46 protein-coding genes, 1 pseudogene and 1 riboswitch (1 of these 48 running past the window's edge) are annotated in these 57671 nt (G+C 34.1%); of the genes and pseudogenes, 34 read left to right on the top strand and 13 right to left on the bottom strand.

Annotated elements, in window-relative coordinates; genetic code table 11:
* Window positions 1-1189 carry the 5' portion of an LTA synthase family protein gene (locus AABL87_RS10815; protein ID WP_341277334.1) on the bottom strand. 893 nt of this gene lie to the left of the window's left edge, so only the first 1189 of its 2082 coding nucleotides appear in the window; its start codon is at window positions 1187-1189; the stop codon falls past the left edge of the window.
* A gap of 315 nt (window positions 1190-1504) precedes the next feature.
* Here AABL87_RS10815 and bioB point away from each other — a divergent pair, with 315 nt between their 5' ends.
* The 3 genes from bioB (at window position 1505) to AABL87_RS10800 (ending at window position 4529) form a co-directional block, all read left to right on the top strand.
* Window positions 1505-2479: a biotin synthase BioB gene (gene bioB / locus AABL87_RS10810; RefSeq protein ID WP_006259406.1), complete on the top strand. Its 975-nt coding sequence runs from the start codon at window positions 1505-1507 to the stop codon at window positions 2477-2479.
* Between the two features lie 1079 nt (window positions 2480-3558).
* The gene (locus AABL87_RS10805; RefSeq protein WP_006263210.1) at window positions 3559-4002 is read left to right on the top strand and encodes a hypothetical protein; all 444 of its coding nucleotides are present in this window, start codon (window positions 3559-3561) and stop codon (window positions 4000-4002) included.
* Between the two features lie 254 nt (window positions 4003-4256).
* The gene (locus AABL87_RS10800; RefSeq protein ID WP_006263211.1) at window positions 4257-4529 is read left to right on the top strand and encodes a TM2 domain-containing protein; all 273 of its coding nucleotides are present in this window, start codon (window positions 4257-4259) and stop codon (window positions 4527-4529) included.
* A gap of 28 nt (window positions 4530-4557) precedes the next feature.
* Here AABL87_RS10800 and AABL87_RS10795 read toward each other — a convergent pair whose 3' ends face one another.
* Window positions 4558-5784, bottom strand: coding sequence for an MFS transporter (locus tag AABL87_RS10795; protein WP_058699485.1), 1227 nt, complete (start codon window positions 5782-5784; stop codon window positions 4558-4560).
* Window positions 5785-5873: 89 nt separating this feature from the next.
* Between AABL87_RS10795 and AABL87_RS10790 the strand changes: the two genes are divergently transcribed.
* The 5 genes from AABL87_RS10790 to AABL87_RS10770 all read left to right on the top strand — a co-directional run bounded on the left by AABL87_RS10790 (window position 5874) and on the right by AABL87_RS10770 (window position 10678).
* Window positions 5874-6767 (top strand): LysR substrate-binding domain-containing protein, encoded by an 894-nt coding sequence (locus AABL87_RS10790; RefSeq protein WP_006263213.1) that lies wholly within the window; start codon window positions 5874-5876, stop codon window positions 6765-6767.
* 309 nt (window positions 6768-7076) lie between these two features.
* Entirely contained in the window at window positions 7077-8027 is a 951-nt protein-coding gene (locus AABL87_RS10785; RefSeq protein ID WP_006259399.1) for an ABC transporter permease, read from the top strand.
* Entirely contained in the window at window positions 8020-8967 is a 948-nt protein-coding gene (locus tag AABL87_RS10780) for an iron chelate uptake ABC transporter family permease subunit (protein ID WP_006259398.1), read from the top strand. Before AABL87_RS10785 ends, AABL87_RS10780 begins: the two co-directional genes overlap by 8 nt.
* Window positions 8964-9722 carry an iron ABC transporter ATP-binding protein gene (locus AABL87_RS10775; protein ID WP_006259395.1) on the top strand — a complete coding sequence of 253 codons (759 nt, stop codon included), beginning with the start codon at window positions 8964-8966 and terminating at the stop codon, window positions 9720-9722. Before AABL87_RS10780 ends, AABL87_RS10775 begins: the two co-directional genes overlap by 4 nt.
* 20 nt (window positions 9723-9742) lie before the next feature.
* Window positions 9743-10678 (top strand): siderophore ABC transporter substrate-binding protein, encoded by a 936-nt coding sequence (locus AABL87_RS10770; RefSeq protein ID WP_006263214.1) that lies wholly within the window; start codon window positions 9743-9745, stop codon window positions 10676-10678.
* A 193-nt stretch (window positions 10679-10871) separates the two neighbouring features.
* On the opposite strand, the gene AABL87_RS10765 is transcribed toward AABL87_RS10770, so the two are convergent.
* Complete coding sequence (locus AABL87_RS10765; RefSeq protein WP_006259391.1) at window positions 10872-11297, bottom strand: acyl-CoA thioesterase; 426 nt, start codon at window positions 11295-11297, stop codon at window positions 10872-10874.
* Window positions 11298-11465: 168 nt separating this feature from the next.
* Window positions 11466-11605, bottom strand: a riboswitch (cobalamin riboswitch).
* A gap of 530 nt (window positions 11606-12135) precedes the next feature.
* On the opposite strand from AABL87_RS10765, the gene AABL87_RS10760 reads away from it, so the two are divergent.
* Window positions 12136-12459, top strand: coding sequence for a Bor family protein (locus tag AABL87_RS10760; protein WP_006263215.1), 324 nt, complete (start codon window positions 12136-12138; stop codon window positions 12457-12459).
* 248 nt (window positions 12460-12707) lie between these two features.
* On the opposite strand, the gene AABL87_RS10755 is transcribed toward AABL87_RS10760, so the two are convergent.
* Complete coding sequence (locus tag AABL87_RS10755; protein ID WP_006263216.1) at window positions 12708-13358, bottom strand: DUF6266 family protein; 651 nt, start codon at window positions 13356-13358, stop codon at window positions 12708-12710.
* A 607-nt stretch (window positions 13359-13965) separates the two neighbouring features.
* On the opposite strand from AABL87_RS10755, the gene AABL87_RS10750 reads away from it, so the two are divergent.
* The 5 genes from AABL87_RS10750 (at window position 13966) to AABL87_RS10730 (ending at window position 21711) form a co-directional block, all read left to right on the top strand.
* Window positions 13966-15951: an alpha-ketoacid dehydrogenase subunit alpha/beta gene (locus AABL87_RS10750; protein ID WP_039329142.1), complete on the top strand. Its 1986-nt coding sequence runs from the start codon at window positions 13966-13968 to the stop codon at window positions 15949-15951.
* A gap of 33 nt (window positions 15952-15984) precedes the next feature.
* Complete coding sequence (locus AABL87_RS10745; RefSeq protein WP_006263218.1) at window positions 15985-16938, top strand: phosphoribosylaminoimidazolesuccinocarboxamide synthase; 954 nt, start codon at window positions 15985-15987, stop codon at window positions 16936-16938.
* A 10-nt stretch (window positions 16939-16948) separates the two neighbouring features.
* Entirely contained in the window at window positions 16949-17584 is a 636-nt protein-coding gene (locus AABL87_RS10740) for a nitroreductase family protein (protein WP_006263219.1), read from the top strand.
* A gap of 226 nt (window positions 17585-17810) precedes the next feature.
* A complete protein-coding gene (locus AABL87_RS10735; RefSeq protein ID WP_341277333.1) occupies window positions 17811-20207 on the top strand; it encodes an alpha-ketoacid dehydrogenase subunit alpha/beta in 2397 nt (798 codons plus the stop codon).
* 238 nt (window positions 20208-20445) lie between these two features.
* The gene (locus AABL87_RS10730) at window positions 20446-21711 is read left to right on the top strand and encodes an aminotransferase class I/II-fold pyridoxal phosphate-dependent enzyme (protein WP_006259382.1); all 1266 of its coding nucleotides are present in this window, start codon (window positions 20446-20448) and stop codon (window positions 21709-21711) included.
* Window positions 21712-21770: 59 nt separating this feature from the next.
* Here AABL87_RS10730 and punC read toward each other — a convergent pair whose 3' ends face one another.
* From punC to AABL87_RS10710, 4 genes are all read right to left on the bottom strand, one after another.
* Entirely contained in the window at window positions 21771-22946 is a 1176-nt protein-coding gene (gene punC / locus AABL87_RS10725; protein WP_006259381.1) for a purine nucleoside transporter PunC, read from the bottom strand.
* Between the two features lie 180 nt (window positions 22947-23126).
* Window positions 23127-23789 carry a chloramphenicol acetyltransferase gene (locus tag AABL87_RS10720; RefSeq protein ID WP_006263221.1) on the bottom strand — a complete coding sequence of 221 codons (663 nt, stop codon included), beginning with the start codon at window positions 23787-23789 and terminating at the stop codon, window positions 23127-23129.
* A 6-nt stretch (window positions 23790-23795) separates the two neighbouring features.
* Window positions 23796-24575 carry an enhanced serine sensitivity protein SseB gene (locus AABL87_RS10715; RefSeq protein ID WP_006263222.1) on the bottom strand — a complete coding sequence of 260 codons (780 nt, stop codon included), beginning with the start codon at window positions 24573-24575 and terminating at the stop codon, window positions 23796-23798.
* A 118-nt stretch (window positions 24576-24693) separates the two neighbouring features.
* Complete coding sequence (locus AABL87_RS10710) at window positions 24694-25785, bottom strand: M42 family metallopeptidase (RefSeq protein WP_006265030.1); 1092 nt, start codon at window positions 25783-25785, stop codon at window positions 24694-24696.
* 81 nt (window positions 25786-25866) lie between these two features.
* On the opposite strand from AABL87_RS10710, the gene AABL87_RS10705 reads away from it, so the two are divergent.
* The 5 genes from AABL87_RS10705 (at window position 25867) to AABL87_RS10685 (ending at window position 30917) form a co-directional block, all read left to right on the top strand.
* Entirely contained in the window at window positions 25867-26562 is a 696-nt protein-coding gene (locus AABL87_RS10705; protein ID WP_006259377.1) for a DUF4294 domain-containing protein, read from the top strand.
* Window positions 26563-26609: 47 nt separating this feature from the next.
* A complete protein-coding gene (gene dnaX / locus AABL87_RS10700; RefSeq protein WP_006265032.1) occupies window positions 26610-27695 on the top strand; it encodes a DNA polymerase III subunit gamma/tau in 1086 nt (361 codons plus the stop codon).
* Between the two features lie 71 nt (window positions 27696-27766).
* The gene (locus tag AABL87_RS10695) at window positions 27767-28498 is read left to right on the top strand and encodes a hypothetical protein (protein ID WP_006259375.1); all 732 of its coding nucleotides are present in this window, start codon (window positions 27767-27769) and stop codon (window positions 28496-28498) included.
* A 40-nt stretch (window positions 28499-28538) separates the two neighbouring features.
* Complete coding sequence (locus AABL87_RS10690; RefSeq protein ID WP_006259374.1) at window positions 28539-29369, top strand: CvfB family protein; 831 nt, start codon at window positions 28539-28541, stop codon at window positions 29367-29369.
* A 639-nt stretch (window positions 29370-30008) separates the two neighbouring features.
* Window positions 30009-30917 carry a helix-turn-helix transcriptional regulator gene (locus tag AABL87_RS10685; RefSeq protein ID WP_341277332.1) on the top strand — a complete coding sequence of 303 codons (909 nt, stop codon included), beginning with the start codon at window positions 30009-30011 and terminating at the stop codon, window positions 30915-30917.
* 199 nt (window positions 30918-31116) lie between these two features.
* On the opposite strand, the gene AABL87_RS10680 is transcribed toward AABL87_RS10685, so the two are convergent.
* From AABL87_RS10680 to AABL87_RS10665, 4 genes are all read right to left on the bottom strand, one after another.
* Entirely contained in the window at window positions 31117-32493 is a 1377-nt protein-coding gene (locus AABL87_RS10680) for a RagB/SusD family nutrient uptake outer membrane protein (protein WP_230456713.1), read from the bottom strand.
* Window positions 32494-32503: 10 nt separating this feature from the next.
* Window positions 32504-35551 (bottom strand): SusC/RagA family TonB-linked outer membrane protein, encoded by a 3048-nt coding sequence (locus tag AABL87_RS10675; protein ID WP_341277331.1) that lies wholly within the window; start codon window positions 35549-35551, stop codon window positions 32504-32506.
* A gap of 421 nt (window positions 35552-35972) precedes the next feature.
* Window positions 35973-37334 carry a sensor histidine kinase gene (locus AABL87_RS10670; protein WP_341277330.1) on the bottom strand — a complete coding sequence of 454 codons (1362 nt, stop codon included), beginning with the start codon at window positions 37332-37334 and terminating at the stop codon, window positions 35973-35975.
* Window positions 37335-37552: 218 nt separating this feature from the next.
* Entirely contained in the window at window positions 37553-38227 is a 675-nt protein-coding gene (locus AABL87_RS10665; RefSeq protein WP_006259369.1) for a response regulator transcription factor, read from the bottom strand.
* 853 nt (window positions 38228-39080) lie between these two features.
* Between AABL87_RS10665 and AABL87_RS10660 the strand changes: the two genes are divergently transcribed.
* From AABL87_RS10660 to AABL87_RS10640, 5 genes and pseudogenes are all read left to right on the top strand, one after another.
* Window positions 39081-39341, top strand: a complete 261-nt coding sequence (locus AABL87_RS10660; RefSeq protein WP_341277329.1) for a hypothetical protein — start codon at window positions 39081-39083, stop codon at window positions 39339-39341.
* 24 nt (window positions 39342-39365) lie between these two features.
* Complete coding sequence (locus AABL87_RS10655) at window positions 39366-39845, top strand: hypothetical protein (RefSeq protein ID WP_341277328.1); 480 nt, start codon at window positions 39366-39368, stop codon at window positions 39843-39845.
* Between the two features lie 413 nt (window positions 39846-40258).
* Window positions 40259-40945, top strand: coding sequence for an RHS repeat domain-containing protein (locus tag AABL87_RS10650; RefSeq protein WP_341277327.1), 687 nt, complete (start codon window positions 40259-40261; stop codon window positions 40943-40945).
* A 79-nt stretch (window positions 40946-41024) separates the two neighbouring features.
* Window positions 41025-41324: pseudogene (locus tag AABL87_RS10645) on the top strand (endonuclease toxin domain-containing protein); the annotation flags it as partial.
* On the top strand, window positions 41324-41770 hold the full coding sequence (locus tag AABL87_RS10640; protein ID WP_341277326.1) for a contact-dependent growth inhibition system immunity protein: 447 nt from the start codon (window positions 41324-41326) through the stop codon (window positions 41768-41770). The pseudogene AABL87_RS10645 and the gene AABL87_RS10640, both read left to right, overlap by 1 nt.
* 82 nt (window positions 41771-41852) lie before the next feature.
* Here the strand turns inward: AABL87_RS10640 and AABL87_RS10635 are convergent, their stop codons facing one another.
* Window positions 41853-42017 (bottom strand): hypothetical protein, encoded by a 165-nt coding sequence (locus tag AABL87_RS10635; RefSeq protein WP_341277325.1) that lies wholly within the window; start codon window positions 42015-42017, stop codon window positions 41853-41855.
* Window positions 42018-42182: 165 nt separating this feature from the next.
* Here AABL87_RS10635 and AABL87_RS10630 point away from each other — a divergent pair, with 165 nt between their 5' ends.
* From AABL87_RS10630 to AABL87_RS10585, 10 genes are all read left to right on the top strand, one after another.
* Window positions 42183-42713, top strand: a complete 531-nt coding sequence (locus tag AABL87_RS10630) for a hypothetical protein (protein ID WP_341277324.1) — start codon at window positions 42183-42185, stop codon at window positions 42711-42713.
* A 329-nt stretch (window positions 42714-43042) separates the two neighbouring features.
* The gene (locus tag AABL87_RS10625) at window positions 43043-44152 is read left to right on the top strand and encodes a sensor histidine kinase (protein ID WP_016649626.1); all 1110 of its coding nucleotides are present in this window, start codon (window positions 43043-43045) and stop codon (window positions 44150-44152) included.
* A 32-nt stretch (window positions 44153-44184) separates the two neighbouring features.
* A complete protein-coding gene (locus AABL87_RS10620) occupies window positions 44185-44946 on the top strand; it encodes a LytR/AlgR family response regulator transcription factor (protein WP_006263232.1) in 762 nt (253 codons plus the stop codon).
* 166 nt (window positions 44947-45112) lie between these two features.
* Entirely contained in the window at window positions 45113-46294 is a 1182-nt protein-coding gene (locus tag AABL87_RS10615; RefSeq protein WP_006259359.1) for an efflux RND transporter periplasmic adaptor subunit, read from the top strand.
* A gap of 43 nt (window positions 46295-46337) precedes the next feature.
* Window positions 46338-49499, top strand: coding sequence for an efflux RND transporter permease subunit (locus AABL87_RS10610; RefSeq protein WP_006259358.1), 3162 nt, complete (start codon window positions 46338-46340; stop codon window positions 49497-49499).
* Window positions 49500-49506: 7 nt separating this feature from the next.
* Window positions 49507-50922, top strand: a complete 1416-nt coding sequence (locus AABL87_RS10605) for an efflux transporter outer membrane subunit (RefSeq protein ID WP_317197542.1) — start codon at window positions 49507-49509, stop codon at window positions 50920-50922.
* A gap of 142 nt (window positions 50923-51064) precedes the next feature.
* Complete coding sequence (locus AABL87_RS10600) at window positions 51065-52213, top strand: biotin/lipoyl-binding protein (protein ID WP_341277323.1); 1149 nt, start codon at window positions 51065-51067, stop codon at window positions 52211-52213.
* 314 nt (window positions 52214-52527) lie between these two features.
* Window positions 52528-55365 carry a TonB-dependent receptor gene (locus AABL87_RS10595; RefSeq protein ID WP_036471185.1) on the top strand — a complete coding sequence of 946 codons (2838 nt, stop codon included), beginning with the start codon at window positions 52528-52530 and terminating at the stop codon, window positions 55363-55365.
* A 64-nt stretch (window positions 55366-55429) separates the two neighbouring features.
* Window positions 55430-56422 (top strand): metallophosphoesterase, encoded by a 993-nt coding sequence (locus tag AABL87_RS10590; protein ID WP_341277322.1) that lies wholly within the window; start codon window positions 55430-55432, stop codon window positions 56420-56422.
* 5 nt (window positions 56423-56427) lie between these two features.
* Window positions 56428-57507: a phytase gene (locus tag AABL87_RS10585; protein ID WP_341277321.1), complete on the top strand. Its 1080-nt coding sequence runs from the start codon at window positions 56428-56430 to the stop codon at window positions 57505-57507.
* Window positions 57508-57671 lie beyond the last annotated feature (164 nt).

Here is a 57671-nt window from a genome sequence, read left to right as displayed (position 1 = left end):
TTACAACGCTTTCACCAGGAGAAGGTGGTATAGACATCGTTATAGCTTCTAGCCCACGTACAGTTCTGTTACCAGTAGCATATGTAGAGGTAAAGAATAAGCTTTTCATCGCTAGACTATCTAAGAAAGGAGTAAGTTTATTTGTATTGCCATAAAACTCCATAAAGTCTGCACTAAGGCTCTCTATGCTTATGAGGACTACATTTTTTTTGATAGTTGTACTATCACTATTGATATGTCTAAGAAGTGAAGGAGCTCCGTTATATTGAGGGTAGAATTGTTTAATATTTTTAGCTAGTTCATCATCAGGTAGCGTATTGTAGAACTTAAAATAATCAATGACACTGTTATTAAAAGCTTGATAGAATTTAAAAACCCCATTACTTTCTAATTCTTCAGCGAATATATTATCTGTATTTAGAGGAGTCATTACCTTAGTAATAGCGGATAAAGAAATTCCAAATACAAGTAAATAAACAATACTAAGTATAACCTTATTTTTCAATGGAGCAAGATGTTCTATAACATACTCTGTTTTTTTGAAAATGTAATATGTAGTTAATAATGTGATTAAAGCGATGATGCTAAATAATGGAACCACTGGATAAGACTCCATAATATTACCAATGACCTCATTAGTATATACGAGATAATCAACTGCGATAAAGTTATATCTAACACCAAACTCATTCCAAAAAAAGAATTCACTCACTGTGTTTTGCACAAGGATTAATACGAAGATAAATAATGTAAGAGCATAACTTATTTTTCGAACGGTTGTTCTATGTTGAGGTAAGAAAAGACAGATGCCGAATAACACTGTTTTTATAGATAAGAAGGTAATAGCTATCTCAGGAAGTATACCGCCATATTCTGATATAATAGTTTTGCCAAAGGTAACCCATCCCCATAAACCTAATAGGATAGCGAATATGATATATCCATAGGGTTTATTATACTTCTGATTTGAAAAGAAAATAAAGTAGAGCCAAAATATAAAATATCCTATACTGAATATGAGAATATCACGGATAAAACCTAGCACAAATACAGATAATACTTCTCCTGAGGTAAAAGTAGAAGTGGTTATAGGGTGATTAATTAATACAATGCGGAGTACAAAATTCAGTAATAAGTAAAAACAAAGTAAGTATTTATACGGAATAAAGAATGATGGATTGTTTGACATAGTGATTGAGTTTTTTGTGTAATCTGTTTTGTGTTTTTCTCTATAACAATAAAGTAATATGTCTTATTGTGTTTTTAATGTTATTATTTTGATAATAATTAATTGAAGGTGTGTTTATTTTTAATTTAATATGTTAATGCTTTGTTTTAATTGGATTTAATATAGTCATCTTGGTGTTGTATATGAAATATAACGAGTATAGAGTGGTTGGTATAAAATTAGAAGTGGAATAGGTCTAAATCTAAAAGTGGACTAGTCTTTCCTTTTTCTTTCCTTCTATTTTTGAAATATCTATCATAAATAAACAAAGAGAAAATGGAAATTAGACACAACTGGACTAAAGCTGAGATTCAATCAATATATGATACTCCTTTATTAGAATTAATTCATCAAGCTTCTTTAGTACATCGTCAATATCACAATCCAGAGGAAGTACAAGTAAGTACTTTATTGTCTATTAAAACAGGAGGGTGTGTAGAGGATTGTTCTTACTGTGGACAGGCAGCTAGATATCATACAGATATAAAGGTACAGCGACTACTGCCTTTAGAGACTGTATTAGGCACTGCTAAAAAAGCAAAGGAAGCAGGGTCTTCTCGATTTTGTATGGCAGCTGCATGGAGAGAGGTAAGAGATAACAAAGACTTCGATAAAGTACTTGATATGGTTAAAGGTGTAAATGAAATGGGATTAGAAGTCTGTTGTACTTTAGGAATGTTAACAGAGGAACAAGCTAAAAGATTACAAGAGGCTGGCTTATATGCTTATAATCACAATTTAGACACCTCAGAAGATCACTATGACAAGGTTATCTCTACTCGTACATTTTCTAATCGTATTAATACTATTGATAATGTGCGCAAGGCAGGTATAACAGTATGTTCAGGAGGTATAATTGGTTTAGGAGAAAATGATGTAGATAGAATATCTATGTTGCATACCTTAGCTACTATGGATACACATCCAGAATCTGTACCTATTAATGCTTTAGTACGTGTAAAAGGGACACCTATGGAAGAAATGCCTAAAGTAGAAACTTGGGATATGATCAGAATGATTGCTACAGCTCGTATTGTGATGCCTACTACTATGGTGAGGTTAAGTGCTGGGCGTATAGAAATGTCTGATTATGAACAGGCAATGTGTTTTATGGCTGGAGCTAACTCAATGTTTTCAGGAGATAACGAAACATTATTAGTGACTCCTAATCCTAGTCTATCATCAGACCAAAGATTATTGAATAACTTAGGGTTGAAACCAATGCTATCTAAAAAAGAAGTAGAAGTATAAAAGATATTTTTATTTATAATATGTACTGAGAGTCTTAATCAATGTGATTAAGGCTCTTTTTGGTTAAAAAGTAGAATAATTGTTTAAAGTAGTTATTTAGGAATAGTTTTTGTCTGTAAAAATATTGATAATGTGTTTAGAGTATAGATAAGGTTTTATAAGTATTGAAAAGGGTTTTTTGAAATACTTAGGTGTTATATCGTGTTTTAGGTGATATATGATGTATTTTATTGATGTAGAGTGAGTTATTGTGTTTGTAGATTCCAGAGCTAGTGACGGTGGGGACTGTTGTTTTGTAAGCTCTGGAATCTCTTTTTTAAAGCTAATACTCATGTCATGGCTTTTACTGTATTTGTATATTGCTAAGGTGTTTTATTAATGAGGTTTGAGATATTATAACGTTTTTGTTGATGTGATCTCTAGTTTTAATAAAAATAGTAGATGCCTTTTATGAAAAAAGAGGTATTAGGAGTTAAAAATAATTTGCGATATATAGTGGAAATAGAGGTCGAAGAGATATAAAAGTTAAAAAAACAGATCAAAATGTAGAATTATAATCTTTTATGTCTTTAAAAAAGCAACAAAAAATTAAGGTAATTCTTGTTGTTATTTTTTATTGTATTTCTTATTATTCGTAATTTGTTTGTGGATATTAGTGTTAATAAGGTTAAAGTAATGTGTTTAGTTTGTTATATTATAAATGTTAACTTTTTGTATTGCTAAAAAAGTTTCTAATATTAGAATAAGATTAGGGTTATTCCATTAAGTTAGAAGTTAATATGTAGAATTTTTATGATTTATGTCATATTGATGCGAAAACTACGGTTATACATTTGTCTCAGAAAATAAAAGATAAGGTAACAATGTCGGAGTTACCTAGTATTTAAAAACGTTCTTTTTTAGTCTGTTTTTTATTATGTAAACTTAATTGTGTTTATTTTATTTACAGTGATTTTATATACCTGTAAAACGTCGAAAAGGGGAATGCAAGGCAGTTGATGTATTAATACCTCCAGAGGGAGAGGAGGTGTACACGGATTAAAAAAGATTATTATTAATTTTTTTTAATTATTTACATTATGAGACGATGTGCGCAAGTTTTAATTGGAGTTTTGATTATTGGTATGAGTTCATTATTAGCTAGTTGCAGTGCAGACGATAATAATAACTTAGAAATTGACAAAGCATTAAGTGTTAACAGTATTAATATTGAAAAAACATGGATTGTAGCTCATTTCGACTTCCAAGAAGGAGTGAGTAGAAGTCATAAAGAAAGATACCAAAAATCACTAATTGAAATTGATATCATGAAAGGTGGAAAGTACCAGGCAATTGACAAATACAGTTTAGAGGAATCTAAAGGAAATTGGGTACTAGAAGGTGAGATGATAAGTCTAGAAAATGATGCCGACGGAGAAGTGAAGAGATACAGAATCATTGATTTGAGTAGAGCAGAAGCTCTAGTTAGTCCAATTAATGTGAAAGAGATCTCACAAATGGAATTAGTGAGCTTTAAGAAATAGCTTCAGATAAGTTCACCTTATTGACAAAAGAGCAATCTATATTTTATAGGTTGCTTTTTTTATTGTATTGAAGTTTAAGTATTGGTGTTTTTTATTTTATTTTGAGAGTTAATGGTTTTTGTAAAATAGTTATGTTAAGTAGCTGTTTTGTAGTAGTATTATTTGTGTTTGTTGTTTATATTTAAAATATTGTTATATTTTTCTTGTTTGTTCATTAAACAATTTTAATTTTGCAAAAAAAATAATATAAAAAGATGGAACAATTTACTACACAGAAAAGTGCAACTACACCTCCTCAAGAGAATAAGAAAGTAGTAGCTGGTATTTTAGGAATTTTATTACCTATTTTCGCTATCCATAAATTCTACTTAGGGTATACTAAAGAAGGTGTTATCCAATTAATCTTAGGATTAGTTACTTGTGGATTTGCTGGAATCATTGGACTTATTGAAGGAATTATCTATTTAACTAAAACAGATGAGGAGTTCTATAATACATACCAAGCAAACAAAAAAGGTTGGTTCTAATACATAGAAACATATAAACAAAAAGCCACTATTCAGTGGCTTTTTTCGTTTGTCTTGTACTTAGATAAGTCGCAAGAAGGGCTATTATAGTCATGCCTATAAGCGTATAGAAGAACCCATTCCAATTGCCTTTATTCACAAAGACTCCTGTAGAACTGCCTATAATACTTGAGCCTATATAATAAAAGAACCAATACAAGGCTGTAGCGGAACTTTTAGCTTCCTTACCTAGAGTTGTAACTACTCTGCTAGCGACGGTGTGTCCACTAAAGAATGAGATGGTGAAGAAAGTCAATCCTAATAGGATAATAACAAGATTGTCCATATACATACCTATTACACCTATTAACATTAATCCTAAAGCAATCAATAGTATTTTACGAGGAGAATATCTATCTGATAAAGATCCGGCAACCATATTACCAAAAATACCAAATGCGTACATTAAGAATATCATAGCGATTAGGTAATGAGGTAAGTTATAAGGTGCTGACTCAAGTTTAAAACCTAAAAAGTTATACACACTCACGAAGGCTCCCATTAGACAGATTGCTACGAGGTACATAGCTAGTATCTTATAGTTTCTAAAGATAGATTTCATCTGTCGTAACTTGTGTTTTATTTTTAGTTTTTTAGGAGTGAAGAATCTAGACTCTGGAAATAAGATATAAAAAGCAACGGCAATAACTACAGCGAGTATACCAATGGTAAATACTGCTGCTTGCCAACCTAGCCACCCAGATACTAATGCGGCGACAATTCTTCCAAACATTCCTCCAAAAGTATTTCCTGCCAAGTAAAAACTTATGGCAGTCCCGATGTATTTAGGGTCTATTTCTTCTGCTAAGTAGGCTAATGTCACTGCTGATACCCCTGATATGCACATTCCTTTTATAAAGTTAATATTGACTAAGATAGAAAAATCACTAGCCCATACAGATAAGAGGGTGAGCATCGTAGAGGTGACTAGAGAGAAGAGCATGATGTCTTTACGTGGATAACTATCTGCGATAAATGCAAAAAGTAATAGACCAATAGCCATACCTAAAGTACTAGCAGATACTAGATAGCTGCTTTCAGAAGGTGTTACTTTAAAGTATTGTGTGATTTCAGACAGTATAGGCTGAAAATTATATAGTTGAGCAAATACAGAGACACCTACTAGAAATATACTCCATTTGATTTTTTTATAAGTAGTAGTTCCTTTAACAGCTCTTATATGAACGACTTCTTCTGTATAGGTGGTGGTATTCATATTCTTTATTTTTTGTAAAGTTACGAGGAAGCTCTATATTAGTAAAACGGTATTTTTCTATCATATCAATCGGTAAAAACGATCAACTCATGGAACTAAGACAACTAAGGTATTTCTTAAAAGCAAAAGAATTACTCAATTTTACGGAAGCTTCTAAGCATTTATTTATTACACAGAGTACATTATCTCAACAAATAAAACAGTTAGAAGAAGAAATAGGCCAACCACTATTTGATAGAATAGGAAAGCGTATAGCACTGACAGAAGCAGGAGAGTTATTCTCTTTTTATGCTGAGAGAAGTATAAGAGCTGCAGAAGATGGAAAGCTCTTATTAGAGGATTTAGAGGGGCTAAAGACAGGAGTATTGCGTATAGGGCTTACTTGGGGACTAAAGTCTTTAGTTCTGTCTTCACTTACTCTTTTTACACAGACATATCCAGAAGTGAAGATAGAGGTGACATTTGGTACGACCAATGAGTTAATGCAGTATCTAGAGAAGCAGTATATTGATTTTGCTCTGACTTTTTTTGATGGAGCACATGAAGAGAATTTCATTTATAAGACTGTATTGATATCAGATATGGCTTTTATGGTTGCTAGAGATTCTGAATTAGCACTTCTAAAAGAGATTAGGCTAAAGGAGATAGAACAGTATAGACTAGCCTTGCCTGTACAGGGGTTCAGTACACGTAACTTTTTAGACAGGGAGTTCGAAAAGTATAATATCCGACCTAATATCGCTATAGAGACTAATCAAACTTCTATGATTATTGACCTTGTCAAAAAAGGAGCTTATCAAACTGTTCTTACTTACGCAACTGTACATGGAGAAAAAGACCTTTATGCTATCCCGATTATAGATAGTGATATGAAGCGAGAAGCTGTTATTATTCAATTAAAAGACAGTTATCTCAAAAAGTCCGTGAGAGTATTTGTCGATTTATTAATGAATGAGAATAAAGATGAGTTAAACACATTATAACTGTATGTTTCAGTCTCTGTTTAGGTAATAAATGAGCTGTTATTTATCATGAAATAGAACTTAATGAGATTTATTTTAAAAAAGGTCGAATTGTGATTACTTTAATTTTAACGTTATAAAATTTAATTAATTAAAAAATGAAGAGTTAATACTTGTGTTTGTTTGATAGAATCCGTGTATACATTAGTATACCGATAATATAACTAATTGAGTTTACATAAATTGATAAGTTTTTTTCTTTTGTTAGCCACTTTACTTTTTTATATTTGCGATTATTTAATTTGATTCTAAATAAAAACAAACGAGTAAATGATAAGAATATTATTAATTCTTATACTGATAATAGTTTCTTTCATCTCTGTATTTGTTGGCGTAAAAGATATATCTGTATTTGATATACACCGACTAGATCAGGATGAGATATTGGTTATGTTAGTAAGTAGATTACCCCGTATGATATCTGTATTAATAGCAGGTATTGGTATGAGTATTTCTGGATTGATTGTACAACAGATTTCTCTTAACAAATTTGTCTCACCGACTACGATGGGGACTTTAGACGCTTGTAAGATGGGAATATTATTTAGTATGATATTATTTCCAGGAGGAGGGATGGTCTATAAGATGATCTTATCATTTACAATAGCTTTATTAGCAAGTGTTATTTTCTTAAAGATCTCGAGTAAGATAAAAATGCGCAATATCATTTTTATTCCATTAGTAGGGATAGTTTTTGGAAATATCCTTAATGCGATATCTACGTTCTTTGCTTATAAAACGAACTTGGTTCAGAATATGGAAGGTTGGCTGATAGGAGACTTTTCATCTATTATCAAAGGGAACTATGAGATTTTATACTTAGGAGTTCCGATTGTGTTCTTGAGCTATTTATACGCTAATAAGTTTACTATCGTAGGTTTAGGAGAAGACACCGCGAGTAGTTTAGGATTAGACCATAAGAAGATTACTTATCTAGGATTGATATTTGTAGCTATTACTTCTACTGTAGTAGTTCTGACAGCAGGTGTGATTCCTTTTTTAGGATTGATTATTCCTAATATTGTGAGTTTGATGTTTGGAGATAATCTTAAGAAGACGATTAGTTATACAGCATTGATAGGAGCGATCTTTTTAATGGTATGTGATATAATAAGCAGAATGTTAATAGCACCTTATGAGATTCCGATAGGATTAACAGTAAGTATCATTGGTGGATTAATATTTTTAATACTAATATTTAAACGCGCTAAACATGTTTAAGAACAAGATTATTACAGTTTTAGCAGTTGTTTTATTATTATTCATTGCTATATATATGTTCACCTTTACGGGAACCAAATTAGATTATGTATTACCTAGAAGAGGATATAAGGTTATTGCGATGATTTTAATATCGTTTGCTATAGGGTATTCCTCTATTATATTTCAGACAATATCAGCTAATAGAATCTTGACACCTTCTATTATGGGGTTTGATTCATTCTATTTGTTGTTACAGTCTTTGCTAGTGTTTGCTTATGGAGATAGAACATTTCAGGTTCTTAATTCAGAAACCAACTTTGCGATATCTGTAGTATTAATGTTAGGATTCTCTTTAGTGATGTACTATTTAGTATTCAGAAGAGAGAGTAAGAGTATGTATTTATTACTATTAGTGGGACTGTTAATGGGAACACTGTTTAGGAGTTTCTCTTCTTTTATAGTAATGCTTATTGATCCTAATGAATTCTTAATCATACAGTCGGCAATGTTTGCTTCGTTTGATAAGATAAACCTAAATCTATTGACTATATCCGCTGTCTTATTAATAGCCTCTATGCTAGTGGGGATTAAATATTTTAGACAGTTAGATGTACTTAGTTTAGGTAGGGAGAATGCCATAAGTCTTGGGGTAGACTATCATAAAGTGATCAAAGCTAATTTGCTTATTATCTCTGTGATGGTAGCTATTTCTACGGCATTGGTAGGGCCTATTACGTTCTTAGGAATATTAGTTGCCAATTTGACTTACGAGCTTGTGAAGAGTAGTAAGCATAGTTATATGGTACTAGCATGTTGTTTGCTAACAGCGGTTACTGTTGTAGGAGGACAATATCTAGTGGAGCATCTCTTTAATATGAGTACTACTATTAGTATTATTATCAATTTTGTAGGAGGGGTGTATTTTATTTATTTATTATTAAAAAGTAACAAAGGATGATAGAAGTAAAGAATGTATCTAAGACGTATGGTGAGAAGATGATTCTAAATGATGTGTCAGTTTCTTTTCCAAAAGGAAAAATCACATGTCTAGTAGGAGGGAACGGAACAGGTAAGAGTACTCTGTTATCTATTATTAGTCGTTTAGTCGCTAAAGACTCAGGACTTATCAATTTATTAGATCAAGATATTGTCAATTTTAAGAATAGAGATTTCGCAAAAAGATTATCAATCTTAAAACAAGCAAATCATCCTAATGTAAGGTTAACAGTTAAAGAGTTAGTCGAGTTTGGGCGCTTTCCACATTCTCAAGGTAGAATGAACGCTATCGATCATGAGAAGGTAGAGGAGAGTATTGCTTTTATGGGACTAACAGATATTCAAGAACAATACATAGATGAATTAAGTGGAGGACAGCGTCAACGTACTTTCTTAGCGATGGTGTTGGCTCAGGATACAGAGTATATTCTGTTAGACGAACCACTTAATAATTTAGATATGAAACACTCTGTCGAGATTATGAAGATTCTTCGAATTTTGGCAGATGATTATGGAAAGACCATAATTATTGTAGTGCACGACATTAATTATGCTTCTTCGTATGCAGACTATATTGCAGCAGTTAAAGATCATAAGATTATCCATTTCGGATTAACGGATGATATTATTCGCGAGGATATTATGAAAGAAGTTTTCGATATAGATATGACTATTGTAGATAACTGTAATAATAAGGTGTGTATATACTTTAAATAATTTTAACTAATCGAGTTGTTATGAGTAAATTTTTAATAAGCTGCGTGGCAGCTTCAGCTTTAATCTTTACGTCTTGTAAAGAAACGAAGACAGAGACTACAGAGGAGAATGTAGCAAAAGTGACAGTTGAGCACTTGTCAGGAACTACTGAAGTAAAAGAAAACCCTAAAAACACTGTTATTCTTAGTTATGGAATGATAGATACTTTTGAGGATTTAGGTATAGAATTTAAAGGAGCTCCTAAAGGTAATATGCCTGCTTACTTATCTAAATATGCAGATGATGCTAATTTAGTAGATGTAGGTGGTATTAAAGAACCTAATATGGAGAAAATAAATGCAGCTGAACCAGAACTTATCATTATCGCAGCTCGTACTGCTTCTATGTATGATGAGTTTAGTAAAATAGCTCCTACTATTAATCTTGATATTGATATTAAAGATTATATGAATTCTTTTAAAGCTAGCCAACGTACAGTAGGTAAGTTGTTTGGTAAAGAAGAGTTGGTAGAGAAAGAGTTAAAAGTAATCGATGAGCGTGTGGCTAAGATTAACGAGACTACTGCTAAATCTGAGAAAAGAGGTTTAGTTGTGCTTGCTAACGAAGGACGTTTAAGTGCTTATGGAAAAGGATCTCGTTTCGGGATTATCCATGATGTATTCGGATTAAAACCTGCTGATCAAAACATCGAAGCTGCTACACATGGTCAAGCGATCTCTAATGAGTTCATTAAAGAATTAAACCCAGATTACATCTTCGTAATCGATAGAGGAGCTGCTATTAAGAGAGCGACTATGGGTAAAGAGGAGTTTGCTAATGCATTAGTAAAACAAACAAACGCATATAAAAATGATAAAATCATTTTCTTAAACCCAGAAATATGGTATTTATCAGGAGGAGGACTTAAGTCTATCAAAATGATGTTAGACGAAGTTGAGCAAGCAATTGCTGAATAATCTTTAATTTTTTTTGCGATAAAAGCTATCTGAATAAGGTAGCTTTTATTGTGAAATAGTGTTGTGGCTTGAGCAAATTCTTGTTAGAAGAGGCCAAGCGTGTGCTGTTTTTAGAATAGAAATCAAAACAGTGTGTATAAAAAAATCCCTAATGATTATTCGTTAGGGATTTTTTGTATGATATAAAGATTTATTATTCTTCTACTTCGTCAAATACTGGAACAGGGCGTTTGCTCTCATTGATCGCTACTAAAGTAAATGTACCAGTCATCGCTTTTTCTCTTCCTTCTCTGTACATACTTTCTACGAATACATCTACGCGTACATCTAGACTCGTTCTTCCTACACGTACTACTGTCCCGATAAGCTCTACTAGTGTTCCTGCAGGGATAGGATGATTAAAATCAATCTTATCACTAGATACAGTTACAATAGGTTTACGACAGAATCGTGTAGCTGTCATGAATGCTATCTCATCCATAATGTACATTACCGCTCCACCGAACATGGTGTTGTGGTGATTAGTTTGTCCTGGGAATACAGCTTTAAATACGTGTGTTTCCGAATCCTTTATTTTTTTTTGGATACGTAACTCTCTGTTTGTTAATTGACCTTCCATATTGTTGTAATGATTCTTTTTTTGAGTTAGTTATTACTTTTAATATTCATAAATTATGGAATAGCTATTTTGGCTTTTAGTTGTTTAGTATACTATTCTTTCTAAAATGTCATAAGGGAAAGATATTAGTATAGCTATGTTGCTTCAAATCGCGAAAGCAATACCATAATATTATACTTCTACTATGTAGGTGATCTGACTTATAATTAGTACTAATTACTTACAGTTGCGCGACAGCTCGTGAGTTTCACACGATTCCCCTAACAGAGTAGTTTATTCAATGTATAACCTTGCAAATATAAGTACTATAAATGGGAAATGATTAATCTAGTGTAAATCTTAGTTCATTTTTAACCCAGATTATGTATTTGGCATCTAAACGAATAGTTATTATACAAAATTGGCCTACAAGAGTGATTTTACTTAAAGTATGGTTATATCGCTAATGGAAGAACCATGGGACAGAATTGCTTTGTAGTATTGGGTTGATATGTAAGGTGAGTCTGAGGTTGATAAAGCTTTTAGGGGGAGTTATTTCTTGTATTAATCAGTGTATATTTTGCCTTGATTTGTATGTAAAAAAGCCTTATTTAGATCTAATTAGCGATACGTAATCTGATTTATAAAGTGAATAGCTTAAATTGACTATTTATGTCTTTATTTATTATTGTTCTAAATAGCGGTGTTTTTAAATTACATTTCTGTTTTTAATATTTTTTATAAGTTATTTATTTGATAGGGAATGTTATATATGATATTGTTATAATACTGTCTCACTATTTTTAATATACTTTAAGGGGTAGTATATTTAGAATCATTAAAAATAAGAATAGTAAAAATGAAGACAATTAAATTAGCCTTGATGTGTTGTGTAGTTGCAATGACTATGACATCTTGTTATACAGCAAAAGTAGCAGTAGGTGATACTGATCTAACAATGCCTGTGGTAGAAGTAAACAAAAAGAAGAATCATGCACTTATAGCAGGTTTAATTCCTTTAAACAAAGGGTATAAAGGAAGTGAACTAGCAGATAAGAAAACGAACTATGTTGTGAAGACTCAGATGAGCTTTGTAGATGGTCTATTAGGATGTATTACTTTTGGTATTTACACTCCTACGACTACCACTATCTATGTACCTATGGAGGACTTTAAGAAATAGTTGTTGCTCTTAGAAGTATTAAAAAGGATTAGGTAATCAGGAGGTTATCTAATCCTTTTTTTGATTTAAGCGTCACATCAGTTATCATCATCAGATTATATAGTTCATTATTCTACCTAATGTACTATAAAATGAATCTGATAGATAATATAAAAGTTCTATTAGGTATAATAGCATAGTGTATCTACTTCATTTCTATCGGTTGTTTAGGCAGGAATGAAGTAGAGTACTACACTATATCTGATCAGCTAATCTAGAGCTATTTCTTCGTGATATAAACTTGTGCTATTCAGTGTCTCTTCTTTGTTTTTCCACATTGTCCAGATATGGATCGTACCGTAAGTCCATTGTTCTTTCAGTGTGATCAGTCCTATTTTATCCATTCGTTGTCCTACCGTATCATAGATCTGAAATTCCTCTTCTTCATTGTGAAAGATTACGACGCTTAGCAGGTCAGATTCTGCTGTCATGCTGTTATAGCTATTGTCTTCCCATTCTAGTTTGATTTGCTTATCTTCTGTAAGTTCTATTTTATGGATATGCGCTACAGGAAGTGTTCCTATAGATACAGTGACTAGATTGAGTTGTAAGTACCCTCTATTGTCTTCATAGCCGATACCATGTCTGAGTAAAAACGAAGATTGTTGTTCTGTACCATTGATGAGTGATTTTTCACCTTGTCTCATTGGTGTGTATTGATTAATAAATCCTCTTATTTTGGCTAAAAAAGAAGATACAAGTGCCATTTTCTCCTGCTGTATCCGCTGTTTTTCTGAAAAAGGTTTAGTGCTTTTCCTCGCTTTAGATCGCCAGAAATAGCGACCTCGCCATCTTACGCCTATTACGGGACCTACCTTACCAGATACGCCACCTAACATTCCGTTCATTGCTTCTGCCATAATATTGATTTTTAAATGGTTGATTTACTTCTTGTAAAATTAAGATATCAGAAGGGTACTTTTCTTCTAGTTCACTTCTCGTCCATTTATTGAACCCTTGATGAAGCCAGTAAATACGTTTTTAGAGGCAAAAAAAGTTAAAAATACTTTGAATACTATCAGCATTTTATTTACATCTGTCTTTATTGAAAGTTGATTAGACATTTGAGTTTAGCTTATATTTCTATGGTATTGCTAGAGGGTTGCTAGAGGTATCCTTGCACATTCCTTCGAGAAAATGCCTCTCTAGGCAAGTAAACTGCAAGAAAACCCCTAGAATACTCCTAGAATCAGCAAGCGAGATGGTGTAGAGAATATGTCAGCACAAGTAGGATAGATGATTTTTTTAAATTTGTCATGTAAGATATTATGAAGTATAGAATGGTGGAGAGATTGCAATATCAGGGAATGAATTTGAGAGATTATACAGTAAGAATGTTTTAAAGTTTTTTGAAAGTAAGTATTGTTATGAGTTGTAAAAGTGATTATAGAATAATGTAATTACTTGTTTAGAATTAATTTGTTTAGTAGGGGCAAATGCTTATTTTTAGAGTCTATTAAACCAATTATGAAACAATTACATTACGATCGAAAAAACTTAACAGACCAAGAGTTACTTGGACTTTATAAAAAATTACTCAAACCTAGAATGGTAGAGGAAAAGATGCTTATCCTGATCAGACAGGGCAAAGTATCTAAATGGTTCTCCGGAATAGGGCAAGAGGCTATCAGTGTAGGAGTGACTGCTAGTTTAGAGCAGGACGAATACATTCTGCCTATGCACCGAAACTTAGGGGTGTTTACCTCTAGAGATATTCCTTTACACCGCTTGTTCTCTCAATGGCAAGGAAAGGCAAATGGGTTCACTAAGGGACGTGAGCGTTCTTTTCACTTCGGTACACAAGAATATCATATAGTGGGGATGATTTCTCACTTAGGTCCCCAGTTGGGTGTAGCAGATGGTATCGCTCTAGCGCATACCTTGAGAAATGAGAATAAGATAACAGCAGTATTTACAGGTGAAGGAGCTACTTCTGAAGGAGACTTCCACGAGGCGCTGAATATTGCTTCTGTGTGGGACTTACCTGTTCTTTTTGTAATCGAGAATAATGGTTATGGACTGTCGACTCCTACGAATGAGCAGTATAGATGTGAGCATCTAGCAGATCGTGCGATAGGATATGGGATGGAAAGTCATATTATAGATGGGAATAATATCTTAGAAGTATACCAGCGGATCAGTGCACTGGCACAATCTATGCGTGAGAATCCTCGTCCTGTATTGATAGAGTTCTTGACCTTTAGAATGCGTGGGCACGAAGAAGCTAGTGGTACAAAGTATGTGCCTCAAGAACTGATGGATATGTGGCAACTAAAAGACCCTGTGGAGAATTACAGAGCTTATCTAAAAGAAATAGGCGTACTGACAGATGCTTTAGACGAACAGATTAGAGAAGAGTTTAAACAAGAGATAGACAAGGACTGGAAGGCAACACAAGAAGAGCCTGCTATAGTAGCTGACTTGGTTACGGAGCTAAATGATATGTATGCTCCTTATCAGTATGAAGATATACAACCAACAGCAGAAGTAGCTAATATTCGACTGATAGATGCGATATCAGAAGGGTTAAAACAATCTTTTGAACGCCATGATAACTTAATCATCATGGGGCAAGATATTGCAGAATACGGAGGTGCATTTAAAGTAACAGATGGTTTCGTAGAGCAGTTTGGCAAAGGGCGTATTCGCAATACACCTATCTGTGAGAGCGCAGTAGTCTCTGCCGCGATGGGGTATTCTATCAATGGAGGAAAAGCGATTATGGAGATGCAGTTTGGCGATTTTGTATCTACTGGGTTTAATCCGATTGTAAACTATTTGGCAAAGATACATTACAGATGGAATGAGAAGGCAGATGTGGTCGTGCGTATGCCGTGTGGTGGTGGTACACAAGCAGGCCCATTCCACTCACAGACCAATGAAGCTTGGTTTACAAAAACACCAGGACTTAAGGTAGTGTACCCTGCTTTTCCGTATGATGCAAAAGGGCTAATGGCTACTGCTATTAATGACCCTAATCCTGTGATCTTCTTTGAGCACAAACTGTTGTATAGGAGTATTTATCAGGATGTACCTAAGGATTATTATACACTGCCGTTTGGAAAGGCGAGTGTGTTGAGAGAAGGGGCAGATGTGACCGTAGTGACCTTTGGAGCAGGAGTGCATTGGGCGATGGAAGTGCTAGACAAGCACCCTGATATTAAGGCTGATTTGATAGATTTACGAACTTTACAACCTTTAGATGAGGAAACTGTATTTAAATCAGTGAAAAAAACAAATAAAGTTATAATTTTGCAGGAAGATTCCTTATTCGGAGGAATTGCAAGTGATATGTCGGCGATGATTATGGAGAATTGTTTTGAAGACTTAGATGCACCTGTAAGAAGGGTAGCCAGTTTAGAGACAGCCATACCATTTGTGAAAGCTTTAGAAGATCAATATCTGCCTAAGGACAGATTTGAAACAGCGCTATTAGATTTGATAGCCTACTAGAATAGAAAAGAACTACACAACTATAACAAGAATATGAATAACACAATCACAAAAACGGGTTTTGAGTTTCCAAATCAAAAGTCAGTTTACCGCGGAAAAGTAAGAGAAGTTTATAATATAGCAGACGACTTATTAGTTATGGTTGCTACAGATAGATTATCGGCTTTTGACGTTATTATGCCTAAGGGAATTCCCTTTAAAGGACAAATCCTAAATCAGATAGCAACCAAGTTTATGGAGATGACAAGTGACATCGTTCCTAACTGGTTAGTAGCTACACCTGATCCTAATGTAGCGGTGGGGCATGTATGTGAGCCGTTTAAGGTGGAGATGGTGATCAGAGGTTATCTAGCTGGGCATGCTGCTCGTGAGTATGCAGAAGGAAAGAGAGTGTTATGCGGAGTGACTTTGCCAGAAGGGTTAAAAGAGAATGATCAATTGCCATCACCTATTATCACTCCATCTACTAAAGAAGATTTAGGAGCTCATGATGTAGATATCTCGAGAGAAGATATCTTGGCAAGAGGGATTGTCTCTGAAGAAGATTATTTGGTATTAGAGCAATACACACACGCACTGTATCAGAGAGGAAGTGAGATAGCAGCAGAGCGCGGTTTGATCTTAGTGGATACTAAATATGAATTTGGGAAGACTAAAGACGGAAAGATTGTGTTAATCGATGAGATACATACGCCAGATTCTTCTAGATACTTCTATGCAGAGGGCTATGAAGAAAGACAAGCAAAAGGGGAGGCTCAAAAGCAATTGTCTAAAGAGTTCGTCAGACAATGGTTAATCAGCAATGGCTTTCAAGGAAAAGAAGGACAGGCAATACCAGAGATGACGGATGAGTATATCAATAGTGTATCAGATAGATATATAGAGCTATATGAGAAGATTATAGGAGAACCATTTGTGAAGGCTGATATCTCTAATATTAATGAACGTATAGAGAATAATGTTTTAGCTTTTTTGGCTAAGAGATAATTAATAAATTATGGAGTTACTAAAGAGTTTACAGTGGCGTTATGCTACTAAGAAATATAATAGTTCAGTTAAGATAGCAGACGAAAAAGTAATGCAGATCATCGAGGCAGCTCGTATGGCACCTACTTCTTCTGGATTACAACCTTTCGAGATGATCTTAATCAAGAATCAAGAGTTAAAAGAGAAGCTATTACCTGTGATTATGAATCAAAGTCAGGTGGTGGATAGTTCACATGTTTTGGTTTTTGCCGCTTGGGATGCTTATACAGAAGAGCGCATTGATGCTGTGTTTGATAATGTAGAGAAGACGAGAGAGTTAGCTCCTGGTGCTATGAATGATTATAAAGGATTTATCAAAGGTAACTTTGCAGCAATGTCACAAGAGAAGCAAGCAGAGCATGCAGCTCGTCAGGCTTATATTGCTTTTGGTATGGCTATCGCAGCAGCAGCTGAGTTAAGAGTAGATGCTTCGCCTATGGAGGGCTTCTACAATGATCAGTTAGATGAGGCATTAGGTTTAGATAAGAAAGGACTGAAAAGTGTAACTATTTTAGCGATAGGAGAAAGAGATCATGAAAATGATTGGTTATTACCTATGAAGAAAGTACGTTTTGCACTAGAAGATATTTTAACAATTATCGAATAATAGATATCCCCTCTTGGTAGGGGATATTTTTTTATATGTGATTACGAAATTCATAATATCGTTTTGTTAAAAATACTTTAATTTTTACTTAGTGTAATTTTTTTACTGTTTTTTTGATTGATTATCAAAAGATGTATGTATTAATTCAATATAATGAAGAAGTATGTACTAGCTTTTTTAGTGATATTATTTTATATTCGTAACAAGTAAATTAGTGTATTTTACAATGAGTCAAAAAGAAACAAAAACGGCTCTTTCTTACGATGATTTTAAGAAAGAAGTAATTCAAGATTATAAGATTGCGAAACTAAGTAGAGAATGTAGTTTACTTGGTAGACGTGAAGTGCTTACAGGAAAAGCGAAGTTTGGAATTTTTGGAGATGGAAAAGAGGTGCCGCAGTTAGCTATGGCGAAGGCTTTTCAGAATGGAGACTTTAGATCTGGATATTACCGCGATCAGACTTTTATGATGGCGATAGGACAATTGACAGTAGAACAATTTTTTGCAGGACTTTTTGGACATGCTGATTTAGAGAATGATCCGATGTCTGGAGGTCGTCAGATGGGAGGGCACTTCGCTACTCACAGCTTAGACGAGAACGGAAATTGGAAAAAATTAGTTGACCAAAAAAACTCAAGTGCAGATATATCACCTACAGCTGGGCAAATGCCTAGATTATTAGGATTAGCTCAAGCTTCTAAATTTTATAGAGAGTTTGCAGATGCTGATAAAGAAGGAAACTTCTCTGTAAATGGTAATGAGGTAGCATGGGGTACGATAGGTAATGCTTCTACTTCAGAAGGATTATTCTTCGAGACGATCAATGCTGCTGGGGTATTACAAGTACCTATGGTAATGAATGTGTGGGATGACCAATACGGTATCTCTGTACACGCAAAATACCAAACTACAAAAGAGAATATCTCTGAGATATTAAAAGGATTCCAAAGAGATGAACACGGTAATGGATATGAAATCTTACGTGTGAAAGGATGGGATTATGTAGCTTTAGTAGATACTTATAACCAAGCTTCTAAAATAGCTAGAGAAGAGCACGTACCTGTATTAGTACACGTACAAGAGTTAACTCAACCTCAAGGACACTCTACATCGGGTTCTCATGAGAGATATAAGAGCCCAGAGCGTTTAGCTTGGGAAGTAGAGCACGACTGTATCGTTCAGATGAGAAACTGGATGATTACTTCTGATATTGCTACTGCGGAAGAGTTAGATGAGCTAGATAAACAACTTAAAAAAGAAGTTTTAGAAGGCAAAAAAGCAGCTTGGAAAGCTTATGTAGATCCAATCATCGCTGAGCGTAATGAATTAGTAGCTTTATTAGGTACTGTAGCTGCATCTAGTGCAAATAGAGTATTTATAGAGAAAATGGCTAATGATTTAGCTGGTATTAAAGAGCCAATCAGAAGAGATGTAATCACTACAGCTCGTAAGGTACTGAGAATGGTGATTAAAGAATCAGGTAAAGGTGCATTAGTGCAGTATATCGATGATTTCTTCGCTAAGAACCAACCTAGATATAGCTCTCACCTAATGACGGGTACAGCTACAGCTATTGAAGAGGTATTGCCTACTTATGATGCAGATGCTACAGAAGTAGATGCTCGTGTAGTACTAAGAGATAACTTCGATACTATCTTAGAAAATCATAAAAATGTGATGATCTTCGGAGAGGATTCTGGTAATATCGGTGACGTAAACCAAGGATTAGAAGGACTTCAAGAGAAACATGGATTAAATAGAGTAACAGATACTGGTATTAGAGAGGCTACTATCTTAGGTCAAGGTATCGGTATGGCAATGCGTGGGCTAAGACCTATCGCTGAGATTCAGTACTTAGATTACTTATTATATGCTATCCAAATCATGAGTGATGATTTAGCTACTCTTCAATATAGAACAGTAGGTCGCCAAAAAGCTCCATTGATTGTTAGAACACGTGGTCATAGATTAGAAGGTATCTGGCATTCAGGATCTCCTATGGGGATGATTATAAATGCAATCAGAGGAATGCATGTATTAGTTCCAAGAGATATGACAAAAGCAGCAGGATTCTACAATACTTTATTAGAGAGTGATGAGCCTGCTTTATTAATCGAGTGTCTTAATGGATACCGCTTAAAAGAGAAAATGCCTAATAACTTAGGGCAGTTTAAAACTCCTATCGGTGTAGTAGAGACCATCAAAGAAGGAAAAGATATGACAATCGTATCTTATGGTTCTACCTTAAGAATTATAGAGCAAGCTGCAAAAGAGTTGTTAGAAGTAGGAATAGATGTTGAGATTATAGATGCTCAGTCTTTATTGCCATTTGACTTGAACCACGATATCGTGAAGAGTCTTGCTAAAACAAATCGCCTGTTAGTTATCGATGAAGATGTACCAGGTGGTGCTTCTGCTTATATCCTTCAAAAAGTGTTAGAAGAACAAAAAGGATACCGTCACTTAGATAGCGATCCTCAAACATTGACTTCTAAAGCACACAGACCTGCTTATGGTACAGACGGAGATTACTTCTCTAAGCCATCAGCAGAAGATGTTTTTGAAAAAGTTTATGCAATGATGAATGAGGTAAATCCTAATTTATACCCTGCATTATATTAAAAATATGAAGTAAAAACCTCCCAATATGGGAGGTTTTTATTTTAAAAACACTTTTCATTAGATGTTTTGTGAAAAAAATGGTCATTTTGTTCGCGTTTTTATATTGAGATATTATATGTAAAATGCATTTAATACTATCACAGTTAGAGGGGTTTCGGTTCAAATAGTTCCCTATTTATTATGAAAGCATACAAAATATCATTATTTTTGCAATTGTTTTTTTAAACATAGTTATATTATGGTAAACGATTTATTTGACAGAATACAGAAAAATAAAGGGCCTTTAGGAAAATGGGCATCTCAAGCGGAAGGATATTATGTGTTTCCTAAGCTAGAGGGACCTTTGTCAAATCGTATGATGTTTCATGGAAAAGAAGTTATTAACTGGAGTATCAATGATTATTTAGGTTTATCTAATCACCCAGAAGTTAGAAAAGTAGATGCTGAAGCAGCTGCTGAATATGGAGCAGCTTATCCAATGGGTGCTCGTATGATGTCTGGACATACTACAATGCACGAGCAATTACAAAATGAATTAGCAGCATTCGTACAAAAAGAAGCAGCTTATTTATTAAACTTTGGTTACCAAGGGATGGTTTCTATCATCGACGCTTTAGTAACGAAGAATGATGTAATCGTATATGACGTAGATTCTCACGCTTGTATTATTGATGGTGTTCGTTTACATATGGGTAAACGTTTTACTTATAAACACAATGATATCGAAAGTATCGAAAAGAACTTAGAGAGAGCAACTAAAATGGCTGAAACTACAGGTGGAGGTATCTTAGTAATCACTGAGGGAGTATTCGGTATGAGAGGTCAACAAGGTAAATTAAAAGAAATAGTAGCTCTTAAAGAGAAATACAACTTCCGTTTATTAGTTGATGATGCTCATGGATTCGGTACTTTAGGTGCTACAGGAGCTGGAGCAGGTGAGGAGCAAGGATGTCAAGATGGTATCGATGTATACTTCTCTACTTTTGCTAAGTCTATGGCTTCTATCGGAGCTTTCGTAGCAGCAGATAAAGATATTATTGATTATTTAAAATATAATTTACGTTCTCAAATGTTCGCAAAATCATTACCAATGATTTTCACTAAAGGAGCATTAAAACGTTTAGAGCTTTTAAGAACTAATCCTGAGTTAAAAGCGAAGTTATGGGAGAATGTTAACTTACTTCAGAATGGATTAAAAGACAGAGGATTTAACATCGGTGATACAAATACTTGTGTTACTCCTGTGTACTTAGAAGGAAGTATTCCTGAGGCAATGGTGATGGTAAATGACTTGAGAGAGAACTACAATATTTTCTTATCAATTGTTGTTTATCCAGTTATTCCTAAAGGAATTATCTTATTGAGAATGATTCCTACAGCGACTCATACTAAAGAGGATATCGATGAGACATTAAAAGCTTATGAAGCTATCCGCGAGAAGTTAGAGAATGGTACTTACAAACAAATTGCAGAAGCAACTACTGTAGATGTATCTAACGCATAATATGTAGATAGAAGATATAAAAAAGGAACCTAAATTTTAGGTTCCTTTTTTTGTGGCTATTATTTTGAACTTTTTGTCAATCGGTAGGCTATGTATATTAGTGGAATAGTTCCGGTCATAACTAATACAGTAGTAAATAAAGCGTCTTCTGTAAATAGAGAAACTATGGAGCTAGCGATAAAACACATTCCTAATTGAATAGTGTTTTGCAGAGCAGCTGCTTTACCTGAGTTATTAGGATATAGCTTTAAAGCTTCTGAAACTACAATAGGATATGATGCTCCATTGACAAAAGCCATTAAACAAAACGGGATTAATAAGGTAGTCAGGGTAGGAGTAGTAAACACTGCTAATGCTGTAAGTGAACTAATAGCGATAACAAATAATGCTATAAAGAAAGGCATTAATACGTCTCCATTTACTCTAGAAGATAGTGTTCTGTATCCAAAGCCACCTACTAAGAAGGCAATGGTCTGAGGTACAAAACTAAAGCCTATTTCGCTTTCATTGTATCCCATTTCTTTTAAGAAGAAAGGTGATCCTGTCAGCCATGCAAAGAAGGCAGCAGAGCACAATGCATAGATAAGTACATTACCTACGTATTTTTTTGACTTAAGTATTTCGAAATAAGAAATACTCTTTGCTTCAACTTGTACTGTTTCTTCTACTTTCTTTTCTTCTTTTATAGTGAAAGTGTATAAAATCAGAAGAACAGATATAATTGCTAATGTGATAAAGATAGATCTCCATCCGAAATGATCTAATAAGTATACTCCTAATAAAGGCGCTAGAGCGGGTGATAGGGCTACTAAAGGCATAATAGATGCAAATACCTTATTCGTCTCGCTAGAAGGATATTTTTCTATAACTAAGGCTTGCCAGCTAACAGCAGCAGCACATACTCCGATAGCTTGTATTAGTCTTAATACGATAAAGGCGATTACGCTATCTGTAAAGAAAATTGCTAAAGAGGAAATAGTGAATATACTAAGACCTATTATAATGGTTTTTGGTTTACCGACTTTGTCAGATATTGGTCCCCACATTAATTGAGCAATAGCATACCCTGCAAGGAATAAACTTAAGGTAGCGCTAATATTACTTTTAGTGGTGTCAAGATCAATACGCATCTTGTCAAAGGCTGGTAAGTACATATCTGTTGCTAAAAATCCTATGATACTTAACCCTACTAGATATACTAAAAAGAAAAAACTATTCTTATGTTGTTGTGGCATATATTAAAAATTTTAGAATCGGCAAAAGTACACTAATTATATACGCGACAAGGGGTTTATTTGTCTAAGAAGGATAAATTAACAGAGGCTATGGAGGGATTGATAGGGTAGTTGTTTGATAATGAGGTTGATTGAAGTAGGAAGGAAATAAAAAAGGATTACCTCTTGTAGAGATAATCCTTATAATATCCAGTTTCTAGCATCGTTTGCGATATCTTGTATGTCTTGTAAGAACATGGAAGTGTGATATCCGTCTGCTATAGCATGATTGACGTAAATAGATAATGGTATTAAAACCTTATCATGCTCTTGATAATACTTGCCAAAACGAATAATTGGCTTTAAAAAATCAGAGTCATGAGAAGTATCTTGACTAATGCTCTCAAAGCTAATCCAGGGGACGCAAGAGATGGGAACAAAATTAGCAGGTAGACCTTCTTTTATCTTTATTCCTTTAACATCCTTGTACTTCTCGATATCAGAGATGATATTGTGGTGAAAAGCTTTAAAGTCATCAGCGTGTTCACTCCATAAATCAGAAAATGTTTTGTCATCTTCGTGAAAGAGGGTGTATTGTGGGGCTAAAAAATTCCATGTGCCTAGTTGACCTTCATGTATACAAGTGCGAAGCTCCTCACTGTTGTTAAGTGCTTTCATGATGATATATAAGAAGGTAGGAAAGAACTTGTATCCTTTACTTTTGTATAGACTGAATACTTCTGTAATTTCTATTTTAATACTTACCGTATATTTTGTCTTTAGAATATTTCGGTAATATTCATAGTAAGGAGTCCTGTTCCACGATTCTAAGTCGATAGGGGTGAATTTAGCTTCCTTTGTCATTGTTTGTTATTTTGTGTAGAAAGGAGTGGCGTGATTATAGAAATAATCGCTAAAGTTTCCATTCTTTTCTAATTTAATGATATCTATATATTCCTCTTTCGTTAAATGAGGTTTACAGAAGTTAGAGATTAAATCTGCTACTTCTTTAAAATCAGTTAATTCTTTAGCGCACTCTATCGCGAATACATAATGAGCATTTTTGTCTAGGATTTCATTAAAAGTCCAACCGATATAAGCTGCATTAATAAGTTCATGCTCAGAAAAGGCAGTTTTTAACTCTTCTAATAAAACAGTAGGTTCAGTCTCTGGTGCTCCTATTTTTACATTCATCTGAGCTTTTAATACAGGGCTACTTAAGGTGTTGAATATACTACCGTTTAGCATTTCTGCTATTTCTTCTACGACTAATTCTTTGTATACTTTAGAAAAAGGATTGACAATGATAGTAGCTCCTAGTGTCATTTCTAAGAAGTCATTTCCTCTTACTTTCATATAATCCATTTCTTGATGTATAGCACTACTATCGTATATTCTATCTGGATGTGTAAAAACAGGAATACAGTTGTTTTCAAAAGCAATAATAGGAGGTGTAGGATCCATGCTACCATCAGTCTTACCTTCTAAAGCTCCTTTTTCAACGAGCACATAAATATCATCTTTTAAGAAACGATTGTAAAATACAATTCTATATTCTGGATTAGTACCTGCTTGCTCAATGATTTGTGCAAGAGTTAAGTTTGTATTTAGTTTTGCAACAGTATTTTTGTTGCGATTGTAATTGGACATTATCTAAATGTATTTTTATTCAAAGATAGAGGATTTAATCATATTCCTTTGATTTGTTTGTATAAAATTGGTAGATAATTCATAAAAAAATAAGGCAGCGAATGGCTGCCTTACTATATTATTTAAAGTACGAAAAAGTTTCGTTGTTCTCTATTTTAAGTAGCGTTTCGTAGATTAATTTGATTGTGTTTTCAACATCATCTCTGTGAACCATCTCTACTGTAGTATGCATATATCTTAGAGGAAGAGAGATAAGTGCTGAAGCAACACCTCCATTGCTATAAGCAAAGGCATCTGTATCTGTACCAGTCACTCTACTCATGGCATTGCGTTGGAAAGGAATATTGTTATGTTCAGCTGTTTCTTCGATTAGCTCTCTTAAGTTATTTTGGATAGCAGGAGCATATCCTACTACAGGACCTCTACCAATCTTATTATCACCTTCGATATTCTTGTCTACCATCGGTGTATTAGAATCATGACAAACATCTGTTACGATAGCTACATTAGGTTTAATCGTTTGTGTGATCATTTCAGCACCTCTTAATCCTACTTCTTCTTGAACTGCGTTTACTATATAAAGCCCAAAAGGTAGTGTCTTGTTATTCTCCTTTAATAAACGAGCTACTTGTGCAATCATAAAACCACCCATTCTGTTGTCAATAGCACGACATACAAAACGATTATTGTTTAAGATAGTGAAAGTATCAGGGTATGTAATCACACAACCTACATGTACTCCTAATGCTTCTACCTCAGCCTTAGAGTCACATCCTAGGTCAATAAAGTTTGTTTCTATTTTTGGAGATTCTTCTTTTCCAGCTCTATTTCTGATATGGATAGCAGGCCATCCGAACACACCTTCTACAATTCCTTTTTTAGTATGGATATGTACACGTTTAGAAGGGGCAATCATGTGATCACTACCACCATTTCTAACTACGTGAATAAAACCTTCTTCAGTGATATACTTAACGTACCAAGAGATTTCGTCAGCGTGCCCTTCTATCACTACTTTATAAGGAGCATCAGGATTGATTATTCCTACAGCAGTACCATAAGTGTCTGTAATAAAAGTGTCTACATAAGGTTTTAGATATTCCATCCAAGTCTTTTGGTTATTTGACTCATGTCCAGTAGGAGATGGGTTATTTAAATATGTTTCTAAAAAAGCTAGTGAACTGTCATCTAGAATTGTCTTTGTACTCATGATTTTATTTTTTTGCTAATTTACCTAATACTATTATTATTACTCAACAAAAAGAGATAATTTTGGAGTATAATTTAGGTTATGAAAAAGCTTTTAGTAATTAGTTTTGTGTTTTTTGTGCAATACCTTATTGCACAAGATAAGAAGCTAGTTGAAGTACCAGAGATACCGCATGAACTCATAATAGAAGGAGATACTATACAGGAATATACTATTCCTGAGATTTATATTGGGGTAGATATTAAAGACGAGAAGTATCGACGTGATATGATTATTCTTCGCAATAGATTGCGTAGAGTATATCCTTATGCAAAGGCAACAGCAGAGAATCTAGTGATTCTTAATGCAAACCTAGATAAGATGACTAGTAATAGTGATAAGCGTAAATATATAAAACGCTCTCAGAAATATCTAGAAGAACAGTTTACAGCGAGATTAAAGAAACTGTCTCGTAATGATGGGAAAGTGCTGATTAAGCTTATTGATCGTCAGACAGGACAGACTGTATATAAATTGATTAAGGAGTTTAAAAGTGGGTGGAAGGCTTTTTGGTCTAATACTGCTGCTCGAACATTCAGTTTAGATTTGAAGTCGGAGTATCATCCTGAACTTTATTTGGATGACTTTTATATAGAAGTACAGTTACAGTATTTGTTTTATACTTTTGAGTTAGAAAGCAGAGAGCCTCATAAGCCTATTCACTTAAATGAACTTAGAAAACAGTGGTCAAACAAGATAGGTAAAGATGAGTTTTTCCCTGCTGAGTTAAGAGAATAATTTCTGTATTCTAAAAAATAAACTACCTTTGCGATAATAAGAGACCTATGGAACAATTTATCGTATCTGCCCGAAAATATAGACCCCAAACATTTAGAGATGTAGTAGGCCAACAAGCTATTACAAGTACTCTAGTTAATGCTATTGAGAGTAATCACTTAGCACAGGCTTTGTTATTTACAGGACCTAGAGGAGTAGGTAAGACGACATGTGCTCGTATTTTAGCTAGAAAGATAAACCAAGAGGGATATGATGATCCAAATGAGGACTTTGCATTTAATGTATTTGAATTAGATGCTGCGTCTAATAACTCAGTGGATGATATCAGAAGTCTTATTGATCAAGTGCGTATACCACCACAGACTGGAAAGTATAAGGTGTATATTATAGATGAGGTGCACATGCTATCTTCTGCAGCGTTTAATGCTTTCTTAAAAACATTAGAAGAACCGCCTCGTCATGCTATTTTTATATTAGCAACTACCGAGAAGCATAAGATCATACCAACTATCTTATCTAGATGTCAGATATTTGATTTTAAACGAATCACTATTGCTGATGCGGCTAATCACTTAGCTGATGTTGCTAGAAGTCAAGGAATCAACTTTGAGGATGATGCCTTGCGTATTATAGCGCAGAAAGCTGATGGTGCTATGCGTGATGCATTATCTATATTTGATAGAGTTGTTTCTTATTGTGGTAGAAACTTAACAAGACAAGCTGTTGCTGAAAATCTTAATGTATTAGACTTTGAATATTATATTCGTATCACTGATTTTGTTTTACAGAATAATATTCCTGCATTATTACTAGCGTATAATGATATCTTATCTAAAGGATTTGATGGACATCATTTTGTTTCTGGACTGGCTTCTCATTTTAGAGATTTGATGGTTTGTAAAACACCTGAGACAATCAATCTATTAGAGATTGGAGATCATGGCAAACAATTGTTTTACAATCAGTCACAACAAACTTCAATGCCTTTCTTGTTACAAGCTATAGAGATAGCGAATGATTGTGATCTGAAGTATAAATCAAGTCAAAACCAGAGATTACTAGTAGAATTGTGTCTAATGCAGTTAGCGTCTTTATCTTTTGAAGGCGAAAAAAAAAAGATAAACAATTTATAATACCAGCTTTAGCGCTTAAAGAATTACTTCATAATAGACAATTTACAAGTAATTTAGATGAGTTAAATGCTTTGGCAAGTGTAAGTAAAAACACATCTGTACAAGAGGTAAATAGTATTCACCAATCAGCTCAAAACATACAAGTGCCTAATAATGTACCTGTAGTAGAGCAAGGTGGTTATGCTCAAAGTGTAAATAATCAATATGATAATACAGTTGCTCCTCAAGGAGCTCAAACTGTTGAGTCAAATCATCTAGTACAACCTCAGGCAAGTGAGTCATTAAATAATCAGTCACTCAATATAGAAAGTAATACTAATCCTATAGCAGAACAACCTAAAAGAGCTTCTGCCTTATCGTTGACTAGTATTCGAAACAGAAAAGAGTTGGCTTCGTCTCTAGAAAAAGTTGTAATTAACCCTGATGACTTACCTAAACAGGCTTTTACCTATGATCAGTTAATGGGAGAATGGAACTATTATATAGATCGTTTGACTAGAGCAGGATTAATGCTAATGGCTTCTTTAATGCGAATGGCTCAACCTACTTTGTATGAAGCTCGTATTGAATTAGAATTGCCAAATGAGGGTTCTAAATTGAGTTTTGAAGAGAATAAGTATGACTTGGTTAATTACCTTCGCAAAAAATTACAGAACTTTGCAATTGAATTAAATATTACTGTAAACGAAGAGATTAAGCTAGTTAAGAGAGTATTAGACTCAAAAGATAAGTACCAACATTTTATAGAAATTAATCCTGAAGTAGAGGTATTGAAGGACATTTTTGACTTAGAATTAAAGTAAAAGTGAACTTAAGTTCACAATATAAAAGATATACAAGAATATGATTAAAATAGGAGATGATAATAAATTAAAGGTTGCTCGTTTAGCGGGTATTGGACTTTATTTAACAGATGGTGAAACAGATATTCTTTTACCTAGTAAATACGAACCTGAGAATATTAGAGTTGGAGATGAGATGATTGTCTTTGTTTACTTAGATCAAGAAGAAAGACCAGTAGCAACTACTTTAGAGCCTAAAATATATGTAAATGAGTTTGCGTTATTAAAAGTAAGCTACATTAATGAATATGGAGCCTTTATGGATATGGGGTTAGAAAAGGACTTATTCGTTCCGTTTAGAGAACAAGCGCGTCCTATGAAAGAAGGGAATAGATATCTGATCTATATGTATCTTGATGATCAAAGTAAACGATTGGTAGGTTCTAGTAAATTAAAGCAGTTTGTCGATAATAAGGATATTACTGTAGAAGAAGGAGAAGAAGTAGAACTAGTTGTATCTCATATTACAGATTTAGGTATTAATGTAATTATCAATGAAAAACACGCTGGTCTTATGTATAAGAATGAAGTGTTTGAAGAGTTACACACAGGAGATCGTATCATAGGGTATATTAAATCTATTCGTCCTGATGGAAAAATAGACGTTAGTAGAAACAAATTAGGTTTTGATGGAGTAGTAGACAGTGCTACAATTATTATCAGAGAATTAGAGCACAACAGAGGATTCTTAGGGCTAAATGACAATAGTCATCCAGAAGACATCAAGACTGTTCTAAACATGAGTAAAAAGACCTTTAAAAAGGCAATAGGAACTCTTTATAAAGAGAAGAAGATAGAGATAAAAGAAGATGGTATTTATCTAGTGAGATAGTATCTGAGTGAGATAGTACAAGAGGGAGTCATGGGTAAAGTGACTCCTTTTTTATACCTGTATATTGTGGTTAGTAGTTTCTTTACTCAATAAATTACTTGCTTTACTTTTTTTTATATTATGAAGATTGGTAAATTAATATGTTTGTAATGTTCTTTTAGATGAGCGAATTGTTTTTTAATTAGGAGTGAACATTGTATAGAAGTATCATTACTATCAACCATACTTAGTATAGAACGTGCATATTGTGAGTTGTATAACTTGTGATGCAATTTCTAGTATAGTGTTGGCTAGCTAAGAATTTAGAGTGTCCCCATAGCGTCTATATTTAAAATAGACGCTGTTTTTATTAATAAAGGTGTAATCAAATAACCTTATCGTTGCCTGATTTAAGCTATTTATAAATGTGTTAATACATAGTTGAAGTAGCTGGTTATGAATAAATATTTCAACTATTCTTAAATTGAGATTACGCGGCTTAACTAAGAAAAAAGACACTTTCACCCAATTTTTGAATACCTTGTATTATAATAGGATTACTTTTGTATCCCAATTAGATAGTTTTTTTTATTAGAGAAAAAAGCTAATTTAGTTATTTATAAAAAACACAACTATCACTTAATTTTAATTGGGGTTAAAATGAAGAAATTACGCTATTATTTTTTGGTATTAAATTACCTGAATCAAAATCATTACCCTTCGCGGGAAAAGCTTTTAGAGTACTTAGCAAGTTATGACATTGATATTAGTGAACGTACACTGTATCGCGCACTTAGTGACTTGTCTACAGAGTTTGGGGTAGAGGTATCACTAGATAATGCTAAAAAAGGGTATTATATTGCTCCTAAATATTTGGCAAGAGCAAATCAAGTTTTATTACATTTAAAAGATCTGGTAACTACAGATATACTTAATTCGAGTAATGGATCTAGGGCGTCAGCTTCTACTTATATCGATCCAGTATCTAAGAAAGGAGTATTGCCAATAGATACGATTAGAATGATCTATACAGCAATGACGAAAAATCAAAAAATATCTTTTACTTATACTAATCAGTCAGAAGGAGAGCCATATCGTGTGAAAATAGCACCTATACTGTTTAAAGAATTTGAAGATGCGTGGTATGTTGTTGCGTTAGAAGATAATGATTACCATACTTACTTTTTAGATACTATATCAGATGTGATGATTGAGAACGAACGTTTTAAAGGATGCTCAGAGTCAGCTAGAACTAAGTTTAGTGAAATTATAGGCTTAAACTTTACCAATCAAGATGTTCACGAAGTAGTCCTTTCATTTGATAAGAGTCAAAGAGCTGTTTTAAATTCTTGCCCACTTCACTCATCTCAGGTAATTACAGAGAGTGTATGTGGAGAACGTATTTTAGCTACTTTATTAGTAAAACCAAATTATGAGTTGAAGCAACAAATCATGAAGTTTGGTAAATATGTGAAAGTCGTTTCACCAGAAAGACTAAAGGAAGAAGTTATTGAAGAATTGCGTTTTGCTTTAGAGCAACACCAAGACGAATATATAAAAATACATTAGTTTGGGGGAATTAATGTAGAAGTTGTAACTGTATATGATAAGTTATTATTAAGTCAAAATATACAGATATAACGGTTAGTTTGTTTCGAAAACAATAGCAGGTGGGGGCCTGCTATTGTTGATTTATACTTTAGAGTATGAATCGAGGTTTATTGTAAATGAAAAAGGCTATTCTGTTTAGGAATAGCCTTTTTTAGTATTAGTATTTTAACGCTGGATTAGCTTGTACTTCTTTTTGTGGAATAGGTAGTTGATAGTATTCATCAAAAGCATTAATTATCGTGTTATCAGTATCTACTGCTAGATCACGTGAATCTCTTTCTAATGGCAAGCCTAATCTTTTTAAATCAAAATAGCGATGTCCTTCGAAGGATAATTCTAAGAAACGCTCTTGTAATACATCCTGTAGCGTCACAGTAGTAAAGTGAGTATTATCTTTAATTCTATTGTCTCTAAGCGTATTAATATCATTAGTAGCACTGGTATTATTACCTAGTTTTAGATATGCTTCTGCGCGTATAAGATACATTTCACTGATGCGAAATACTTTGTAATCATTAATACGATCGTTGAATGCGCTACCATCATATTTACTGATGACTGCATCATCTTCTATACCGAAGAAGTGTTCATACCTTTGGTCATTTTCTGAGTCAAAATGATCTCTTAGCTTCTGTGAAGCATAGTACAGTGTTTTACCATTGCTGAAGTCATACCAGAATATGTTAGGTCTAATGTTGTCATCATTGTTGCGCTTCAGTTTAAAAATAACCTCAGCATTAGAAGTGTCCTCCCATATTCCTTCAAACTCTTTTGCCGTTGCTAGTGGATATTTATTAATTAGCAGAGTACTATATCTTTCTGCTTTTGTATAGTCATGTGAATATAATGCCACACGTGCAGTTAAAGCTAAGATAGCATCTTGACTTAAGCGAATAGTGGTATCTTTATTAATATGCTGTTCTGCTTCCACTAGATCATTCTCTAGTTGTTTATAGAAGTCTTGTATTGTTTGTTTACCTGGCTTCCCATATACATCAGAACTCGTCTTATAAGGGATTGTATAAGCTGTCATCCCTAAGTATTCAGACTGTCCAAACATACGGTGTAGTTCGAAGTGTATTAAAGCTCTTAGACCGTGTAATTCACTCTTTAGTTCCTTTAGTTTTTCTACTTCAGCCTCATTGCTAGTAGGCACTTTATGGATGTTTTCTAGTAGTGTGTTAATCTTGTACACGCTGTGGTAGTAATCTATCCATATCTGTTGTAGAAGGTCATCGTCTGCGCTAAAAGTCCATCGGTTAAGATTGACAGCATAAGAGTTTACCCCAGCATTACTAGGAGCTAGTTTACAATCATCTGCCATGATCGAACCGATTAAGGTATTGTATTCTAGGTTTAGCTCTGTATAAGCTCCTAATACTCCAAACTCAAATTGCTTAACCGAACTGTAAATATGTTCTTCATTTACAGCATCTTTAGGGTCTATATCTAGCATACTATCACAACTCTGGAAACTAATAGCTCCTAATGCTAAGCATAGTATTGCACTGATTTTATATATGGTTGTTCTCATTGTCATTGCTTTAAAAAATTACTTTTACACCTGCTGTGATGGTACGTGGTAATGGGTATTCATATTGGTACCAGTTGTTGTCATCTTCAGGATCTTGTCCTTTGAAGTTTGTCCAAGTCAATAGGTTTTGCCCTTGAGCAAATATATTGATCTCTTTCACTATTTTATTCCACTTCCCGAAGTCTTTAAATCTATAGTTTACACTTAAGTTTCTAAGTTTTAAGTAATCTGCTTTTTGTAGCTCTCTATCAGTCATATAACGAGCGTATTTTGCACTAGGATTATCGCTGACATCACCAGGGTTTTGCCACATATCTAACATACTTGTAGACTGGTTATAGATACGGTAAGTTTGGTCTGCAGATGTTCTGTAAAACTCTCCTGTGTTAAGTCTATACATTCCTTTAATAAAAGAGAATAAGGCGCTTACTTCTAAGTTTTTGTATTTAAAGTTAGTTGTAAACCCTCCTTTGATAGCAGGGTCAAACCCTCCTTTAACTAATACAGCATTATCAGGATCATAAGTAGTCGTGATATTACCATCTTTGTCATAATAGAGTGGAGCACCTGTCTGCTGATCTACACCAGCCCATTTCACCATATAGAAATGTCCTATTTGCTTGCCGACTTGATGGATAGAGTAGTCTTCTGTGATGATTTCATCCTCATCTCCTAGGCTCAAGATTTTATTCTTGTTATAAGCAAAGTTAACTCCTAAGTTAAAGGTGAAGTCTCCACTTTTTACCACATCTCCAGACAGTTTTAACTCAATACCACGGTTTCGGATTTTACCCATATTATCTGCTATGGATTCAAACCCTGATGTACTAGAGAGAGATCTATCTAAGAATAAATCACTCGTAATACGGTTATAGAAGTCTATTTCTCCAATTAATCTATTTTCAAATAAACCGAACTCTAATCCTAAGTCTAGAATCTTATTCATTTCCCAGTTGTACTGATTATTTCCAGGTGTTATAGGGTTAAGGGCAGTACCTCCGTTGTATTGACCAGGACCATAAAGACGGCGGTATCCGAAGTCACTAGCGAAGCCATTAGCATTACCTGTTAATCCATAGCTAGCTCTTAAACGTGCCATAGAGATAACATCTATATTCTGCATAAAGTCTTCTGTCTTCATATTCCAACTACCTCCCACAGCATAGAAGTACTTATATCTGTTATTACAAGGTACACGTGATGAACCATCTCTTCTTAAGCTCGTAGACAACGTAAATCTATTCTCATAAGAATATCTCACTAAAGCGACTTGAGAAAGTAAAAAGTTCTCAGAAGCTCTACCTTCTATCTTAGGAATGAAGTCATTCTCAGGTGTACCTGGTGTGATACCACCTGCAGTATGGTCTAGCCCATCTATTAACCCATATCCTGTAAAGCCGTGATAGTTATACTTCTGTCTATTCATCTCCATTAAGGCTATCGCTTCTATCTCGTGTGCATCCCATCTGTATTTATAGTTAGCCCCGAAGTTAGCCATTAGCCCGATGTTAGTCTGATCACCTTGACTATACATTCCTTTACCACCTTCTTCTACTAGGTCTCCGAAATACGTATCAGGTTTGATGATATGTGTATTACTTAGTTTGGTATAATCAACCCCTAGTGTACTAGTAAGTTTAAAGTCATCTGTAATATCAAAAGCAAAGTTACCTGCTAATACACCTTTCTGCTGTTTTTCTCTTCGGCTAACATCGTTATACATTGCTAAAGCATTTGTACCAAATCTATTCGTACCAGGAGTAAGCTTTCCATCTTCATCATACGGATTCTCATAAGGTAACGCGAAGTACATAGAAGCTACAGGATTTGTCTCACTTACGTCAAAGTCAGACTCCGAAGTTTGACTATTAATATTCGCTAAGTTGATGAAGAAGTTAGTACTTAATCTACCAGACTTATGGTGAATATTACTATTCAAATTGAACTTTTCTATCCCTGAGTTGTATAATACACCATCTTGTTTGAAGTAGTTTAATGAAGTATAGTGTTGAGTCTTATCATCGCCCCCTTGGAAGCTTAAGTTATGAGATTGATTAATCCCTCTTCTCATTAACTTCTTTTTCCAATCAATATTAGTCTGTCTAATCTCAGCTAATCGTCTATCTCCTTCTATATAATCAACATCTGTCTTAGCTACCTGTACACCATTTACTGTCTTATAAGGATTGTTTCTAGAATATGCCCATCCAGGTAAGTCTTGGTCTTGAAGCATTTCTTCGAACTGAAGACGTTGGTTCGTATTCATCATATCCCATTTGCTGTTATTGGCTTCAGAATACCCGTATTGAGTTTGATAAGTTACCCTTAATCCATCAGAGTCATGTGCCCCTTTCTTAGAAGTGATTACGATTACCCCATTAGCTCCTCTAGAACCATACTGAGCAGTAGCTGCCGCATCTTTTAGAACAGTGATATCTTCAAAGTCTTCAGGATTAAGAGCAGAGAATGTAGCAGGAGAGATAGGCATTCCATTTAATACATAAAGAGGATTTGTGTTCTCATCCTGAAGAGAACCGATACCTCGGATAGTCACCCTACCAGGAGTGCCAGGTTGCCCAGAAGGAGAAGCTACATATAATCCAGGCACTTGTCCTTGTAAGGCTTGATCCATAGAACTCACTTGTGATTTATTGATCGCTTGAGCTTCTATTTTACTGACAGCTCCTGTTGTTTTAGAACGAGACTGTTTAGTATATCCTGTTACGACAATTCCTTCTAGTAAGTTATCCTCTACATCTAAGTCTATAAATGAAGGATAATCTCCCACCTTTATCGTGATTTCTTTATCTGTATATCCGATATAAGTTAGGCGTAGTTTTATCTCTTTTAAGTCTGTATTGTCTAATTCGAATTGTCCATTGTCTAAAGTAATATCTACTTTATCATTTGTAATGTCTTCGATAGTCACGCCAGGTAGCGGAATTAGCGTTTCCGCATCTCTCACCACGATAGGTGCTTTTTTATCCTGTGCATAGCTAGTCACTGTCGCTGACAGTACTAAAGCTAGGGATAACAATGATCTTTTAGTGATATGCATAAAATAAATTCTTGTCTATTTTTTTACTTTCTTTTTAACAAGGCAAACTTATTTCACGATAATTAGGACGGTCTTAAAGAGATATGAAGAGGGGATTAAAAGGAGATTAGAAAATTTTAATGTGAGACTGAGGCTAACAGTTTACGGCTAACAGTTTATAGCTAACAGTTTATAGCTAACAGTTTACAGTTCACAGTTCACAGTTCACAGTTTTCGGTTCACGGTTTTCGGTTTACAGTATTGCCCTACGAGCGTAATGTACTTAGATGATGTAATAGCCTAATGATTGATACAATAGCCTAAACAGTTTCACAACATCACGACATCACAAAAAGACGACATCACAAAAAAAACAGCGAGTATAAAATCTTATACTCGCTGTTAGGTTGAATTATAATTTAGATAATGATTGAGATGGCTGTTATTGATGCAGTTTCGGAATCATTAAAGTTACCTTAGTTCCTACTGTTAGTTCTGATTCTACAGTCAATGTGCCTTTGTGCAATTGTACTATTTTAGAAGCTAACGATAGGCCTAGTCCAGTTCCTTTTATCCCGAATGCATTACTAGAACGGTAAAAAGGAAGAAATAGTTTATCTAGATCCTCTTTTTTTATCCCAATGCCTTTATCTTCTACTATAATAATGATATTGTGGGTATCAGTATCCAGTGTTACCTCTATAGGTTCATTGTGAGAAAACTTGTTGGCATTCAATATAATATTAGAAAGCGCTAGTTCTAATAAGTTGCCGTTGCCATTAAAGAATAGCTCGTGTAAGTCTTCTTCTGTGCTGATGGTCAGGTTTAGGTTTAAGTCTTTCTGAGCTGCTATAAGGTGGTCTATCATCGTCCACCAGAATTCTTCAAAAGCATGTTTATGTAACGGATACATAGAACTGTCTAGTTGTGATAATGCCAATAGATTATTGATCATCTGATCTATGTGTATTGCATCGTTCACTACTCCTTGCAGTACCTTTACGTACTCCTGTTCTGTTCTGCTCTGGCGTAGTGCTATCTCAGCATTCCCCATAAGAGAGGCGATAGGCGTTTTTAGCTCATGTGAAGCATGAGACACGAATGCCTGTTGGTTGTCAAAGGATTCTTGTACTCGATTAAAGAGGTCATTAATAGTCTCGCTTAACGTACGTATCTCGTCTTTAGACATATCCTGTGTAGGGATGGGCTGAAATAAAGTATTTATATTCTTCTTCGCGAAGTACTTATTAATTCTGGTAATCGGGATTAGAAAATAACCAGCGAATAAACGTGAGAGGAAAAAAGTAATAAGTAAGGCAATCACTAGACTGATCAGCATAACTGTTCTTAACTGTTGTAATGCTGCTACTCCTTTTTCATTAGTTGCTTTAGCCATCACGATAAAGTCCCCAGAATTATCTCTATAGAAAATACCTACCACGTACTCCTGATCAAGTTTAAAGTATATCTTCTTTTTTGCAATAACCTCTTCTAGTGTCTTTTTATCCCATTTTAGATCCCCTTCTTCTATAAAGGTTGGATCTAGATTAATGTCATAGATTCTTATTTTCTCTAGAGGTAATGTACGAGGATATTTGCGCAAGACCTCATCGAACTCTGCCTTAGTGAAGTTGTCTTCTGCTAGATAGTTATGGCCTACTGTGAAGGCGCGATCTTCTAATTGTTTAAAGAAGGTATTTTGCCAATGGCTAGATACTACAAAATAGACTGCAATTAGCACTCCCAATAAGAGTATCGCAAATAAGCCAGAGAACTGTAGTGAAAGTCTATTGCGTATTTTCATTATTCTGTTTTTTTGTGAAATAGTCTTTTTGTGAAATCGTGAAACCGTGAAGGTGTGAAATCGTTTTTTTGTGATGTTGTGATGTTGTGAAACTGTTTAGGCTATTGTATCAATCATTAGGCTATTACATCATCTAAGTACATTACGTTCGTAGGGCAAAACCGAAAACTGTAGACCGAAAACTGTGAACCGTTAACCGTTAACTGAAAACCAAAAGCTTATTCATCCTTTAGTATATACCCCATACCGATAACTGTATGTATCAGTTGTGTGTTGTACTCTTTGTCTATTTTGCGTCTCACATAATTGACATACACATCGATGAGGTTCGTTCCTCTATCGAAGCCGATACCCCAGACCGCCTCAGCTATCTGTGTTCTCGTTAATACCCTATTCTTATTCACTAAGAAGTATTCTAGTAAGGTATATTCTTTTTGGGTTAAAACGATTTCTTTATTTGCTCTCGTAACTGTTTTTTTATACGTATTCATGATTAGATCCGCAGCTTTATACTCTAGAGTAGGCATAGCCATTGTATTACGACGGGTCAGTGCCTTTATTCTCAGCAATAATTCTTCGAAGTGAAAAGGTTTCGTCAGGTAATCATCTGCCCCCATATTAAATCCTTTGACCTTATCATTTAGCGTAGATAAGGCAGTCAACATGAGGATGGGAATATCTCCTTTGTATTTTTTTATTTGTTGACAGATTTCGAATCCGTTCATATAGGGAAGAATGACATCTAGAATAATCAAATCAAACTCTTGTTCCATCGCTAGTTGTAATCCTATCATCCCATCGTAGGCAAAAGCCACCTGATGTTGGCTCTCCTCTAGACCTTTTCTAATGAAGTTAGATACGCTTACTTCGTCTTCTATTAAAAGTATGTTCATAGCTCTGATTTTATTGCAAAACTAAATCATAAATCAAGCCATTTTTTAGGATTAGAGAAATTTAATGTTAGATGAAGTATATCTATTTTAATAGATTTAGAGCAGAGTAATGTTTATAAAAGTTCTAAATATGAGAATATTAAAAGCAATCTAAAATCTAAAAACAGGACAAATCACAGATGTTAAAAATATTAACATATCAGTGTTTTTTAGTGATTTGAAACACACGGTAAAGCCAATGATAGTAAGGCTTTTGGGAAGGTTGTTTGGGCGTTGTTCGGAAGTTCATTGCAAAGTGTTCGGAAAAAGGGGGTGTTTTCCGAACACCTTCCGAAAAAACCACAACGGAGACCGCATGAATACTCGATTCGTAGTGAATTTACGATGTTAAGAAACTTGTTAAAATTTTAAAATTAAGATTTTGAAAGCTGTGATTTGTGCTTTCTTTTTGGTGAGATGTACCAGACTTTGAATAGAAGAATATTCTCAATAATAGCCATTGAGTCAAAGCCTTTACTGTAGGCAAAGGTAGTAAAAAAATAGATAGGAGAAAAGAGGGTGTAGGAGGAAAAATGAGTAGTGTTAAATTATAGTGCTCAATTTGAATTGTGTAATTCTGATAAGGTTTTTTTAGATAACTTTATTGAAAGATAATAGTGTGAAACGAATAACATTTGGATTTGAATACCCTTAATGCAGCTATGTGAAATGGTTGTTTTATGACTTGTAGTTAATAGATATGAATGTTTATGATTGATAGTAACATGTTAATAAACGATTTTAAGGCGCTTATAGAAGAGCGTTTAACTTATGCTGTGCTCTCAATAATTAGTTTTGAAGAGTATAAGGTTTTGTGTATGCTTTTTTCACAGAATTAGATAGTATTAGAAATAGGGGATTAGAGAAAGTTTGTATAGATCAGTTTTTAAACAGTTATTATAGCTATGTGATGGTAAGCGGTGATGATGATGTGATGTTGGAGAGAAGATTCACTAGTATAATGGAAGAGTTAACAGAGTTCTGTGCATCTCCTTTCTTTTGGAAAACGGATTTCACTATATATATGGAAAAATGGGAAAGTTTTTTTAAAAGTAGTTGGTTTAAAAATGTTTAATGTGTGAGAATAAAAGAACGAATTATGAAATTCTTGATTATCTTATTAGTGAGCATATCTCTATTAAGTTGTAAAAATAATAGTAATCGGTTAAAGTCCTCTAAAGAAGAAAAACTAAGTGAACTAGTAATAAAAGACAGTACTTTTAAAAGGGTGTTTGAGAAATCCATAAAAGAGATTGAGTTTGATTTGGTAGATGAGGATGTTAACCAATATATAATTGATTTTCATGTCGATTATGAAAATAGGAGTAATTTAATACTTGCTATTCGAAATTGTCCACCTACAACAGTGATTGATTTAGTGTATTTAAAGCAGTATCAAGGCAAAAAAGTTTATGTATATTATAGTAATTCTTCTAGGGTTAGACAAGCTGTTAGTAGATTTATTGATATAACTGATAAGCCTATTAAGTCAGTAACACTAGAAATACAACCTAGTGAATTTGAATGTATTTACTTAAGAGAGTTTATCGTGCATAATGACTCTTTAATTTCACTTTAAGAGTTAAGAGAATTGGGTATGAGTTAGGTAGTAATAGACTATCTACTGTAAGGGATGCTACAGGAAATCAAGAGGGTTTTAAGCAAGTCAATACTAGTGGAGCAGATTATGGGTATGATGACTTCGGTAACCTTACTAGTGATAAGCATAAAAAAATCAGTAAGATTAGGTATAATCACCTAAACTTACCTGTAGAGATTAACTTCGGAAGTGATAAAATAGAGTATCTTTATACAGCTAGTGGAGAGAAGGTACAGAAGAAAGTCACAGAGAAGGGCGTCGTTACGCTAACGGATTATTTAGATGGATTTCAGTATGTAAAGGGCAAGCTTAGTTTCTTCCCTACAGCAGAGGGATTCTTTAATGCAGAGAAGAGTGCGTATGTATATCAGTACAAAGATCACTTGGGCAATGTGAGACTCTCATATAGTGATGCAAATAAGAATAACGCTATAGAGTCTAATGAGATCATTGAGGAGACGAACTATTATCCTTTTGGGTTAGCCCATAAGGGCTATAATCAGAAGAATGATGGGCTGATGAAGGATTATAAGTATCAGTTTCAAGGACAAGAGATTCAAAAAGAGTTAGGGTTAAATATTTATTTTTTCAGGTTTAGGATGTCAGATCCTTCTATAGGAAGATTTTTAAACATAGATCCTTTATCACCTAAATATTCTCAGAACTCTCCTTATGCTTTTGCTGAAAATAATGTAACAAGTGGAATAGACTTAGAAGGTTTTGAATTATCTTTTAATTTACAAGGAGACAGAGTTACGGTTCAGTATGGTCCTCGAGTTACTGGAGGTGTTAATGGAAACTATACTTCTCAAGAGTTACTAAGTTTAATGGCTCAGAGACAGGTAGAGTATGATCGTATGTTTGGTAAAGTAATGGCAAACGACCCAAGGGCATTACCTAAATCTGAGATTAGATTACCAGCTAATAATCTAGATTACGTTAGATATAATGATCCTAGTTTTACTCAGGCTGATTGGGCAGGTCATGGTATGGAGTATGCTGCAAGTGGAATAGGTTTTACTTTAGCTTCTAAAGGGATTATGACAGGGGTAAAGGCATTAATGCCTAAAAAAGTGTAGGGTCTTACCTTCCTTTAGAACGAGGAAGAATAATAGAGCAAATGTTGGGGTAAATCCAGAAAAGGCTAATAATTTCCCTGTAATAGACAAAATAGAAAATGGTGTGGCTACTAGTATAAAGAGTATGGTTCTAACAGGGTATCAAGGAAAGAATGCTGTATATAATACATTGAAAGGATATATAGATAAGTTAGCTAGATTTACAAACGCAAGGCAGGGGACACTTAGTGTTAAAGAGGGAACAAGTTATACTAGTAAAACATTAGAACTTGCTGTTCAAACAGGAAAAGGAAGTACTGATCAATGGGGACAGATTAACCGTGCAATTAAATATGGATTAGATAATGACATTAATATAACAATTAGAGTTATAAGATAATGAAACAATTAGTTGATATAATTCTATTTAAAGATAAGAATAAATATATAGTATATCCTTTTTTGATAGTGAAGGATAGTTTTAATTTTACTATACCTCCATTTACCTCACTTGAAAATCCTAGTATTAGGGTACTTTTAGATACTGTTTTATATACATTGAGTTTTAGCAAGGAAGGAAAAAGACCTGAAGGAGATTTAAAAAAGATGGAACAAGAGTTTCTTGAAGGAATAGGAGTGAAGACAATGGCTAAATTATATAAAAACTCAATACTATTATCTGTATCAGCAAATGATACTGAGATTGTTTTTAGTGCTATGCATAATAAAGGAAGTAGACATGGTTTTATCGGATTAGAAAAAGATGAAAATATTATTATGTCTAAAGATTCTTCTAGAGAGGAGTTAGAGAAAGCACTTGAATTAGCGCTCAGTAGATGTATATGAGTTTTACTCCTTATTCTTATGTGGGTAATTAACTTTTAATAGCTGTAGATTCAGAAGGAAAAAAACAATTATATACAATCGATTAGAATTTAGTGGTTTGTTTAAAATTATTAAGGAGTTGAGAGAAGTTAGGCTCTGATATGGTTTTGACAGGAGCGATAGCTCTAAACTCAAAATCAGAGAAGTATCTACATAATAATAGATAGATAACTTTTCCTTTTTCATCATAATCTATTAATAGTTGCATTGGTCTATCATCAGCCTTAGGCTCATTAATTATTTTGTCCCATTCTTCGTTTTATACATTTTATTTTTAGATTTAATATCAATGTTATCAGAATGTTATGTTTTTAGTTAGGAGTGTTTTGATACCTTTGAATTGATTAATTTTAAGGTAACCAATACAACTACTATGAATGAGTTTTTACGTTATCGATTTTTGATAGATTCAGGAGTTGATGTGCTTTTTAAGCATGAGATAAATGGCTTAAGACAAACTTATAACTTTTCGGATGATTACTTTCGTTTTTTGTTGGTCAGTAGCCATACTGCTTTGATGAGAACTGTTGCTTCAGTGTCTTTCTTTACTTTTACTACTACAGATCATGTATTGTCTATTCAGGAGATGAATGAGGACTCTATCTTCTCATCATATATCTTTATTATAGGGCGATGGGATGAGCATACCTTGATAGGAGAGTTGTTAATAGGGGAGCATAAAGGGGCTATTGTACTATTAGATGAGAATCAGTACTGTGATATTGATAGTGTAGAAGAACTCTTAGAAGATACAGATTTAGATATAGAATATATCCTACAAGATGATATACAGACATTAACAGCATTATTATCAGAAGAGGTAGGTGTGATTAGTGTATTAGATTATTCTTTTGTAGAATTTTTTGAGAATAGGTTAGTAGGTCTGACAGAGTTGAGATGTTAGCGTTAGAAGTGTCTTTTAATTAAATAATTTGTTTTGTTTCATTTTACCAGAGGTAGTATAGCTAGTGGATGTTATACTACTTTTTTTGTTATTATATATTTGGCAAATGGGTATGTGCTATTTGTATAAATCTCAGCTGATTTTGTCTAATTGTGTTTTTTTCGTATTAATTACATGATTTTTGGAAATTAAAATGGGTAATATGGATAAAGAATACAAGTAGGTGTAGTATTTTTCCGTTTCAAGATAGGATATATCATTTTGAGTAAGGTAAGGTTCTAAATTTGGAAATATAGATTTACTTTTGTTATAGAATTTAATTAAGGAAGATGTCGACCAAGAAAGTAAAAGAGGAATCACTGTTTTTAAAACACTATCGATTAATGGTAGTGCCATTAGTTTTTTTACTTTACTTATTCTCTCATTTTTTACTTAATCCTTATGACGCAGATTGGTTCAGAATGGATGTAGAAGAGATGTGGGAGTCAGCCTTTGTTCTTTTTCTATATTGTATGGCCATTACAGAGGTGAGCCTTTGGTTGAGTAGAGCTTTGAACAAGTTTTTGCCTTGGGATAAACAGCCAGTGATGCGTGTAGTAGTACAGTTCTTCTTACTACTTATATTTATCTTTACAGTGTATTTTGCTATTAATTTTGTGTATGTTTATCTATCTCCTTACGAGTCTTTTGAGTTAATAGATTTAGAGGCAAAGATAGATTTATGGCAGTCATTAATCATTAGTTTAAATACAGGGATTTTTATCAGTGCTATTCACACAGGTTATTTTTTGATTAATAATTGGAAAAAGTCCATGGTGGATGCTGCAGAGCTTAAATTAAAAGCAGAACAACTAGAACGTATCGCGAGTCAGTCAGAGTTAGAATCACTAAAGATGCAACTAGACCCTCATTTTTTATTTAATAACTTTAGTACATTATCGGAGTTAGTAATAGAAGATCAGGATATCGCTGTGAAGTTTATAGATCACTTATCACTAGTATATCGTTATATGCTATCTAATGTGAGAAAGAACACCATCAGTCTGTCAGAAGAGTTGACTTTCGTAGAATCTTATTTCTACTTAATTAAAGAAAGAATGGGGGCGAAAGTACAGTTAAATATCAATGTGCAAGAGGAGGATAAGAAAAACTTCTATGTGGCACCCATCGCTATACAGTTATTAGTAGAGAATGCTGTGAAGCACAATAGTGCTTCTAAAGAGAGTCCACTAAGAATAGATATTTATGTAGAAGAGGATTATGTTGTGATTCGCAATAATATTCAAGAGTTAGTCGTAACCTTACCTTCTTCTAAAGTAGGGTTGATGAATATTAAAGAACGCTATCGTCTGCTAAGTAAACACAAGGTTCTTATTCAGAAAACGGATAAAGATTTTGTGGTAAGGTTGCCTTTGTTACTAAATAAGAATGATAAATAATTAGAAATAATAGCTTAAGAAAGAAAATATACATGATGAAAGTTTTGATCGTAGAGGATGAGGTAAGAAATGCTAATAAATTATCTCGTCTATTGCAGGTATTAGATTCTACAATAGAAATCGTAGCTGTAGTAGAAAGTGTAAAAGAATGTATAGAATGGTTACAGCATCATGAGGAACCGTCCTTGATCATGATGGATATTAGATTAGAAGACGGTTTGTGTTTTGAGATATTCGAGCAGATAGAGATAAAAGCACCTGTGATATTTACGACTTCTTATGATGAGTATGCTCTAAAAGCTTTTAAGGTGAATAGTATAGACTATATCATGAAGCCTGTAAGGGAAGAAGAGTTAGAGCAGGCATTGAATAAGTTTAAAGCACTTAGAAGTTCTCCTGTATTAAGTGATTCGATTAAAGATATATTAGGTAGCTTACACAAGAAAGAAGCTTTTTACCGCTCTCGTTTTTTGATTCCTTATAAGGATGGTTTTAAGACTGTGAAGGTGGATGAGATTGATTTTATTTATTCAGAATTAAAGATTACACATCTAGTTTTAAAGGATAAAACTACTGTAATCGTAAGTCAGACCTTAGAGGAGTTAGAAGAAGAGCTGTCACCTGAGATATTTTTTAGAGCGAATAGACAACATATCGTGAGTGTAGATAGTATAGAGCATGTACAGAACTACTATAACGGGAAATTAAAAATAGGCTTAGTAAAAGATCCTCAGAGAGAGGTAATCGTAAGCCGTGAGAAGGCACCATTACTTAAAAATTGGTTAAATTCATAAAGCTACATTAGTAGCTTTTTTTGTGTCTATGTGTAAGTATAAGAGATAGTTTATTCAGGTAAGTAAGCCCTTTTGACGCTTCAGGTTCGAATTTTTACGCTTCGAACTAATTCTAGAAGTAGGAGCGGTATAATTTTTGATTTTTGTTGTGTAAAAAGCGTTAGAAATGAATAAAATTTATAGAAGTACGAAAGTTTTGTTTTTAGGAGGCCTATTATTTGGTTTATCTGTATTTTTCGTTAGCTGTAATAAGCAATCAAGTGAAGGAGATGCAGGGCAGCCTTCATTAGAAGTTAGAACAAGTGTAGTAGAGAAGGGTGATGCTCTTGTATTAAAAAAATATACAGCATCGTTAGAAGGAAGGGTGAATGTAGAAGTACGTGCACAAGCTTCGGGTTATATTGATAAGATTCTTGTAGAAGAAGGAAGTTATGTAAAGAAGGGGCAGGCATTAATCTTAATAGACGCTCAACCGTATCAAATACAACTAAATAATGCAAATGCTAGTCTAAAAGCAGCTCAGGCAGCTCTCGTAAATGCTCAATTAGAAAAAGATAAAGTACAGTCTTTATTAGATAATTCTTTTGTATCTCCAATACAGTTAAAAACTGCACAAGCGGTGTTAGATAACGCTAAAGCAAACGTGGCTCAGGCAGAGGCGGCTGTGGCAGAAGCAAAGTTAAACTTAAGCTACTGTACGATTAAGGCTCCTGTAGATGGATTCTTAGGACGTATTACTAAGCGTGTAGGAAACTTAGTGACAGCTGGTGAAGTAGAGGAACTAACTACGATGTCTGATATCTCTCAGATGTTCGCTTATTTCTCATTGACAGAAGCAGACTACTTTAATCTAGTAAAAGAGAATGGTGGTTCAGAGAATGTACTGAAGATGCCTATAGAATTAGAATTAAGTAATGGAGATAAGTATCCTATAAGTGGTAAGGTAGATGTAATCAATGGAGAGTTCGATGCAGGTACTAATTCTATCAGTGTACGTGCAGTATTTGATAATCCAGATCGTTTATTGAGAAATGGAGGGACAGGTATTGTGAACCTTATGGCTACACATAAAGATGCTGTACAAGTACCTATAGCTGCTACTGCAGACTTACAAGATAAGATCTTTGCTTATGTAGTGAATAAAGACAATACAGTTGATCAAAGACAACTTAAAATTATCGGAAAGAACTTGCATACTTATTTTATCGCTGATGGTGTGAAAGAAGGAGAAACCCTTGTAACAACAGGAGTAGATAAACTGCAAGATGGTATGACTGTGACGGTATTATCTGCAGCAAAAAATGCAGGAGGTAATACAAGTACAGAAACTGCTAAAGCAAGCGAGTAAGTAGGCTCAAAGATTCTTTATTTAATTAAAACAAACAGATCAAATGCTTAAAAAGATAATACATAGACCTGTATTAGCTACAGTTATATCTCTTATCATTGTTATATTAGGGGCAGTAGGACTTACACAGTTACCTATGGCACAGTTCCCTGATATTGCACCTCCGAGTGTAACTGTAATGGCTTCTTATCCGGGAGGTAATGCTGAGACAGTATTGAAATCAGTAGTGACTCCTTTAGAAGAGGTAATTAACGGGGTAGAAAATATGACTCATATAGAGTCAACAGCTAGTAATGATGGTACAGCAGCTATCACAGTATTCTTTGATTTAGAAACTGATCCTGATCAGGCGGCAGTAAACGTACAGAACAGGGTAGCTCAGGTGACAGGTATCTTACCTGCTGAGGTATTACAAGCGGGGGTAATCACTCAGAAAGAACAGAGAGGTATGATCATGGTAGTAGACCTTATCAGTGAGGATGCTGCTCTATATGATGAAACCTTCGTACAGAATTATGCTCGTATCAACTTAGTACGTGAGTTAAAACGTATTAAAGGGGTAGGTAACGTACAGCTATTCGGTGAGAAGGATTATGCTATGCGTATATGGCTAGATCCACATAAACTGGCAAATAGAGGATTAACTCCTGCTGATGTAGAGCGTTCTATCCAAAGTCAGAGTATGGAAGTAGCTGCAGGTAACTTAGGTCAGAATGCAGGAGGAGCAGTACAATATACATTGACATACCCAGGTAAATATAATACTCCTGAACAATTCGAGAATATTGTAGTACAGGCAGATAAAAGTGGTAATGTACTTTATTTAAAAGATATCGCACGCATCGAGTTTGGTGCAGTAGCGTATGATGAGGAGAATAAAATCAATGGACAAGAAGCTGTAACAATGGCTGTGTTCCAGACAAAAGGATCTAATGCAAATGAGATTCAAACTCAAGTGTACAAGGTATTAGAAGAATTAACTCCTCAGTTGCCAAAAGGGCTAAAATACAATGTAACGTTCGCTAATAAAACACAGTTAGATGAATCTATAAATCAGGTAAAAACAACATTAATAGAGGCATTCTTATTAGTATTCCTGATTGTATATATCTTCTTACAAGATTTTAGATCAACTATTATTCCAGCGATAGCAGTACCAGTATCATTAATCGGTACCTTCTTCTTCTTGAATATGTTAGGGTTCTCGATTAATATGTTGACGTTGTTTGCATTAGTACTAGCTATTGGTATTGTAGTGGATGATGCCATTGTAGTAGTAGAGGCAGTACACAGTACGATGGAACTCGAGGGCTTAGATGCAAAAGAGGCAACTACTAAGGCCATGAGTGAAATCTCAGGAGCGATTATCTCGATTACTTTAGTAATGTCAGCAGTATTCTTACCTGTAGGGTTTATGGAAGGACCAGTGGGAGTATTTTATAAGCAGTTTGCATATACACTTGCGATAGCGATTATGATTTCTGCTGTAAATGCCTTGACATTGAGTCCTGCCTTATGTGCCTTGTTATTAAAGAATCATCACCATGATTTAGAACATACGGGAGAGGTAAAGAAAGATGGGTTTAAGAGAAGGTTCTTTAGATCGTTTAATGCAGGATTTACAGCATTAACGAATAGATATATAAAAGGAGTACATTTCTTAATCAAAAGAAAAGTATTGAGTTTCTGTATTCTAGTAGGTTCTATAGTAGGAATGGTATTCTTAATGAATACAACTCCTAAAGGGTTTATTCCTAATGAAGATCAGGGATTTGCGATGTTTGCTCTATCATTACCTCCAGGGTCATCTATTGATAGAACAGCACAGGTATTAAAAGAAGGGGATGAAATCATGAGAAAGAACCCTGCTATTAAGTCTGTAACCACTATTTCAGGATTCAACATTTTAGGTAATGCAGCCAGTCCAGCTTATGGTATGGGATTCATTTCTTTTAAAGCTTTAGAAGAAAGAGGAGAGGTAACTGACATCAATGAGTTGATTGCACAGTTAAATCAAGAATTATCATCATTAAAAGAAGGTGATTTCTATGTGTTTGCTAACCCAACAGTTCCAGGATTTGGAGATTTTGATGGATTAGAGATGGTAGTTCAGGATAGACGTGGTGGAGATATTACAGAGTTTGCAAATGTTGTAAATCAGTTTAATCAAGATCTAAGTGAGACTGATGAAGTGCTAAGTGCCTTCACAATGTTTAAAGCAAACTTCCCAATGTATAAAATCGTAGTAGATCCTGTGAAGGCAAAGATGCACGGAGTGGAAGTAAGTGATATGATGAGTGCAGTACAGTTGTTCTACGGATCAGCACAAGTAAATGACTTTAACCGTTTTGGTAAACAGTTTAAGGTATTTGTACAGGGAGACGCTCAATTTAGAGCAGATGAAGAATCTTTTAAAACTATCTATGTGACAGCTGGTTCGGGAGAGATGATTCCGATTAGTTCTTTAGCACACTTAGAAAAAGTGTATGGACCACAAGCTATCAGTCGTCATAACTTATTTAACTCTATCGCTGTAAATGGTATTATCAACCCTGGTACAAGTACAGGGGATGCAATGGCGGCAGTAGAGAAAGTAGCGGCAGAGAAGTTACCTTCAGGATATAGTATTGAATGGTTAGGACTGAGTAAAGAAGAGAAGAAATCTGGAGGACAGATGGTGTTTATATTTGGATTATCTATCTTGTTTATCTACTTTATTCTTTCAGCTCAGTATGAGAGTTATATCTTACCATTAGTAGTGTTGTTATCACTACCAGTTGGTATTATGGGAGTATTCTTAGCCATAGGTTCTGTAGGTATTGCTAATAATATTTATGTGCAAGTAGGGCTCATTATGCTGGTCGGACTGCTCGCGAAGAATGCAATTTTGATTGTAGAGTTTGCTGTTCAGAAAAGACAAGGAGGGATGAGTATTGTAGACTCAGCATTAGAAGCTTCTCGTTTACGACTTCGTCCTATCTTGATGACATCATTTGCTTTCGTAGCAGGTCTAATTCCTTTGATGTTCGTTCAAGGTTCGTCAGCACAAGGTAACCACTCTATTAGTATTGGTACAGCAGGAGGGATGGTATTAGGAGTTATTCTAGGAGTATTCGTTATTCCTTTCCTTTATGTTGCATTCCAGTACTTACAAGAGAAAATTAGTGGTAAGCAACCAGACGTTTCTGAAGTTGTAGAAAACTAAGAGATTAATGGTAGTTCAAAACAAGAAAACAATGAGAAAAATAGTATATATAGCGATTGGTTCGACATTATTAACTGCTTGTAAAGTAGGTAAGAATTATGAAAGACCAACTGTAGACACACCAGAGCAGTTTTATCAAGAGACTGCTTCTGATACTACAGCTAATAATCTAGCGAAGTTGAGTTATTCGGAATTCTTTAAGAACACTGAATTAACGAGTTTGATTGAATCTGCATTAGAGCGCAATGCTGATTTACAAGTTGCTGTTAAAAATATCGAACAAACAAGATTGTTATTCACTCAGTCAAAAATGGCACTATTACCACAGTTGACTATGAACGTAGCAGGTAGTAGAACAGAGTCTTCTAAGAATAGCCAATTGGCGGCTAGTGGGGCAGGACGTGTTAATGATGATTTTACAGCAAGCCTTGATTTATCATGGGAGTTAGATATATGGGGGAAGCTTAGAAGGGAGAAGGAAGCTGCATTAGCAACTATGATGCAGACGGAAGAGGTAAAGAGAGCTATCCAAAATAGATTAGTAGCTGAGGTAGCTACTAGTTATATCAACTTACTAATGTTAGACGAACAGCTCGAAATAGCGATAGAAGGTATTGCACTTCGTGAGAGTACATACTTATTAACTAAAAAGATGTTCGAGGTAGGTAACGAGACTATTGTAGCGATGCAACAAGCAGAGGCACAGTGGTTAGAGTCAAAAGAATTATTACCTCAGATAGAGCAAGAAATTGCCTTACAAGAAAGTGGATTGAATTTGCTTTTAAATAATTATCCGCAGGCTATATCTCGCTCTGTTACGATTAGTGATTTAAATTTTTCAACAGATTTAAATACAGGAGTACCTGCGGATTTTTTAAGTACTCGTCCAGATGTACAAGTAGCAGAATATGCTTTAAAAGTAGCTAATGCAAAAGTAGGAGCAGCTCAAGGGCAGATGTATCCTAATTTAATAATATCTGCTCAAGGAGGATTAAATGCATTTGAAAGTTCACAGTGGTTTAAGACACCAGCCTCTTTATTTGGTATGTTTGGTGGTGGTTTAATACAGCCTATATTTAATCAGAAGAAGTTAAGAACAGCTTATGAAATCGCTGTTGTAGAACGAGAAAAAGCAGGTATAGAATTTAAAAATAAAGTTATAGTTGGTTTTACGGATGTACATAATGCATTGGTAAAAATCGATAAACTATCTCAAAAAGAAGAGATGATGCAAAAGCGAGTGAACATTCTAAACACTTCTTTAGCTAACATCAAATTTATGTTTGAGATGGATAAGGCATCTTACTTAGAGGTTATTAATGCGCAGAGTTTAGCATTGCAGAGTAGTTTGAGTTTTGCAGAGTTAAAAAGAGATCATTTAGCGTCGCTAGTTGATTTATATAGAGCTTTGGGAGGACATTAGTATACTCTAGTAGATTTTTGATTGAGGATGAAACCAATATTGTTTACAATATTGGTTTTTTTTATTGTAATTTAGATGTTTGGATTGTTTTTTTTCAGTCCTTTGCATCAGTTAGTTATCTTTGTAAGGATAAGAGTGGGTTATGAATAAAAAAAATGTAAAACTTCAGCAGATTATAATGACACTTCTAAGTATTGTATTCTTAGTAGGGGTAGGTTATTATGGAAATAAGGATAAAGGTGAAGAAAAGGAGTTGACTGAATCTAAAACGATTGTAGCCACTGAAGAAGTAGTCCAAACTGACAATGAAGTAGCCTTAGAAGAGGAAGAGGAGAAAACAGAAGAGGTAAAAGAGGTAGTAGCTCCTACAGTCTTAGTGTTGAATAGTAAATACCATACTTATACAAAAGAGTATGCAGCTAAGGTCAAGATGAAGTATAGTACACCTGTCAAGGAGTCTATAGAAGGGAAAGTAGTGTCGCTTTTTATAAAAGAAGGACAGGCTATCTCAGAAGGCCAAGTGATCTATGAAGTAGAGGTAGGTAGTCTACAGGTCTCTAAGAAAGAGAAGGATAAAGAACAGAGTGAGTACAAAGGGCTCAAGAAAGATCTAGAACGTGCAGAGAATAGATTACAAAAGTTAGCAAGAAGAGACAGCGTCGCTTTTGTTAAACAACGCGAGGTTGTGGAAGAGTTGCGTAAGAATGTAGTTGAGCTAAGTGATAAAATAAATGCATCAGATACCAAGTATAGTAGATATGCTGTTAAGTCTGAATATAGTGGTGTAGTAAAGAATATCACTGTAAAAGTAGGCGATATATTGACAGCGAATGATAAGCATAGTTTATATACTATAGTGGGCTATGATGTGTTTTTTGAAATACCTACTAGTGATATGGTACAATGGAAACAAGGTATGACAGGACAGAATACCCTTGTAAGCTCATTTGAAACTAAGGAAGGGCAACGCATTCCTATCAAAGTAAATCTTAAGAATGATACAAATATTTTCTTTTTAGATAAATCACCTCAAGTGATAGAAGGTTTAAAACTAAATGGAGAAGGGATTGCAGAGAATAGAGTGGTGATTTCGTTAGTGTATAAAGATGTTATAGAGATACCTTATTCTGCTATAAGTTTAACTAGTGAAGGTAAACAGTTCATAACGATTAAGGGTGAGAATGGTGTGGAAAGTAAGAAGGAAATAGTTCCTATCAGAAAATATACTTCGTATGCTTTAGTTAATGATCCTGCCCTAGAAGGTGTGTCTATTGAGAATAAAAGTAATTAATTAGATAAGTTTTTTTATGTATAAACAAGCCCTTATAGATATCCTATAAGGGCTTGTTGTTTTCAGTAAATTAACGTTGGAATAGATAATTAATAAATCGTTAATGTTGGTTTGATTGGTAATTTTAGTAATTGTGTGTGGATTTGTTGAATTAAAGTATGTTTATTTAGATATATGGTTTTTTATTGATTCTATTTTCGTTTATTTTATATCTATTTTAAAATATAGTAATTTGTTTATTAATAATATTAACTAAACATTGACTTGATAGGTTGATACTAAGTTTGCTAGCAAAACTATTCAATGTTATTATTATGAAATTAAAGTACTTATTTTTCTTATTTGCAATTTGTTTTGCAATACCAATACAAGGACAAAATAATAGTGTTAAAAAAGGAATTGTGTCAGGAAGAGTAATAGACTCTGGTGATAAGAGTTCATTACCAGGTGCAGCTGTTTTATTAGATAATGGCAAGCAATATACGGTAAGTAACAATAATGGGTATTATGAATTTTTAAATATTCCAGAAGGGAAATATGTCTTATCAGTAAGTTATATTGGCTATACTTCAGTAGAACAAGAAGTAGAAGTGAGTTCAGGACATAATAAAGTTATTAATTTAAGTCTTTCAACAGATGTAGAAACCTTAGAAGGTATTGTAGTAATAGGAGAACGTTTAAAAGGACAAGCTAAAGCATTAAATCAACAGATGAATAATGCTAATGTTACTAATGTTATTTCAGCAGACCAAGTAGGGCGTTTCCCTGATTCTAATATTGGTGATGCTCTAAAACGTGTACCAGGAATCACAATGCAAAATGATCAAGGAGAAGCTCGTAATATAGTTATCCGTGGTTTAGCTCCTAGTTTAAATTCTGTTACATTAAATGGGGACCGAATTCCTTCAGCAGAAGGAGATAATAGAAATGTTCAGATGGATTTAATTCCTGCGGATATGATATCTTCTATAGAAGTAAACAAAACCTTAACACCTGATATGGATGCTGATGCCATAGGAGGATCTGTTGATTTGATTACTCGTGCTTCACCTTATGGAGAGCGTATTTCGGCAACTCTAGCAGGTGGACTTAACCCTATAAGAGACAAAGGAAATTATATAGGAAGTTTTGTGTATGGTAATCGTTTTTTAGATTCTAAATTCGGAATGATCTTAAGTGGTTCTTATAATAGTAATAATTTTGGATCAGATAATGTGGAGGGAGTATGGAGTAAGGATAAGTATGACAATATTTATATGAGCGAATATGACATTCGTAAGTACGATGTACAACGTGTTCGTCGTAGTTTCTCAGGTGCTTTTGATTATAAGATTAATGATAATCATACTATCTATGCTAGTGCAATGTATAACTGGAGAGATGACAGAGAGAATCGTTATCGTGTGCGTTACAGAGGTATTAAGCCAGAGTATGATCAAGACAACAATATCACTGGGTTTACAGGCGATATAAGAAGAGAAACAAAGGGAGGACTTGATAATAATAGAAATAAAAACACTCGTTTAGAAGATCAAAGAATCCAGAATTATGCATTAAGTGGAACGCATTTATGGTCTAGTAATTTAGATATGGATTGGTCTGTTAACTATTCACGTGCATCAGAAGATCGTCCAGGAGAACGTTATATAGATTTTCAAAATAAGAAAGTTGCAATGCAAGAAGATTTAACTAATGGAAAATATCCACTAGTAACTGCATTAGGAGATCGACCAGATAATTTTTCATTGAGAAAGTTATCAGAAAATGATAATTTCACAAAGGATAGTGAGTTTGGTGCTAAATTGAATTTTCGAGTTCCTTTTTCTGTTATTGAAGATCAAAAAGGACGTCTAAGATTCGGAGGTCGTCTTCGACTAAAAGATAAAAAGAGAGAGAATATGTTCTATGAGTTCTCTCCAATAGGAACGAATACCATTGGCAATTTAGCTACTGTACCTGGTAGTTATTATGATGGATCTGGTTTTCAACCAGGTAGTAAATATGTTCCAGGACATTTTGCTTCAAATCAATATTTAGGAGGATTAGATTTATACAATTCTAATTTATTTAAGAAGGAGGCAGTGCCAGGAGAATATTTAGCTTTAAACTATAAAGCTAAAGAAAATATATATGCAGGATATATTCGTTGGGATCAAGACTTCAATGAGAAATTATCTATGATATTGGGAGCTCGAATTGAACATACAAGTATAGATTATACAGGTAATCATATTGTAGATGAAAGCGACTTAATAGGAGAGGTTAGTAATACAAATAATTATACTAATGTATTGCCTAGTGTTACTTTTAAATATCAGACAGATTCAGATTGGATTTATAGAGCAGCCTTTACGACTGCTTTAGCTAGACCTGACTATTATGCCTTAGCTCCATATATTAATGTGGTATCTCAAGATAATATGGTATCTGCAGGTAACCCAGACTTAAAGGCAACTTATGCTTATAACTTTGATTTAATGGCAGAAAAATATTTTCAATCTGTAGGAATGTTTTCTGCTGGTGTTTTTTATAAGAACTTAAAAGATTTTATCTATAACTATAGATCTGATTCTTTTACACATGAGAACTTTAACGAGTTGTTTCCCGGACAAGTTAATCCTATTCAATCAGAGGACAAATGGAAGTTTATGCAACAAAGAAATGGAGACCAAGTAAACTTGTTTGGAGTAGAGGTGGCTTTTCAAAGACAATTTGATTTTATACCTGGTAAATTTTGGAAAGGTCTAGGAGTCTATGTGAATTATACTTATACATATACAGAAGCTAAGGGAATAGCTAATGAAGATGGAGAGATAAGAAAAAACATGGAGTTACCTGGTGCAGCGCCGCATATGTTTAATGGTTCGTTGTCTTGGGAGAATGATCGTTTCTCAGCCCGTGTATCATTAAATTACTCTTCAGATTATTTAGATGCATTAGGAGGAAATAGTTTTGAAGATAGTTATTATGATAAACAATTATTCTTGGATGCAAATGCTTCGTATAAAATAACTTCATATTTACGTGTGTTTGCTGAAGCAAATAACTTGACTAATCAACCCCTAAGATATTATCAAGGAGTGAGTCATAGAGTAAAACAAATGGAGTATTACCAACCTAAATTTACTTTAGGACTTAAGTTTGATTTCTAATAAATAAATATCTATAGAAATTAGGGCGAAGAATATTCGCCCTAGTTTTATTATACAATCTATCATGAAAAAAATAATATATAGTTTATTATTAGCAGTTTGTACTGCTACAATACAAGCACAGACTCCTTTTGAATATGAAAAAAGTACGGGGTATACAGGAAGTAATATTCCTAGTTTAACTCACAAAGAGAATAGTTTTAACTTTATTGTCATAGGAGATTTTGGGCGTGTAGGGGATTATTACCAGAAAGATGTAGCTAGAGAAATGGGAAATGCAATGGTAGTATTAGATGGTGAATTTGTAGTATCAGTAGGTGATAATTTTTACCCAAATGGAGTCGCTAGTACAAGCGATTATCATTGGGTATCTTCGTTTGAGAGTATATATACTAATCCGTCTTTATATGCTGATTGGTATGTAGCATTGGGAAATCATGATTATTTAGGTAATGTTCAAGCACAAATAGATTATACTAATATTAGTAGACGTTGGAATATGCCAGACCGTTATTACAGTAAAGAGTTTAAATTAGATAATGGTGAGAAGGTATTGTTAGTAGTAATGGATACAAATCCATTTATAGAAAGTTATCACAAGAGAAGTAAATACGGTGATTTACGACAACAAGACACCGAACAACAAATGAAATGGCTTGAAGAAACTTTAGGTAAAGAAGATGATACTATAAAATGGAAGATTGTAGTAGGACATCATCCAATGTACAGTGGAGGAAAGCGTAAAGAAAATAAAGATACACAAGGTTTTGCTTTAAAGTTTGCGGATTTTTTTGATAGACATAAAGTAGATGCTTATATATGTGGACATGAACATGACCTGCAAATTATCAAGCCTAAACATCGTTATACCACACAATTTCTTTCTGGTGCAGCGAGTGAAGTTCGAGCTTCTGGAGATATGGAGCATACCATTTTTGCCGCTGCAGAACCAGGATTTATGACTTTCACTATTTTAGATAATGAATTAATAGTTCAGGTAGTTCAAGCAGGTAAGAAAGAAGCAAAGGTTTTATTTACACATCAAATAAAAAAGTAGAAATAATGAAATATAGATTTTTATACTCTTTAGCGGTCTTAGGATTATTGAGTAGTTGTAAAGATAAGTTAGCTCCTATAGCCCCAGATGCTATTCAGCCAACAATTGTTACAGAGCAAACAGTTTTTGATACAGATGATCCTGCTATTTGGATTAATCCAATAGATCAATCTAAAAGCTTAATTATAGGAACAGATAAAGAAGATGGAGGAGGAATATATGCATATGACTTACAAGGTAAAATCGTACATAAGTTTATTGATATGGCACGTCCAAATAATGTTGATATTGCTTATGGTTTTTTGTATAAAGATATGGTGATTGATATTGCTGTTGTTACAGAGAGAAATGCAAATGCAATAAGAGTTTTTAAATTACCAGAGTTAACGCCAATTGATCAAGGTGGTTTAAAAGTTTTTGAAGGAGAAGAAGAGGATGGGTATAGTGAACCAATGGGAATCGCTTTATATGAGAAGAAAGAGGATGATAATAAGCAAATCTATGCTATTGTAGGACGTAAAAGTGGCCCTTCTAATGAGTATTTATGGCAATATGCTCTGCAAGCGAATAAGGAAGGTCAGATAAATTTGGTGTTAAAAAGAAAGTTTGGTGTTTATAGTGGAAAAAAAGAAATAGAAGCTATTGCAGTAGACCAGGAGCTAGGTTACGTCTATTACTCTGATGAAACAGCAGGATTGCGCAAATACTATGCTGATCCAGAAAAAGGAAATGAAGAGTTGGCTTTCTTTGTTAAAGGTGATGCTAAGAGAGATCATGAAGGAATAGCTATTTATAAAAAAGATGCTAATTCGGGGTATATTATTGTTTCAGATCAACAAGATAATTCAATTTTAATTTATCCTAGGGAAGGTGAACAGGGAAACCCTCATGAACACAGATTAATTGCTAAGATACCTGTTTCTGCAATTGAATGTGATGGCTTAGAGGTAACTTCTTTAGGGGTGAGTAATATTTTTAATCAAGGTATGCTGGTAATGATGAGTAACGGTAAAGTATTTCATTATTATGATTGGAAAGATATTCAAGAGAGAATAAATAAAGTAAGTAAAAAAGAAACTAATTAAGTATAAAATTGAAAAACTCGTTTTAGTAAGGGATTTTCAATGCTGCTTTGAATACAACAAAAACGTCAGCTTATTTATGTTAGGCTGACGTTTTTTTATTCAGTTAAATTGGATCAACGTTAAAAGTTGGGGAGGAAAGTGTAAAATAATATCTTTGTGCTATG

The sequence above is a fragment of the Myroides sp. C4067 genome (assembly GCF_038039665.1).
Lineage (GTDB): Bacteria > Bacteroidota > Bacteroidia > Flavobacteriales > Flavobacteriaceae > Flavobacterium > Flavobacterium odoratimimum.
Note: the sequence above shows the minus strand (reverse complement) of the source record. Positions and strands in the feature narration are given on the sequence as shown.

Excerpts from the sequence above, each read along its gene's own strand:
- AABL87_RS10720 (WP_006263221.1), bottom strand. The coding sequence starts at position 23,789 with ATGACAAAGGAAGCTAAATTCACCCCTATCGACTTAGAATCGTGGAAC.
- AABL87_RS10755 (WP_006263216.1), bottom strand. The coding sequence starts at position 13,358 with ATGGCAGAAGCAATGAACGGAATGTTAGGTGGCGTATCTGGTAAGGTA.
- AABL87_RS10640 (WP_341277326.1), top strand. The coding sequence starts at position 41,324 with ATGAAACAATTAGTTGATATAATTCTATTTAAAGATAAGAATAAATAT.
- AABL87_RS10745 (WP_006263218.1), top strand. The coding sequence starts at position 15,985 with ATGAATAACACAATCACAAAAACGGGTTTTGAGTTTCCAAATCAAAAG.
- AABL87_RS10680 (WP_230456713.1), bottom strand. The coding sequence starts at position 32,493 with ATGAGAACAACCATATATAAAATCAGTGCAATACTATGCTTAGCATTA.
- AABL87_RS10740 (WP_006263219.1), top strand. The coding sequence starts at position 16,949 with ATGGAGTTACTAAAGAGTTTACAGTGGCGTTATGCTACTAAGAAATAT.
- AABL87_RS10715 (WP_006263222.1), bottom strand. The coding sequence starts at position 24,575 with ATGTCCAATTACAATCGCAACAAAAATACTGTTGCAAAACTAAATACA.
- AABL87_RS10705 (WP_006259377.1), top strand. The coding sequence starts at position 25,867 with ATGAAAAAGCTTTTAGTAATTAGTTTTGTGTTTTTTGTGCAATACCTT.
- AABL87_RS10625 (WP_016649626.1), top strand. The coding sequence starts at position 43,043 with ATGTCGACCAAGAAAGTAAAAGAGGAATCACTGTTTTTAAAACACTAT.
- AABL87_RS10595 (WP_036471185.1), top strand. The coding sequence starts at position 52,528 with ATGAAATTAAAGTACTTATTTTTCTTATTTGCAATTTGTTTTGCAATA.
- AABL87_RS10620 (WP_006263232.1), top strand. The coding sequence starts at position 44,185 with ATGATGAAAGTTTTGATCGTAGAGGATGAGGTAAGAAATGCTAATAAA.
- AABL87_RS10710 (WP_006265030.1), bottom strand. The coding sequence starts at position 25,785 with ATGAGTACAAAGACAATTCTAGATGACAGTTCACTAGCTTTTTTAGAA.
- AABL87_RS10605 (WP_317197542.1), top strand. The coding sequence starts at position 49,507 with ATGGTAGTTCAAAACAAGAAAACAATGAGAAAAATAGTATATATAGCG.
- dnaX (WP_006265032.1), top strand. The coding sequence starts at position 26,610 with ATGGAACAATTTATCGTATCTGCCCGAAAATATAGACCCCAAACATTT.
- AABL87_RS10790 (WP_006263213.1), top strand. The coding sequence starts at position 5,874 with ATGGAACTAAGACAACTAAGGTATTTCTTAAAAGCAAAAGAATTACTC.
- AABL87_RS10805 (WP_006263210.1), top strand. The coding sequence starts at position 3,559 with ATGAGACGATGTGCGCAAGTTTTAATTGGAGTTTTGATTATTGGTATG.
- punC (WP_006259381.1), bottom strand. The coding sequence starts at position 22,946 with ATGCCACAACAACATAAGAATAGTTTTTTCTTTTTAGTATATCTAGTA.
- AABL87_RS10800 (WP_006263211.1), top strand. The coding sequence starts at position 4,257 with ATGGAACAATTTACTACACAGAAAAGTGCAACTACACCTCCTCAAGAG.
- AABL87_RS10600 (WP_341277323.1), top strand. The coding sequence starts at position 51,065 with ATGAATAAAAAAAATGTAAAACTTCAGCAGATTATAATGACACTTCTA.
- AABL87_RS10635 (WP_341277325.1), bottom strand. The coding sequence starts at position 42,017 with ATGCAACTATTAATAGATTATGATGAAAAAGGAAAAGTTATCTATCTA.
- AABL87_RS10670 (WP_341277330.1), bottom strand. The coding sequence starts at position 37,334 with ATGAAAATACGCAATAGACTTTCACTACAGTTCTCTGGCTTATTTGCG.
- AABL87_RS10585 (WP_341277321.1), top strand. The coding sequence starts at position 56,428 with ATGAAATATAGATTTTTATACTCTTTAGCGGTCTTAGGATTATTGAGT.
- AABL87_RS10750 (WP_039329142.1), top strand. The coding sequence starts at position 13,966 with ATGAAACAATTACATTACGATCGAAAAAACTTAACAGACCAAGAGTTA.
- AABL87_RS10615 (WP_006259359.1), top strand. The coding sequence starts at position 45,113 with ATGAATAAAATTTATAGAAGTACGAAAGTTTTGTTTTTAGGAGGCCTA.
- AABL87_RS10795 (WP_058699485.1), bottom strand. The coding sequence starts at position 5,784 with ATGAATACCACCACCTATACAGAAGAAGTCGTTCATATAAGAGCTGTT.
- AABL87_RS10665 (WP_006259369.1), bottom strand. The coding sequence starts at position 38,227 with ATGAACATACTTTTAATAGAAGACGAAGTAAGCGTATCTAACTTCATT.
- AABL87_RS10765 (WP_006259391.1), bottom strand. The coding sequence starts at position 11,297 with ATGGAAGGTCAATTAACAAACAGAGAGTTACGTATCCAAAAAAAAATA.
- AABL87_RS10785 (WP_006259399.1), top strand. The coding sequence starts at position 7,077 with ATGATAAGAATATTATTAATTCTTATACTGATAATAGTTTCTTTCATC.
- AABL87_RS10730 (WP_006259382.1), top strand. The coding sequence starts at position 20,446 with ATGGTAAACGATTTATTTGACAGAATACAGAAAAATAAAGGGCCTTTA.
- AABL87_RS10690 (WP_006259374.1), top strand. The coding sequence starts at position 28,539 with ATGATTAAAATAGGAGATGATAATAAATTAAAGGTTGCTCGTTTAGCG.
- AABL87_RS10610 (WP_006259358.1), top strand. The coding sequence starts at position 46,338 with ATGCTTAAAAAGATAATACATAGACCTGTATTAGCTACAGTTATATCT.
- AABL87_RS10655 (WP_341277328.1), top strand. The coding sequence starts at position 39,366 with ATGAAATTCTTGATTATCTTATTAGTGAGCATATCTCTATTAAGTTGT.
- AABL87_RS10630 (WP_341277324.1), top strand. The coding sequence starts at position 42,183 with ATGAATGAGTTTTTACGTTATCGATTTTTGATAGATTCAGGAGTTGAT.
- AABL87_RS10685 (WP_341277332.1), top strand. The coding sequence starts at position 30,009 with ATGAAGAAATTACGCTATTATTTTTTGGTATTAAATTACCTGAATCAA.
- bioB (WP_006259406.1), top strand. The coding sequence starts at position 1,505 with ATGGAAATTAGACACAACTGGACTAAAGCTGAGATTCAATCAATATAT.
- AABL87_RS10735 (WP_341277333.1), top strand. The coding sequence starts at position 17,811 with ATGAGTCAAAAAGAAACAAAAACGGCTCTTTCTTACGATGATTTTAAG.
- AABL87_RS10780 (WP_006259398.1), top strand. The coding sequence starts at position 8,020 with ATGTTTAAGAACAAGATTATTACAGTTTTAGCAGTTGTTTTATTATTA.
- AABL87_RS10675 (WP_341277331.1), bottom strand. The coding sequence starts at position 35,551 with ATGCATATCACTAAAAGATCATTGTTATCCCTAGCTTTAGTACTGTCA.
- AABL87_RS10770 (WP_006263214.1), top strand. The coding sequence starts at position 9,743 with ATGAGTAAATTTTTAATAAGCTGCGTGGCAGCTTCAGCTTTAATCTTT.
- AABL87_RS10760 (WP_006263215.1), top strand. The coding sequence starts at position 12,136 with ATGAAGACAATTAAATTAGCCTTGATGTGTTGTGTAGTTGCAATGACT.
- AABL87_RS10775 (WP_006259395.1), top strand. The coding sequence starts at position 8,964 with ATGATAGAAGTAAAGAATGTATCTAAGACGTATGGTGAGAAGATGATT.
- AABL87_RS10590 (WP_341277322.1), top strand. The coding sequence starts at position 55,430 with ATGAAAAAAATAATATATAGTTTATTATTAGCAGTTTGTACTGCTACA.